Raw genomic sequence first — 57671 nt, 5'->3', positions numbered from 1 at the left:
CTGATTGCGCGTAAAGGGAATTAATTTGCAGCAAATTCAATCATGTATGGATCTGCTACTGCAACAAATAGCTGCGGCTACCTCTTATCTGCAAACTTTTTCCTTTGAAAAGCCCCGTGTAGGCATAGTGCTGGGTACCGGTCTGGGAGAGTTGGTTAATCATATCAACATCACACATACTATTCCTTATCACCAGATACCTCATTTCCCGGAATCTACAGTAGAATCTCATAAAGGCAACCTGGTACTGGGGCATATCGGCCATACGCCGGTAATAGCTATGCAAGGTCGCTTCCATTATTATGAAGGTTATACCATGCAACAAATCACTTTTCCGGTACGTGTCATGAAAGCACTGGGCATTCAACAGTTGCTGCTCAGTAATGCTGCCGGCGGCATGAATCCGGCCTTTAAAAAGGGGGATTTGATCCTGTTGGACGATCATATTAACATGCAGCCGGAAAACCCGCTACGTGGTCTTAATTCGCCCCTGTATGGCCCCCGTTTCCCCGATATGAGCCGTCCATACGATCCGGCATTGGGAGAAAAATTACATACTGCTGCCACCGCACTCGGTACTGCATTAAAAACCGGTATATACGTTTCCGTGATGGGCCCCAACCTGGAAACAAGGGCAGAATATCGCTTCCTGCGCATGATAGGCGCCGACCTGGTAGGGATGAGCACTGTACCGGAGGTAATTGTAGCCAATCAACTCCAACTTCCTTGTGCAGCAGTGTCGGTAGTTACAGATGAATGTGATCCGGATAATTTACATCCTGTTTCTATTGAAGAAATTATTGCGGTAGCAGGTAAAGCGGATAAGTTGTTGAGCAGTCTTTTTGCCACAGTGATTGCTTCTCTGTAATGAATAATTTTAATGATGATAAAACTGGAGCACCTGTTTCACGGTTTCATATTTCTCCGTTCCGTTATTATCTATCCAATCTTTTTTCAGAGCTTCGTATACTTCAGGATTATGTATTCGTTTACCAATGTAAAACGGTGCATAATCCTTTGAAAAATTTGCCTTGAATTTAAACAAACTATCCTGCTTATCATTAGTTAAGCCTCCTCCCAAATTGAAAAAGTTATAGCCATTCAGGTGTCCCCATTCCGCCATGTTGGAGAGCATAAAATTAGTAGCCGGTATCTGAGGTGTGTTAAAGTTCCTGGCAGAAAGAAAATAGGTTACAATGTTCCCACTGAGAAAAAACAAACTGGTAGCATAGGTAATGTTATTCATTCTCACTCTTGCCATCACCAGTTTTTCTCCCAGCTTATTCACCAGTTTCCAGAAATATGCTTCACTAAAAAAATAATACTCCTTTGCATGTACATTCAACATATTCTGATAGTACATACCCATAAATTCAGTGAGGTACACACCAGGATCTACTAATTCAAAAGTATATCCTTCACTTTGCATTTTACGTACCAAATTTCTATTTGTACTACTAAACTGTTCATTCCATATCTTATTCCATTCAATGCTTTCTGATAGCATTACAACAGTACGATTCAAAAAGTTTGACGTAAAATATTTAAACCTATCCTGTTCTCTCCTGTTATAAACAGGATGATACCGGATAAATTCAGATACCAAAAATCCTTGTCTGCAGGTATATTCAATAAACATTCTTTCTCCTTTCTGAAAAAACAATGAATCATTTGAATATGGGCCACAGTAGCCATAGGGCGATGTTATATCGTAGTAGCCATTAATTAAATCTTTGCGGATGTAAGGATAAATAAAAATATAATCATCTTCCTGACAAACAAATATCTCATAGGTACCTTTGTGCAGGAAGGCATCTGTTTCCAAAAAACCGGGCTGATAGTAAATGTCCAAATTGAGCTTCATCTCATCTAGTAACTGATTATATTCGAATATATTCTCAGCACTAAAAACTTTACACATCTGCATATAAATATCATAATAAGTTAAACAAACCAATAGGTCAGCATAGTATCAATGTATTAACGCCACAAAAAGTCTTCCCCCCTAGCAATGCCTGTTAATAAATTTTACAATTACCTTCTTTTAACTTTTTCTTGCTGAATGAAGTGTAGCTCTCATTATTGATATACAAAAAGTGAGGCGCACGCTGCGCCCTAACGATTATTACAACCATTAAGTTACAAGGCAAAAATATTTTTACACATTGATTAAAATCAGGCCAATGCGTGTGATTTAACAAGGTTATTAGAACAAAAAATGCATCACAAAACAATACTTAACTGAAACAGTTCTTTCGCATAACAATACTACTAACCTCCTGCAACAATTACATTAAAATCCGATTAAATTACCTTTAGAAAAAGATGAGAAATCATTATTAATGAGCCCGACAGCTTGTCTTTATTGCGGGTCGGCGTGCGATTTTCTCTCAGGAATACCTTCTCGTGGCTGTTTCTGGGCTAAACAGGCACTTCATTATAAACAATAAAAAAAACCGGGACAGACCCGGTTTCTTTATTACTCCTGAAATTATATTCGTTTTCACTTTATTTTTCATCGGGATGTATATCACTCTCCTCCTCACTATCATCATCTTCATCTTCTTCTTCTTCCTCTTCTTCCTCTTCTTGCTCCTCTTCAACAGAGAGCAGTTTCTCTCCTAATATCGCGTCTTCCATCATATCATCCGGATCCTTATCTCCATCATCAGCAATCACGTCATTATCAACATTATCTTCTTTATCTTCTTGGTCGGCCTCTTCTTCTATGCGTTCTTCATCAATGTCGTGGGCGGCAATATTATCTTCTATCATATCATCAGGATCTTCTTCCTTTTCATCACTCACCGGATGTTCAGGTTCGCGGTCACCTGGGTCTATCCACTGCGCCTTCGGAGGTTTAGGCGTAGCCGGTTTCTTCGGCTGCTTTTCCTTTTCGGGTTCTTCCTCTGGTTCTTCATTTGCCTCGTCAATAAAATCATCCAGGCGAACAATTTCATCATCCGGCTCTACTTCTTCATCTTCAGAAGCGGGATGCGCTTCTTCGGGAGCGGGAGATAAAAGAGTATTGGTAGATAAGTCATCCAGCTTATGATCAGGGTCCAGTAGTTCCCCATCTTCAGACACCATCAGGGAATGGGTAGTTTCAGTTTCTGCGGTATGGGTACTATGTTCTCCACGGCCCAGGGTAGCTGTGTCATCGCTGATGAGGGTAGGTTGTACCATTTCTTCATCAAACAATTCTTTCAGTTTAGGCAGGTCTGCAATGGAGCCGAGGCCAAAATAATCCATAAAGGAACGGGATACGGCATACAGGAGTGGTTTACCGGGTTGATCTTCACTACGTCCGGTAATAACGATCAGTTCCTTTTCCAGGAGTTTTTGAATGGAATAATCTGTACTTACCCCGCGGATATACTCTATTTCCCCTTTGGAGATAGGCTGGCGGTAAGCAATAATAGCCAGTGTTTCCAGGGCTGCGGTGGATAACCGTTTCAGGAACTTATCCCCATTCAGCTGGGCTACCGTTTGATAGTATTCTTTTTTGGTCAGGAATTGATAGCCGCCACCGCTGCTGCGCACTTCAAATGCATAAAATTCAGAGTTGTACTTTTCCCTGATTGCTTCCATGGCAGCTTCCACCTGGTCAAGGGTGGTACGGTCTTCCAGGAAAGCCAATGCATTATTAAGCAGATCCACTATTTCCAGCAAAGGTAAGGGCCTATCGGCCGCAAAAATTAATGCTTCTACGTGCGGGATGATCTGTGATATTTCCATACGTTAACAGGAGGTGCGGATGTTACAAAAAAGGTCAAAGACCGAAAATACAGTCTTTGACCCTAATCTGAAAATATTAATTCAGTTGTTGACTTAGTGCTAAAAAATGCCTTACAGTACTTAACTTCCTAATGCAGCAGCACCACTCACGATTTCGGTCAGCTCTGTGGTAATGGCTGCCTGACGTGCACGGTTGTAAGAGATTTTCAGGGAACGCAGCAATTCGCTGGCGTTCTCTGTTGCTTTATCCATCGCAGTCATACGGGCACCATGCTCAGAAGCATGAGAATCCAGGATGGCTTTGAAGAACTGTGTATTCAGAATTTTAGGCATCAGCTCCTGGATCAGGGTGTCTTTTGCTGGTTCAAAAATGAAGTCTGCTTTCAGGGCATTATCTTCTTCATTTTCTACTTTAGCGATGGGCAGAAACTGCTCGGTAACAAAGATCTGGGTAGCGGCATTCTTGAATTCGCTGTACACGATATCAACAGCATCGTAAGTACCTTCTGTGAAGCCATTCAGGGCTATCGCAGCAGCTTCTTTCACGTGCTCAAAGGTAAGGCTGCCAAACAGCTGCCAGAATTTATCGTTTACTTTATAGCCGTTCTGTACAAAATGGTCGTAACCTTTTTTACCGATAGGCAGAATTTCTACATTGCCTTTCTCGAACTGATCCTGGTACTTCTCGCGGATAACGCGTTTAGCCGTTTTGATCAGGTTAGAGTTAAAAGCACCGCACAAACCTCTGTCTGAAGTAATTACCACAATCAGTACTTTTTCAACAGGACGCTGTGCCGCCAGTGGCGTGTTGATACTGCCTTCACTGTTGGAAACAATATTCTGCAACATCTCCTGGAGCTTTACTGCGTACGGACGCATCAACAGAATAGCATCCTGCGCACGTCTTAACTTAGCAGCGCTCACCATTTTCATGGCTTTCGTGATCTGCTGACCAGATTGAATAGATTTGATTCGGTTACGAACTTCTTTAAGCTGTCCGGACATATATAAAAATCAATTACGAATTACGAATTTATCAGTCAATGCAGGGATAGCCTCCTGAATTTGGCTGCAAAGGTAAGCAATGCCCGTTTAATTTGAAAATCCATAGAAAGATAATTTAAACTTTCTTCTTTCTATTGATAATCAAATTTTTATACATATATGAATACTACAGTGTAATAGTAGTTCCCAGCACCTGTAAAAAGGCGGCAATCCACTGCGGATGAGCCGGCCATGCCGGTGCCGTCACCAACTTGCCATCTACCACCGCTTCATAAACATTAACAGATACATAAGTACCTCCCGCCGAAGTTACTTCAGGAGCTACTGCCGGATAAGCCGTTAATTTCTTCCCACGTACCACATCAGCAGCCGTCAGAATTTGTATACCATGGCAAACAGCCGCCACGGGTTTATCTTCCACAAAAAAATGCTTTACCAGCTCCAGTACATGCTTATTTAACCGCAGGTATTCAGGAGCCCGGCCGCCTGCTATCACCAGGGCATCATAATCTGCGCCCGCCACATCATTAAAAGATGCATTGAGCACAAAACCATGTCCCGGCTTTTCGCTGTAAGTCTGGTCGCCCTCAAAATCATGAATCGCTGTCTTAATTTTTTCACCGGCGGCCTTATCAGGACATACCGCATGTACCTCATGACCAATCATCTGCAACATCTGGAAAGGAACCATGGTTTCATAGTCTTCCGCGTAATCACCGGTCAGTAATAATATCTTCTTCTGGGCCATAGCAATTAAAGTTTTTTTGAGTTAGAAAAGGCTTATGAAGATAAGGAATTCAGGGAAAGCAATCAGCCTTTGGTATGTATAGTGATTGTTAAATTTCACTACCTACCAAAGGCTGATGGCAATTATTAACAGCTGCTACTAGTACCCCGGATTCTGGGGAAATGGTGTTGAAGACCGGTCAATCTGATCTTGTGGAATAGGACGCAGTACGTGCTTATCCGTAATGCTTTCCTTTGCCTTTTGATTATCGCTATACAGTCTTACTCTTTCCAGTAATTTATGGGTACGCACCAGGTCAAACCAACGTAGCTGCTCCCCCACCAGTTCCCGTCCTCTTTCATCGAGCATAAAGTCGATGGTCATTTGTGCAGCCGTGGCTTTCATGGCATCACGATTGGCCTGGGTTTCGGCAGGAGTAGCTCCCGGACGGGCGGCTCTCATACGTACTACATTCACCAGGTCTGCAGCTGCCTGGTTATTTCCCAGCTTCATTTGGGCCTCTGCATCTATCAGGTAAGTTTCTGCCAGGCGGAAGGCGATGAATGGCCTTACGCCGGAAGCCTGGTTATCCGGCCGGAGCGCATCCGCAAACTTATTCAATGAAGGATATAACTTTTCGAAGTAGTTACGTGGCGGCACCAACAGGTATTTCTTCGACTTAATCTCCGCATCCGACACATCATAGCCTGGCATATAAACGGAGGTATCGCCCAGGGCCAGCGTAGGAGTAGGCGCATTGGTAAACCACACGGTAGTAAAGAATTTTTCATACCGCACATCATGAACCCGGTCTTTATACAGGTTCTCAATCAGGTATTTGGTAGGCATGAAACGCTTCCAGGGAGTACCGTTTGCCAGATCACGCTTCATACCGGGCAATACATCATATTGCATCAGGAAAAACCGGCAGGCATTGTTATCGGCATAGCCATACAACGCATCTGTGGTGTATTGCGCCGCAAAAATGGTTTCTGCATTGTTCTCTTTTCCCTGCGCCCATACCTGTCCGGGATCATCCAACAGTTTGAAACTATAGTTCTTAATCACCATGTCTGCATATTTGGCGGCATCCGCATAATCTGTTGGTTTAGCATCCGGAGAAGAGGCACGGGTAAGATATACCCTTGCCAGCAAATGTTCTGCTGCGGGCTTCGTAGCGCGGCCCCAATCAGTTTGAGTGGCGGGCAAATCTTTTTCTGCCGCCAGCAAATCATTGATCACTGCCTCATATACATCTTTGGTACTGTCGCGATGCGCTTCTGTAACAATTTTGGTGTTTTCGTTGAGCCGTAAGGGTATGGAACCAAACATCTCCATCAGGATAAAATGATAATGCGCCCGGCAAAATTTCGCCTCTGCAATACCCTTTATTTTAGTAGCACTGTCCAGGTCCGGAATAAGATTGGCCCTGTCTACTACTACGTTACAGGTATTAATGGTTTGATAGAAACTATTCCACAGGTCCCGGGTATGTATATAGCGGGAATCCAGCTGGGAAGTATATTGGCTTACAAATTTAAAATCGCCATCGGAGCCATTGGTATAGATATCAGTACCCGTTTCGGTTAATGTCATCCCGCGTTCCGTGCTGTAAAAAGCCCTCATAGCCACATAGGATCCGGTAACTGCCGTCTGGAAACCGGCTTTGGTATTATAAAACGAATCTGTCACATTGGTGATCACTTTTTCATCCAGCATTTTATTACAGGATGTTGCGGCAATAGCCAGCAACAGGATCATGGAAACTATATATTTCATAACGTTTTCTTTTAAAGATTTGATGATTAGAACCGCGCATTTATACCAAACTGCAACATCCAGGTAGCTGGGGCGTCTACCCCAATTACATTCACATCTTCCGGATCTACTCCTTTCCAGGTTTGACGGTAAGGCGCCAGAATCAGTGGCTGTTTTACACCTACATTAAACCGCAGGTCCTGCATCTGCATGCGTTGTACTATAGCCGTTGGCAATGTATAGCTGAGGGTAATACTCCTGATTTTGAAGAAGGAACCATCAAAGTAGCTCAGCGATTGATAATTGCTCGGACGTTCCTGGTTAGCGTTGGGCCGTGGGAAATCATTGGTAGGATTAGCAGGCGTATTATAATCGATATTGAGATTATTATAGCGACCAAACAGGGTGTTATAATTTTGGTAGAAATCACTTTTAATCATGCTACCCATGCGGGCAAAAGCCACGACAGACAATTCAAAACCTTTATAAGAAAAGCGCTGGGTAGTACCGGCCGACCATTTAGGTTCCGGTGAGCCCAGTATCTGCCGGTCTTTTGCGTCAATCACACTGTCCTTGTTCACGTCTTCCAGTTTAATTTCACCGGGAGATACACCATACTTGGAGGCGGCGGCTTTTTCACCCACCTGCCAGATGCCTGTTTTTTTATAGTCGTAGTATACATAGGTAGGTTGTCCTACGAACCAGCCATTACCGATATCTGCGGATCTGCCATTGCCGATGGACAAAATCCTGGAGCGGTTAGTAAAGAAGTTGACATCCATTTTCCAGCTGAACCCGTTGGGATTGTCTATAACGGTAGCGCCTACACTTACTTCCCAGCCTCTGTTCCGGCTCACCCCGAGATTTTCCAACACGGAGTTAAAACCATTGCTGTAAGGCAACAGGTGAGGCATCAACAGATCCGTTGTTTTCTGTGTATACCATTCAACCACACCAGTAATACGACCATTCAGGAAACCGAAATCGAGGCCGATATCAGCGGAAGTGGTGGTTTCCCAGGTCAGGTTAGGATTACGCAATTCACCTGGTACAAAGCCCAGTGCGCCTTTATTACCATAGGAATAAGGAATCCTGGTGAGAGAACCCTGTGTGGCGTAAGGGGCAATACCGGTGTTACCGATACGGCCATAGCTGGCGCGTAATTTCAGGTTATCCAGTACTTTCTGATTTTTCAGCGGTGCTTCATTGATGATGTTCCACGCAGCGGCTACAGAAGGGAAGTAGCCCCATTTTTTTCCGGGTGCAAAGCGGGAAGATCCATCCGCACGCAGCGTGAGCGTCAGGAGGTAGCGGTCATCGTAACCGTAGTTAATACGTCCCATGTAGGAGAGGATGGTCCAGGTACTAAGACTGCTCGTCACTCCCGTTACATTGAGTGCCTGGCCCAGGTTGTAGTATTGTTGCGTTTCCACAGGAATGCCTCTCACATTGGTAGTAGATACATCTGCGGTTTGTCTTTGTACACTATACAGGGCGGTTGCACCGATGCTATGCTTTTTCACCACCTTATTATAAGAGAGCAGGTTTTCGATGGTATAGGCCACCGTAGAGGCATTACCTTTTGATGCGGTGGCGTCGCCACCACCAATCAGCAGGTTGGTATTATTTTTACCCTGGAACAGGCCATAGTTATAGTTCTGAATATCCGGTCCTACATTGAGGCGATATTTCAGGCCATCTATAATCTCTACTTCTGCAAATAAGCTGGCAAAGATGCGGAACCGTTTCATGAGTTCCAGGCGGTTATTATTTACATAGTCCAACAGGGGATTGGGTTGTTGGCTATCGCCGGTGGGCAGTATAATCAGTTTGCCTTTATCGTCGTAGGGAGCTGCAATAGGCAGCATTTTCAGGGCGTTGTCGATACCGTTATAGGTTTCTCCGTTACGCAGGCTATAAGCTCCCAGGAGAGTAGCGCCCACTTTTACCCGGTCGCCGATCTGCTGATCTATACCGAGGTTCACGTTATAGCGTTCGTAGCTTTGTAGTTTCAGTACGCCCTGGTCTTTGAAGTATCCCAGCCCTACGGTATACCTGGTTTTCTCGTTACCGCCGGCTACAGAAAGTGCATGGTTGGTTTGGTAACCGGGGGAAATCAGTAGTTTTTGCCAGTCTACGTCCACTCCTTTCTTGATATTGGCCAGTTCCGTAGCGTTAAAGATCACTTTATCAGAAGAGTCCGGGTTATTATCGTTGTATTTTTTAGCAACGCGGGCTGCTTCTTTACGCATTTCCACAAAGCGGGAGGCATTCATCATATCTGTTTCACCGAGTTGTTGTACATAGCCATAGGAGCCGCTATAAGAAACAACGGGCTTTCCTGCTTTGCCTTTCTGGGTGGTGATGAGTACTACGCCGTTGGCGCCCCTGGAGCCATAAATGGCTGTTGCGGAGGCATCTTTCAAAATATCCATCGATTGTATTACACCGGTGCCAATATCGCTGAGGCTACCTGCATAAGGGATTCCGTCTACTACGTACAGTGGATCATTGCCGGCAGAGAGAGAGCGGGAGCCACGGATACGTACGGTAGGTTCATCTCCGGGTTTGCTGCTGTTGTTGAGCACCTCCACACCGGGGGCACGGCCCTGCAATGCTTGTTGGGGGTTGGTTACCGGCACATCCTGGATGGCTTTGGTGCCTACAGAAGAGATGGAGCCGGTTACATCTTTCTTCTTTTGCTGGCCATATCCTACCACTACAATTTCCTCGAGTTTTTTATGGTCTTCTTCCATTACTACGGAAATAGCCTTATTGCCTTTATAGGGTTCTTCATGTGTGGTAAAACCGATGAAAGTAAATACCAGTACGGCATTGTCTGGTTCTTTGATGAGCAGGCGATAATGCCCGTTTACATCGGTTTGTGTACCGATATTTTTCCCTTTCACTGATATGGTAACCCCTACCAGCGGGACTTTCCTGGCATCCAGCACATTTCCCTCTATGGTGGCGGGATGGCCTTGTGCCATGATGAGTTGATGGAATAGCAAACACGCTACCATACAGATCAGACGTGGAAAATACTTCTTCATAACGTTGTTTAATGTGGTTGTGGAATAAAGGAAACTAGTCAGATTTAAGTCAGATTTTGGCTTGCGCTACGGGCTCTTCTAATGACAAAATAAGATAATTTTAGATTCCTGCAATCGTTTGCAAAATAATTTTTGCAATCGTTTTCATAAAATCCCGATGGAGCTGGATTATCACCGTTTTAAAAAATAAAATCTTTTGCAATCGGTTGTAAAAATCAATTTCATTGATTATTTTGGTCACCTTATTCCGTTTTAGTTATGAAAAAGACGATCCTTTTATTTGGCTCCCTGCTGTGCATGTATGGTAGCCTTTTTGCCCAAAAAGCCCAGTGGCAGCAACTTTTTAATGGCAAAGACCTGAAGGGCTGGAAACAGCTGGGGGGAGAAGCTAAATATCATGTGGAGGACGGTGAAATTGTGGGTACTACGGTAATGAATACACCGAACTCTTTCCTCGCAACAGATAAGGAGTACGGAGATTTCATCCTGGAGCTGGAATTCAAGCTGGGGAAGGAATTCAACTCCGGTATACAATTCCGCAGCCAGAGCAGATCTGATTACCAGAATGGCCGTGTATTTGGCTACCAGATGGAAATAGATCCGTCTGACCGCAAATGGAGCGGTGGTATATATGAAGAAGGCCGCCGGGGCTGGCAATACCCGATGGAACTGAATCCTGCCGGGCAAAATGCCTTCAAAAAAGACGGCTGGAATAAATACCGTATTGAGTGCCGGGGCAATGAAATGCGTACCTGGGTAAACGGCGTACCTACTGCCCACCTGGTAGATACCGCACTGCCAAAGGGTTTTATTGCATTACAGGTACATGGTATCGGCAAAAATGCGGCAGACGACAACAAAAATATCTATTGGAAAAATATCCGGATCATAGAAAATCCATCGGCTTCGCAATATTCTCCGTACGACAACATTTACGTGGTAAACAATGTGGATAACACCATTTCCGGCCAGGAAAAGAAAAACGGTTACCAGCTATTATGGGATGGCAAAACTTCCAAAGGCTGGAGAGGCGTTTACAAAAAAGATTTCCCGACCAAAGGCTGGCATATGGAAAATGGGGTATTGACAATTGGTAATTCTACGGGAGATGAAGAAGGCAGTGGCGGTGACATTATCACCGATAAACAATACGGCGCGTTTGAGTTGGAATTTACCTTCAAACTCACGCCAGGCGCTAATAGTGGCGTAAAATATTTCGTCAGCGAAACCTATGAAACCGGTGGAAAATCGGCAATCGGGCTGGAGTACCAGGTCCTGGATGATGAAAAACACCCGGATGCCAAATTGGGACGCGACGGAAATCGCACGTTAGCAAGTCTTTACGACCTCATGACAAGAAAACAGGAAAAACGAGCCATTAATCCTATTGGAGAATGGAACAAAGGTCGTATTATTGTGTATCCAAATAACCACGTAGAACATTGGTTAAATGGATTTAAAGTGCTGGAATATGAGCGAGGCTCCCAGGCCTTCAAGGACCTGGTGGCGATCAGCAAGTATAAAAACTGGAAGAATTTTGGTTTGTGGCCGGAAGGACATATCCTTTTACAGGATCATGGTAATGAGGTTTCTTTCAAGAGTATTCGTATAAAAATTCTTAAATAATATTTTTTATCTTTTTTTTCATTGTTCACTGTTCTAAATAAGCATTCCGATTCTTCGGAATGCTTTTTTTCTTTAGAGAAAACGGTAAATTACCCATTATTCACCACCCACTTTTATGAATATGTTACAACAAAAAGGCTACCTGTTACTATTAGGCGCCCTGTTTGCCGGGGCATGTCAGCCATCCGGTAATCACGGCAATGCAGCTGCCACGCAGGATTCCCTGCACCAGCTGGCCACCCGGTATTATGATCAGAATATGGCCCTCAACCCTTTACAGGCCACCCAAAACGGCGAAAATCAATACAACGATCAACTACCCATAGATATCAGCGAAGGCTTCCGCGCAAAAGCCGATTCCTTTTATGCCAGCTACCAGCAAGCCATCAAAGGAATTGATACTGCTGCCCTTTCTGGCAACGACCGCATTACATATGATATGCTGCAACGGGAATTCGACATTAACCGGGAAGCACTTACGTTTCATGATCACCTCATGCCGGTACAACAGTTTACCTGCTTGCCGCTGACCCTGGCGCAACTGGGCTCCGGCGCTTCCGCCCAGCCATTTAAAACAGCCAAAGATTACCACAACTTCATGGCCCGTATGGAAAAGTTTGCCATATGGACCGATACTGCTATTGCCAATATGCGCCGGGGTATTGCCACCGGATACGTATTGCCGAAAAGCCTGGTGGTGAAGGTGATTCCGCAAGTAGCGGACCTGGCGAAGAAAGACACCGCCAATAACGTTTTCTATGCACCGCTGAAAACCATCCCCGATTCATTGGGCACTGCAGTAGTAGCCGGGCTGCGTACTGATTACGCTGCCGCAGTGGAAAAATACATCCTGCCATCTTACGCCAAACTACGCGATTTCATGCAGCAGGAATACCTGCCCAAGGCCCGTACCAGCAGCGGCATTGAAGCTATTCCGGATGGAAAAGCCTATTACGCGTTCCTCATCAAAAGCTGGACTACGACCAGCCTCACGCCCGAAGCAATTTATGCCCTCGGGGAAAAAGAAGTAGCCCGTATCCGCGGGGAAATGGAGGCGGTGAAAAACAGCACCGGATTTAAGGGTGACCTGCCTGCATTTTTTGCAGCTGTTCGTTCCGATAAAAAGCTGCGCATCTTTAAAACGCCTGCTGCGATCCTGGATTCTTTCAAAGCCATTGAAAACAAGATCATGCCTGGCGTTAAAAAAATGTATGGTCATCTCCCTAAAACAAAATTCGAAATCCGTCAGACAGAAGCCTACCGCGCGGCCTCCGCTTCGGCTGAATACGTGCAGGGCAGTGCGGATGGTACCCGCCCCGGTGTATTTTATGTGCCAATCCTCAGTGCCACCGACTTCTCCTATACCGGCATGGAATGCCTGTTCTTACACGAAGCCATTCCCGGTCACCATTTCCAGATTTCACTGCAACAGGAAAACGACTCCCTGCCTAAGTTCCGCCGTTTCTCCTGGATCGGCGCCTATGGCGAAGGTTATGCCTTGTATTGCGAAAGTTTAGGTAAGGAACTGGGCCTGTATACCGACCCTTATATGTATTTCGGCAGGTTAACCGATGAAATACACCGCGCCATTCGTTTAGTCGTGGATGTTGGTTTACACACCAAAGGCTGGACCCGCGAACAAGCCATTAAATACATGATGGACAACGAGCCATTATCCACCCAGGAAGCTACGGCTGAAATAGAGCGTTACATGGCTATTCCCGGCCAGGCACTGTCATACAAAATCGGAGAGCTGAAAATCCATGAGCTGCGGAATAAGTATACCAAAGAACTGGGTAGCAAGTTCAGTTTATCCGCTTTTCATGACGAGCTGCTAAAGGATGGCTGCGTTCCTCTTTCCGTACTGGAACAGAAAATGGCGCGCTGGGCAAAAGAAAGAATTACGAATTAGCAATTACGAATTACGGATTTGTAAGAAGATCATAGCAAATGACATTCTCACAAATCCGTAATTCTCCTCCCTCTCCCGTTAAATTTCGATTAATAAAAAAATCTCGCCATAGCCATAAATCAGACTGGCCCGGAGGATGTGGTTACCCCTACCAACGCAACCTTACTTTTTAACATTCGCGATTGCATTTTATTTCCTATTTTTATAGGGCAGTTTCATTCACTATTTACAGCTTAGCTATACGTTAACCACACATGCTTCATATTTTCATATGTTAGCTTGTGCATGTAAACTATTGACATAAATAGCCGTCTTAAAAAGCGGCATTGTATAATATTCTTAAAAACCTGCTGCTATGTTTGATCATACCCTCGATTTATGCCAGTCGCTTCCGGCGGTGCTCACTGAAAAAAAGTGGGACAATGAATTACGTTTTTATGTAGGCGAAAAGCTCTTCTGCATGATTTCCCTGGAGCCACCTCACCGGGTGTCCTTTAAATGCAGTTCTGCGCAATTTCATCAATTGATTTCAAGGCCGGGTATTGTACCTGCCCCTCACCTGGCGCGGTATCACTGGGTACAGTTGAAACAGGAGGATATGCTACCGGAACAGGAGCTGGAAAACTTCCTGGTGAATGCCTATGAGCTGATTTTAAGCTCTCTGCCTGCATATGAGCAGGAAGCTATACATAAGATAAAAGCGCACGCCTGATTATTTCCAGATCGTAAAGAAGATATCGTATACACCGAATACGATAAGGGTCAGTGCAAACAATTTTTCCAGGGCCGGCGTTTTCATTTTAACTGCCGTTTTAGCCCCGAGCCAGGAAGCAGGGAATGCCGTGAGCGATAGCAGCAGCGCGATATTCCAGTCGATATGCCCCAGCCACCAATGTGTTAATGCCCCAGGAATCGATAATATTGCCGACAATACTACTGCACAGGCCAGGGCTTGCTTGATTGGCATCCGTAACTTTTTAATGAAGAAGGAGCTGAATAAAATACCACCTGCATTGGCCAGCAACCCTGATAAAAAGCCGATGAACAAAGCGGCCATTACCAGCTTCCGGGCGGGTACATCGTCACTTTCCACGGGTGTTTCCCCCACCGGTTTCCCCTTCATAAAGGAATACAGCAATGACATGCCGGTAATCATGATAAACAGGGCCGTCATGATCATTAGTGATTTACCAGGCAGGTAGCTACTCAGCCAGGAACCTACGATGGTGGCAGGCACGCCAAAAGCCGCACCCAGCAGGATAACCCGCTTATTGAATAACTTTTCCTTGCGGTATACTGCCGTGGCTGACAACGTGCTGGTAATAGATGCCGGTAAAGGCGATGCCAGCGCAAAAAAAGGATTTACGCCTGCAAATATCTGCAAAGCGGGGGTACTGATAGCACTGCCTCCTTTGCCTAATAAACCGGACAAATAGCCGACTACCAGGCCTATCAGCAATACTGACAGGTATTCAGATTGTTGTAAAAATTCCATTCAATCATTCCTCCGGGAACGCGCAACTTCGTGGTTGGTGTGGTTGGTTATAAAAATTACAGGTAAGTCAAAAATAGGTTAACATCATTCCACAAACAAATAATACCAATAACTAAAAGTTATGGGGGATAACAAGTTATTATATTTATTGCTAGTCTATAAACGTAATAGGAGAAGGGGTTTTCAGCGATGTGAAGATACGGAATTTTGAGTATGGAAGTCTAAACGGGGTGATATTTTTTTGAAAACTCGTCATTCACCGATACTCAAAATTCCGCGGGTTATTTATACTTTCGGCGCCCAGCCTTTTTCATATTCCCTGTTCCACATTTTCATGGCTTCATTATCGTTCAGGATATGACCGTTGGCCGGATTAGTATGCAGGATATGTCCTGAACGTTGCGCAATATTACCAAGCAAACAGAGGAGTGTACTGCGATAGCCAATATTGATTTCGGAATTGAGGGAGGCATTGCCCCGGATACTTTCCAGGAAATTATTGAGGTGTACCGCGTCGTAAAATTCGCCGGCAGGGCTAACGGTGTTGGTTACACTCTGATTAGGATTAGCGGCCTGTTTTACGTCTTTGATGACTTTCCCTTTTGGGTCAATGAGTTTGTAGCTATCGCCGCCGGAATTATACAGGCTTCCATTTTCACCAAACAGTGCAAATCCGCGGCCGCTGCCTTCCAGGTTAAAAGGGCTACAGCTACGGCCTTCCCAGGAAATGGCTTTACCCCCTTCGAATTCAAAGTTCAGGGTTTGGGTATCCGGTGTTTCCCAGTCATCTTTCGGATAGGCATAGCGCCCACCGGCAGATGTTACTTTAGTTGGGAATTCCAGGTCCATGAACCAACGTAAACAGTCCAGTTCATGGGTGGCGTTATTACAGGTTTCTGAGGTGCCCCAGTTCCAGCGCCAGTGCCAGTTATAGTGTACAATATTATCGAGGTAATCGCGGCGGGGAGCAGGGCCTTGCCACAGGTCCCAGTCCAGTGTAGCCGGCACCGGTATCTTTTTGCCGATGCCAATGGGTTCGCGGTTATTCACATACCATCCTTTGCCGTAGTATACTTTTCCCAATACCTGTTGTTCTTTCACTTCCTTTACGGCTTGTTGCAGGTTAGGCCAGGAGCGGCGCTGGTTACCCATTTGCACCAGGCGATTGTATTTTTTGGCGGCTGCGAGCAATAGCTCTCCTTCCCCGGGATCATGGGCACAGGGTTTTTCCACATATACATGCTTACCTGCTGCCGTAGCCATCATCGCTGCAGGGGCATGCCAATGGTCCGGAGCAGCCACTATGAGCGCATCAAAATCTTTGCGTTCCAGCAGTTTGCGGATGTCTTTGATAACAGTGGGTTGCTTCGCCTGCGCACCGGCAACGGCTTTGAGGCCTTTGGCAATAGCACCGTCTTCCACATCACAGATGTAGCCAATTTCAGCGCCGGGTAGTTTAGCGGCACATTGTGCCAGCCAGTTTCCCCGGGAGTTTACCCCCATTACCCCTAACACCAGTTTATTACTGGGGGCATTTTTCCCAAAAACGGGAAAGTTAAGAATGGTTAATCCTGCTCCCAAACCGGCCATGCCACCGGTTTTCAGAAAATCTCTTCTTTTCATAACGGACAGATATTTATGCTTGGTTATTCGAAATAACAATCGGTTGCATGAATGTAGAAAATTAATTCCCGGAATTATAGAAATTATGAGGAGCGGAGCGAAATTTGTCTTGAGACAGGATTAGACTGATTATACTGATTTTATTTTTTGATTATAAAAGATGCAGAAAGATGACTACCGAAATATTGGCTCCCATCTTTCATCTTTTATTATAATCAAACACCATCAAAAAAATTAAATCAGTATAATCAGTCTAATCCTGGGAAAGACAATACTTGCGGGGACTATTAAAAGTGCAGGCTGGCAGCCACACGCCCGGGTGCAAACGTTATCTGCATCCCATCAAATTTCCGGTAGAGCGCTTTTCCATGGCGGTGATGGATCGTGAGATTCACGGCATCGTATAACAGCAGGAAACCGCCTTGCAGGATAATAGAAGAGCCATATCCTTTCCAACGATCCTGTTCTTTGCCGCTTTGATTTTTACCATATTCGCGGGCATATAAGCCACCGAGGATATAGGCCACATCGAGGGCGCCATTAACGAGGTATATTTTCTCAATCTTGTTTTGTTCCTTAATACTTCCCTGCATATTGTAATTGCCGGGGTTGAGTTTGCGGTTACCGAAATACCCGGCAGTAGCAATGCCCAGGTTCACTACATTCCAGATAGCATTCATCTGGTGGAAGTATTTGGCTTCTCCGGTGGTTTGCCCCATTGCCACAAGGCCGGTAGCGATATTGGCTACAGACCAGCCTCCCAGCACCACCATCGCGGTTTTGGTAGTATGTATACGTTCCTTGTTAAATTGTTCCAGGGACAAACTATCCTGCGCGATGAGTCTCCCTGCCAATAGCAGTGCAATGATCAGGGTACCCGCATATTTATGCATACACTATTATTTACCTGTCAACTGATTCCATATCACCTCATATACGTCGGTTGCCAACAATTGGGTTTTGGAAACAGGATTAGGGCTGATGACCACGGGGTGATACATCGGGTTTTCTTCCAGGCGGCCATGGGAACCCTTAATCAACGTGGCATCCAGCGGTATTACATTCATCAGGTAGCGGAAACCCAGCTTCTTTTTCAGGAGCTTGCCGGCGGCTTTCAGCTTAATGAATGGGTCAGCAGGATTCATGAACATTTCCACCGGATCATATCCTGGCTTACGGAAGATATCCACAATACGGGCAAAATCAGGCGCTTTAGCGTCATCCAGCCAGTAGTAATAGGTAAACCAGCTATTGGCGTCTGCTACGGCTACCAGGTCGCCAGTACGGGCATGGTGCAGCTGATGTTCACGTTTACCTTCCCGGTCCAGCACCTGTTGAACACCCGGCACTTTTTCGAGAAGATTACGCACCTGCTTATAACAGGAGGGGTCGTTGATGTAGATATGTGCCACCTGGTGATCGGCTACTGCAAACGCTTTGGAAGCGCCGGCATCCAGTAATTCCAGTCCGTTTTCCACCCGAAGCGCCAGCAGGCCTTCCTCTCTTAACACCCTGTTCAGGTGAACAGGATTATTCACATTGGTAATACCGTATTCAGACAATACAATCGGATCACATTGCTGCTGCTGGTAGTAAGTAATCAATTGTTTACATACCGCATCTATTTCACTCAGCTCTTTTGCGTTGCGCACCGGGTCTTGTCCGAATTTCTGCAAACAGTAATCCAGGTGAGGCAGGTAAATGAAAGTAAGGGTTGGGTTGTATAATTTATCGGTGATGATAGACGCATCTGCTATCCACTGGCTCGACTTAATGCTGGCGGTAGGCCCCCAGTAATTAAACAGTGGAAATTTGCCCAGCTGTTCGGTCAGGTGATCTCTCAGCGAAGAAGGCGTAGTGTAACAATCCGGTACTTTACGGCCGTCGGACAGGTAATTAGGACGGGGAGTCAGCGAGTAGTCTACGTTAGCGTACATGTTATACCACCAGCACATCTGCGAAACGGTGAAAGACGGATCCAGCTTCCTGGCACGATCCCAGATTTTTGGGGCGTCTACCAGCTTATTGGATTGTTTCCAGAACTTTACTTCCGCATCCGTTCTATCGTACCAACCATTGCCTACAATGCCATGCTCGCTGGGCCATTGCCCTGTGAGATAGGTACTTTGTACAGACGTGGTCAGCGCCGGTAACATGGGTTTCACCGTAGCCAGGTGACGCTGTTGCGTATATGCCTTTAAAAAAGGCAGGTGCTCCAGCAAATTAGTGGAGAGTCCCACTACATCAATAACTACTGTCTTTCTCATAGATCCCAAGCAGAAAGCAAAAAGCGAAAAGCAAAAAGCACTGGTTTTTTGTTTCCCGGTTCTTATTTCCTGGTTTTTGTTTATTATTTTCTAATTGATTCTTTATATCCTGTCTTCCAGAGCAATAAGCTTGAGCAGATAACAAAAGTAAAAAACCGGAAAACAAAAAACCAATGCTTTTTGCTTTCCGGTTCCTGCTTTATGCTTTTTCTCCCAATTGTTCTTTGATCCAGTTCAATTCCCGGGAGACGGACAAAGACATTTCCTGCTTTAATTCCGGTGGTAATACATCCCAGGTGTATGTTTCCACTTCCAGGTGATGGGTAAAAGGCTGTTGTCGCTGTAAGGCCAATGCCTGCTTTATATCTTCCTGCGTGGATTGTAGCACGCCAAATTTATCTAGAAACACAGGTACATGGAAATGGGAACGCCATTCAGTAACCACCGGATTATCTTCATCTGCCAATGCTTCCGGCAAATCAGGATAATGGAGGAGGGTCCCGTCCTGTTTACGGGCAATTACCTGGTGCAGGTATACGGGTTCATTAAACCGGCGGAATGCGTCTGTCACTTCTTTTCGTGCAGCCGTATCCGTTGGCATATCTGCCCTTAGTGCGGCACTTATCTGTAGCTTTCCCACCTTCAGGCCGTAATGTTGTAACCGCTCCAATACCCGTTGGGGTGCTTCATACACCAATGCAAAGTGACAAACATCGTAGCACAATTGAATATGCGACTTGATGATCGTTACTGCTTCGGTATCTGTTACATCAAATTTCTCCATAATAAACGGAACAGCGGCAGGCAATAATTCTTCGAAATACCAGGCGATATATTCGCTGGTGTTTTCCATCAGGCCGTCTGGTTCCGGTTCCACATCCAGGTGCATGAGCGGGCCGCCACTGCGGTGTATGCGTACCAGTTGCTCCAATACCTGCAACATATTAAGAGTAGCACTTTCTGTGAAAGACGCCTTCTCTTCTTCGCAACGGTTGCACCAAAATTTATAGGTAAGCGGGTTGGTAGAAATACCTCCTTCCATACCGGCTGGCAATAAAGCCGCCAGTATACGGAACAGGCGAATAGTATAAGCTACGCGGTCCGCGCTGGTCCAGTCGGGTGCATGCACCTGGTCTTTTACCACTACATTGTGGAAGCCGCCGTACGGGAAACCATTCATGGTAAATACGTAACAGTCTTCTTCCTTCAGCCATTGCTGAAACGCCCTCAGGGGTTCTTCCTTACTCAGTTCCAGGCTGGCGCTGTTAGCCAATCGCAGGCCAATACCAAATGGCTGGCCAGGAGATACCTGTTGCTTAATGGCCGGTATAAATTTCTTCAACTGCGCAAAGTGATCGCCCCAACTTTCGCCGGGATGAATATTGGTGCAGTACGTCAGATGTCCTACAGCTGTTTTCATCCTTGGTTATTTTTACAGATATCCACTGCTTTGTACAGTAATTCCAGGTTCATTTCGTGTACCTCTTCTCCTTTACCTACCGCACGCAGCAAGGAAATAGTCAAGCGTCCGCCGAGGTGTTCACGGAATTCTTCGAGGCCCACTACTACCGGAGAAGGTTTACCATCTTGCTTTTCCAGCAGGGGATGCCAGATGGGTAACTGCATATTTTTTAACACGGTAAGAATACGATACATATCTGATTCCGGCAGCCAACCTAACAGGAACGAGTATACGCTGTCTACCGCGATACCAATGGATACTGCTTCTCCATGCCGTAATTCGAAGTTGGTCAACTGTTCCAGTTTATGTGCGCTCCAATGTCCGAAGTCCAGCGGTCGGGAGGAGCCGCTTTCAAACGGATCGCCGGCGCCGCCGATATGTTGTACATGTAATTCTGCGCAACGGTAAATCAGGTATTGCATAGCGGGCATATCGCCGGCCGTCATCGCTACAGCGGTTTCTTCTATGCGGTTAAAGAACGCTGCATCTTTAATGAGCGCTACTTTTACGGCTTCAACCATACCGGAGCGCCAGTCGCGGGCATCCAGTGTGGTTAAAAATACCGGGTCGTTAAACACCGCTGCCGGTGGGGCAAAGGAACCCAGGAAATTCTTTTTCCCTTTATAATTCACACCATTTTTCACGCCTACGCCTGAATCATTTTGCGATAGCACAGTGGTAGGGATCCTGATGTGTTTTACGCCGCGATGAGAAATAGCGGCGGCAAATCCAACCAGGTCCAGCAGTGAGCCACCACCGATACCTATTACATAAGAATGGCGGTCGATGCCATATTTATCGATGGCATCCACCAGGCTGAAAAGAAGTGGCAAATCATTTTTTACTGCCTCTCCACCGGCAATGGTAACTATTTCCGGGGCCAGCTGAAAGCCGGGCACCTGCCTGAAATAATCCTGAATTTGTTGAGTGAGTTGAGGATGATGTGCCGCTACACCTCCGTCAAGAATTACGAGTAGTTTTTTAACATATGCTTCTTCTGCTTTGGAGGCCAGAAAGGAAGCCAAACATGTATTGGCAGGATCAAATAAATGGCTGCTAAAGAAAACCCCGTAAGAGAAATTTACATTGAAATTTTGTTGAATATATTCCATGGCTTATTCCGCATCGTCTGTCTTAAAAAAACTATAGCCTTTAAAAGTACATAGAAAAAACGTGAATTTTTTATAAAGAATAAGGCTCCGGGAACGGAGCCTATTTTTTGGGGTTAGCCTGTAGAATCATTTATCGGTATGCAAAGAAATCTGTTTTTAGAGGGTTTACATACAGTAGTAACCGCCAATTTATAAATTGCGTAGTTCTACTGACATAAACCATTAGTCGACAAACACAATACCACAAAGGATTTCAACCCATTGCAACCTTGTCATTTGTCGTCCATTGATCTATTCACTGGTTTACCTATTGCGTATTAAAACAGAATTATTGACCTTTATCTCACTGTAGAATAATTGTCAATATTACAGCCCAAACTAAAAGTTTATAGGGCCCCAAAAAACGGGTTATCCATTTTGTTAATCCCTGTAACATCGGTTATTATTCACGCTTTTTTTGCACGTTTGAGCATTTTGTCGCGCACAGCGCTGGCGGGGATGGCTATTTCACTTTCTGCCGGCGGGGCATCCTGTATGTTAACTGGCAGTAACCGGATTATTAACAAGGCAACCTCTGGGTTGCGCAAGCGTTTTAGAGATGTTGAGAATATTAATGTTGATTTGTTGCATGAGCTTATGTGGCTGGCAGCCAATATCAGCGGCGTATACGCCACAACTGGACAGCATGTCGCGGGTCATTCAAGGACAGGCGGCCGACAGCAACCGGGTGCAATCCCTGTATGCATACGGCTGTATGTTGTTGCCTTACAGCCTGAAAGAAGCTGAAGCGGCATTCCGGCAAGGCTTACAGCTTAGCAGGCAACTTTCCTATCATAAAGGCGTGGCAGATTTCGCCTGCTATTACATGTATATACAAGACATGCGTGGCGAATACGGAGCGTCGTTGTATATGGTTAAACAGGCAGTGGTCATCTATGCGTCTTTAAAAGATACCGTGAACCAGGCCGTGGCCATCAGTTATTGTGGTATGGAATATCAGCAGATGGCGAATTTCCAGGCCGCAGCCGGCGCCTACCTTGAAGCGATGAAACTGGCAGAAGCTGCCAGGGACACCGTTACGGCCGGCATGATGCTGAATAACCTGGCAGCTGTTTTCAATACCCTGGGCGACTATCAGAAGGGATTTATGTATGCCCACCAGGCATATGAACAGGGTATCCGGCTAAAGCGAAAATTACGCATCAGCTCCGCCCTGCTGAATATGGGCCAAAGCAAACTATTGGAAGGAGCACATGCTGCTGCCAGCAACTACTTTAACCAGGCATTGTTAATGGGTCGTCAAAACGGCGATAGCTTACTGGTATTAAATGCCTTAACCAACCAGGCCCGCGTATTTTCTGAACTATCTCAGCATACCGTGGCACTGCAAACCTATAAGAAAGCCTTACTGATTGCACAGGATGATCCGGGACCGGAGAACCTGATGTTACTGTACATGGGCTATGCACAGGCATTACATAAAAGCGGCGACTATGCGCTTTCCGATAGATATCTGCAAAAAACGATCCTGCTGGCTAAAACCTATCATTCCGGAGATGAGCTACGACGTGCGTATCTCACCGCATCCGATAATATGGCAGCACAACATCGCTATGAAGCAGCATTCAGGATGCGCAAAGCATACGAAGCCCTTAATGATTCACTGGTAGGACGTAACACCCGCAGCAATGTACAACAGCTGGAAACACAATACCAGACAGAGAAAAAAGACCGTGACCTGGCCGAAAAGAAATTGCTGTTGACACAAAAAGACCTGGAATTACAGGGAAAAAACACCTGGATTGGCGTTTTCTTCGGTAGCGTTCTGTTGTTATTGATTGGGGGCATAATGATATGGCAACGTTTACAACACCGGCATCACCTGCAGCAACAACGGTTACAGCGCATGGAAATAGAACGGACCATGCAGGTACTGGAAGCGATGATGCAGGGGGAAGAAAAAGAACGTACCCGTTTATCAAAAGATTTGCACGATGGTGTAGGTGGTATGCTATCTGCTGTAAAAATGCATTTCTGGGCGCTCAGATATGAGCGTAGTTATTTACAGCAGGACAAAGGATTTAATCATGCCCTCAACATGCTTGACGACGCCATTGGCGAAGTACGCAAAACAGCACATAACCTGATGCCGGAAATACTGGCCCGTATGGGATTAGCGGGAGCACTGGAATTCTTTTGCAACAATGTCAGTCATTCCCGTCAGTTGCAGATCAGCTGTTACACTTTCGGTAATATGCAACGATTCAAAGGAAATTTTGAATTGTCTATTTACCGACTGGTACAGGAACTGATCAACAATATCATCAAACACGCAAAAGCTACAGAGGCGTTGGTACAGGTGACACAACATGAAGAACTGCTTACTATTACCGTGGAAGACAATGGTATTGGTTTTGAAAATGTGGCCAGGATCAACAACGGCATGGGATTAAAAAACCTGGAAAGCAGGATTGCCGCATTAAACGGCCACCTTACCCTAACGGCTACACCGGGTTGTGGCACTACAGTATACATGGAATTTAACATTGCTATTATGCAGTTGATGGAACTGCAACCGACTTTTTAATATCACCTTATATGCAAATCAAACTCGCTATTACAGACGACCATCTGTTAGTTATCAACGGACTAAAAGCTATGCTGGCACCTTATTCCCACATTTCTGTGGTATATGAAAGCAATATGCCCGGTGCTTTGATGGCGGCGTTACCGGTCACCCAGCCAGATGTGTTATTACTGGATATACAGATGCCGGAAATAGATGGCATTGCCTTATGTAAGCAGGTGAGTAAATCACATCCGGACGTTAAAATAATTGCGCTGAGTAGTTTCATGGAATCACACTATATCAAGCAAATGCTGCGTAATGGCGCCACCGGTTATTTACTGAAAAGTACGAATCCCGACAAACTGATTCAGGCTATTGAAAAAGTGAACGCCGGCGAACAGTTCCTGGACGATATTATCCAACAGCAAATGCTACAGGAAATGATTACCGGGCAAAAGCGTACGAGCTACGACATACCACTTACGCGGAGAGAAAAGGAAATTCTGAAGCTGATTGCGGATGAGTATTCCAACCAGCAAATTGCAGACCAGCTGTTTATCAGTTTACGTACAGTAGAAACGCACCGGCTTAACCTGACGCAAAAATTAGCCGTAAAAAACACTGCTGGTTTAGTGAAAGAAGCGATGAAGCGGGGAATAGTAGCGTAACAGCTTTTAGCCGTTAGCTTTTAGCTTTTAGCAAATGCAGCGAATGATTACAAAAATTGGTCTTCGCTGCATTTGCTAAAAGCTAAAAGCTAACGGCTAAAAGCTATCCTCACGTTACTGCAAAGAGTCTGCCCAGTATCAGTGATATGGGCAAAAGTAATAGCACGATCAATGCAAATGGCAAAGTGGCAAAAGCGGCGATCCAGGCGGCATTCATGGCAACCAGGGCGATGATACCTCCTTTTACAGCTTTGCCGATGTTAGGTCCCGAAGGATCTTTCATGGCTTTGAACAGTGGCAGATTAATCATGACTGCAAAAAGCAGGATGAATGGGAGGGCGGTCCAGATACGATGATGCAGGAAAGCCAACAGTCCCATGGTGATATACACTACCGCATAACAAATAGCGGTGAGTCTTAAACTTTTTACACTTCCGCCATGTACTTCTCCTCTACTGATATTGGTAACGGCAGCGATATACAAAATGGGGATAAATCCCATCCACCAATAGGTTTGCAGCGCGTCTGGCACAATACTGATTCCCAGCAGGAGATTGAGTCCCCGGCAAAGTCCCATATTAAAGGGCCCCAGAAAGGAATGATGTTTTCCCCATTTATCATATATAATAGCGCTTGCGGCTACGCCTATAGCGAGCCAGCCGGAAAAACCGGTCAGGCGTCCTACTGAAAAAGCGGCCAGGATACCTACCAGTAGCAGGTAAGCGCCGAGGATGATGGCTTGTGTTTTAGATATTACGCCGCTGGGAATAGGCCTTTCCGGGCGTTCTGTGCTATCCAGTGTAGCATCAAATACATCATTAAATACTACACCGCCACCGTACAAACCAATGGTAGCCAGGCATAGGCATACTACAGGTAAAGTAAAGTCCAGTGTAACAGTTTCAAACGATACATTGATGAAATAGCCGGAAATGGCTACACCGGCCAATATATCTGCTATGGCAGTAACGATATTGGCAGGTCGCATCAGGCGCAGATATCCACTCAATTTGCTAACAATATAACTCACCGTATTTTCAGGTTTTCATGGTTCATTGCCAGCAGAAACGAGCCTGTCAGGCCTTTACCGGATGATGGTCGTGTTTTTGTCGATTCGAGGTTGCTGCCCTCCGCGTAATATAGAGCTTCCGTTAAATTTCTCACTTTGATCGATGTTTCCTACAATTTCAAAATCAGCTTCATTCATCTGGCCGCTCTGTGCGAAGGCTTTTACAGCATTGCTGTAAGTTACCAAATGAATATCATTCAAGTCAATACCACTTTCGTGCATTAAAGCGGCGGTTTTCGGAACGGCCAGCGGATCGCTGATACCCCAGTCTGCAGCGGAGTTTACCATAATGCGTTCGCTTCCATACTGCTTTACCACGGCTACCATGCGTTCATTGCCCATTTTGGTGAACGGATAGATGGTAAATGCAGCCCAGAAGCCACGATCCAGCACTTCTTTCACGGTTTCCTCGTTATTATGATCTACAATGATCATGTGAGGCGCTAATCCATGTTCCAGTGCAATGTCCATACTGCGTTGGGTACCTTTTTTCTTATCGCGGTGAGGGGTGTGGATCTGAACGGGCAGCCCTGCTTCTTTGGCGAGTTCCAGTTGTGCGCGATAATATTTTTCTTCCAGTGCTGTTTGGTCATCGAAGCCAATTTCACCTACGCCTACTACGCCTTCTTTATAGATAAACTGCGGCAGTATTTCCATTACGGCTTCTGCCAGTTTTTCGTTGTTGGCTTCTTTGGAATTGAGGCCAATGGTGCAATAGTGTTTGATTCCGAACTGGGAAGCGCGGAAACGTTCCCATCCCAGGAGGCTGCTGAAGTAATCGCGGAAGGTATCTACGCCGGTTCTTGGCTGTCCTAACCAGAATGCGGGTTCAATAATAGCCACCACGCCGGCATCGGCCATCGCCTGATAATCGTCCGTGGTACGGGCTGTCATGTGTACATGCGGATCAAAGAAACGCATGCCTTTTATTTTATCGAGGAAAGCAGGAGTATAAGTGAGTGGTTGGAGATCTTTCTCTGTTAAATCATGAATTCCGCACATATCAAATTATTTTTATTTTATTACTTTTTATTTTTTTGTGCCAGGGTATCCCAGGAAATGCTACCAGCCTGAATTTCCGCTGCCAGTGATGGATATTTTGCCAGCAGTGCTTTGGCGGGTGCGTAGTTGGTTTGGGCACATACCAGTGCGCCTGCTTCCTGCTCTATGCTATTCACAGCATGCAGGATGCGGGTGATATCTCCCAAATTATTTTCATGCACAAAATTCACCAAAAGGCGCCACTGCATAGGATCCAGCGTTCTGCCGGCAGCCCATCGTTCATGTGCAAAATCTACCAGGATATTGGCCAGTGCGCTGTTGGCTCGTTCATCCAACCCTATAATCAGGTGAAGTGGTTTATCGGTGAAGATAGCTTTCATCACCAGCTGATTCCAGGCGGGCTCCGGAAGATACTTTGCCGGATAAGGATTATGCAGCATGATGGCTTCCTGTACAATACCAATATTAGACCTGATGCCTTCAGATGTGCGGGCAATCCATTCTTCCGGCCATGGCAGCAGCGGCAGCGCGCTATATAAAGCGGCCAGCTCATTCATTTCTGCGGCATTGAACAATTTTTCCAGCGTATCGAGGTACAGGGCTTTATCTGTTACCGGCAACTGTAACAGCCACCAGACACGTGCAAGGCGACTTAACGTCCACCCCTGTACGAAAAATGAAGGTACCAGCTGTTGCAGCTGCTCATTTTCCGCCGGCGAAAGTATAATGATATCATTCCCGGTGAAACGTGGAATGGCTGTAAAAGTTTGATTGAACTGCGGAATAGCGCCTGTTTGTTGCTGCACGGCTAAACGTTGCTGCAGCCAGTTATCCGCTTTCTCATTCTGCTGGTTCCTGATGATCTTATGAAGCAGCGTGCTCACTTTATCCTGATCGTATGCGTATTCAGCCACTGATATATTCCGTTTAAAAACAATAATGCTGATTTCCCTCTAAAATTAACCCGTAATAATGGGATTTAGAGAATTCTCCGGCTTTTTTATGATAGGTGGCAAAATCAGGGGTTGAGTGACAGTCCAAAATAAAAGAGAGGCATTACTGCCTCTCCTTCCGCCATTCTAAAACCTGATTATGCATCAGGATATCTTATATCACCGGACCTCTGACGGCAGGTACAGTGCAATATTTTATAAGTTGGGAAAACGCTGACTAAGAACGAAGGTACATTATTGATCAGAAACATCGAGTGTTATTCTCCCTGGTTTATGATCTGACACAAAAGCAATAATGCACGTAGCAATAAATAACGGCCCTAAGATACATATTTCTACTTTCATTCCAAATAAACAAATCAATTTTACGTTGCAATTAATGCTTCGAATTATTCTGTAATACTATAAACGGCTGATACTCTTTCCAGTCAGGCATATAATGATCGAGTATTATAAATCCGTTCGCATAGTTTCCTAGTACAATATCCGGATCTCCGTCGTGATCATAATCTTTTACATCCATAGAAATCCACCGACCCTCTTTCTCAATGGGCGGTGCATGCGGTATAAATGTAAGCGGTGATTTGCCTCCTTCGAAAAAAATAAACTTCTCTGATGGATTGTGCTCAAAATCCGCAAAAAAGGCAATGGCAGCGATATCTGGTTTACCATCCTGATTAAAATCTGCTACTACAGCTTTAGTACATCCATTGATCGGATAATGCCAGGCTTGCCTGTATTTATTGCTCCCCTCAGCTATATAGACGTATAAACCGTGGTAAGGTTTAAGCACCATAGAAAAATCCATGTTATCTCCACAACTATATAGTATATCAAGTTGTCCATCTCCATTAAAATCTGCCAGCTGAAAACTGGTAGAACCATACAATGGCGGAAATTTCAGCAGATTTTTCGCGTTAAAACCACCCCGTTTATTATTCTCAAATAACCAGATTCCTTCATCGCCTGCCGCAAACAAAACCATGATATCCGTATAGCCGTCATGGTTAAAGTCGCCCGTTTCCGCATGAATAGCACCGGGCACTTCCCAGATAGGGAGCTGTTTCCATTGATGGTCCGGCAGTTGCTTCAGCCAGTATAAACCACCCTGGTTATGTCCGAAAGCACATACCAGTAAATCGTTCAGCCCATCGTTATCAAAATCCGCCGACAATGTCTGCACCGGACGCTTCAAAAAAGGCATGATATCCGCCTGTTTGCTTTGCGGATCATCCAGGTTGATCCGGGTAACAATCCCAGCGGGCACATCCAAAGCGCGGAGGTTACCTATTTCAGTCAGGATAGCCTGCTGGGGGCCTGCTGTATCGGGCATGTACAGCACATCTGTAGCGGGAGACGGCAATTGCCGGACAGATACCTGCCGCCCGGCCGTATCCCATCGCGTGAGTGTATTATTACCGGCATCGCTGGTCAATAGCCCGCCAGAAGGCAGGAACGACACCATCGTGGTAGCCGCTACAAAATGACTGTCTTTCACCGCGGGTGATTTCAGGGAGAAAACAGCCCAATCATGCTGTAGGGGCACCGGGGGTTTAGCGGCCGGAAGTTTGTCCGGCGCCACGCGCTGATAATATTCCACCAACGCCGTCCAATCTTTAATGGAAATAATAGCGGGCTTTTCACCGGGCATGGGCGGATAGTATTGATTACCACTCCATACTTTGATGCCCAGTTTACGCGCCATTTCAGGCAATACATGTTTTGTCCAGGTTTCCTTATCCAACATATCCGGAGAAACCGGTAAATGACAGCTGGAACAATATTTATCTGCCAGGGCTTTCCCTTTTTCATCCGGGGTAGGTGTATGACAGGCACTGTTGAATATGCCGCCTGTCAATATCAGCAATAAAAAAATGATTGCTACCTGCCGTGTTTTTGGTTGATCGGGCATGGGTTGTTTTTTGGGAAATTACGAATTACAAATTACGAATGACGGATTTGTGGGTAGATGGTAAACGCGAAGATTAACTTCGCTATTATCTCCCCACAAATCCGCCATTCGTAATTCGCAATTCGTAATTAATTTTTAGTATCCCTGGTTCTGCTTCAGCACGCGTTGCCCATTTTGCAGGGTCAAGTCTATTTGTCGTTGCGGAATAGGGAAGTATTCATTGCGGTTCGGCGTAAATACCGCGCCTATCAAATCTGTGAAACCAGCTCCCCCATCTGTTATTTTACCGTTTTCATATTTATAATAAGCATTCAATACGGTTGCTGCGATGCCCCAGCGCGACAGATCGAAGAAACGATGACCTTCCATACCCAATTCCAGTTTGCGTTCAAAATAAATGGCTTTAAGCGCAAAATCTTTACCGCTGAAAAGAGGATAGTCTCCAATTTTGTAATTAGCTGCCAGCGTATCCGGAATAAACTGCTGGGTGCTGTCTACAAATTTATGCAGCCACTGGTCCGGATTATTTTTCATCCGGTCGCGTACCTTGTTAACCATATCGGTGGCTACCTGCAGATTACCGGTTTGTGCGGCTGCTTCGGCATACATCAGCAATACGTCCGCAAACCGGATCAGGTTTACGTTAATAGCGGAACCGGGTGCCCAACTGTGTGCATCATGATATTTGTCCTGGTCTTTTTTCCAGTACACCATTTTTTTAGGAGAATATGGACCACCATATCCCTGATCACGCTGCCATAGCGCGCCAGGATGATTGCCCCAATCGTGGTAAGGTAGCCCGCGACGGCCAACCGTCCAATCCAGGCGAGGATCCAACAGGCCGGCATCTGGAACAAACGCATCGCCACTGCCCAGTCCTTTATCAGATTTTACCGGATGCAAATTATAATCATCGAGGTAAGGCAATCCACTTGCATCTACGCGGAATGAATTCACGAGATCCTGTGAAGGTTGAAAAAATCCACAGCATCCAAATGGGCTAGGGTCGTAAGGGAAATTCAACATTTCGCTGGCGTTGGCGTTGGCAATGGTGTTGGTGCCATCGTTCGCCGTCATTTCTATATAAAATACCGCTTCGGGATTACCTGTTTTTTTGGCCGCATCGAAATTATCTTCGTAGCGGGCAGCCAGGCCATACTTCACGCCAGCGCTGGTCATACCTGTTGCTACCGCTGTTTGGAACAGGGTGAAGGCCTGCGGGAATTTCTTCTCATACAGGTAAGTTTTAGCAAGATAGATTTGCGCAGCAGACTTATTTACCCTGGAAACATCGCCATTATCCTTCCAGGATACTGGCAGGTTATCTGCCGCATATTGAAAATCCGCTTCAATAAAAGGCCAGATATCTTTGTCGTTGGCGATTCTTACTTCGGAAGTCGTATCGCTGATATAAGGCACATTATTGAACATTTTCTTCAATTCAAAATAATAGTGGCCGCGCAGAAATCGGGCCTGTGCCCCCACCAGCTTACGCTCTGCATCCGACATATCAGTGGCTTCACTCATTTTCTTCAGCGTGAGATTACAACGGCTTACCCCTTCATACACCGCTTTCCACTTGGAGTTGAAAAAGGAGTTGGCAGCGGTGTACGTACTTTTAGCAATTTCATTAATAGGCTCCTGGTCGCCGGCATTACTGCCTTTGTGGGCGTCTCCCCCTACTACGCTGCCATAAATCCAGTTCGTAGGCGCCGCTTCCCAGGGGTTACCACCACCCAGTGCGTTACCACTTCTCTGGCCGTCGAGCGCTGCGTAAGCACCTACCAGCAGGTAGTTTACGCCGGCTTTATTGGCCACAATTTCTTCCGTCATCGTTCCTACAGGCTCACGATCCAGGAAGCTTTTTTTGCAGGCCATAAACAAACCCGCAAATAGTATAATAACAAGACTTGAATATCTTAAAGTTTTCATTTGATTCAGTTTTAACAGTTCAACAAAAGGATCAGAACACAACATTTACACCTATCAGATACTGACGCTGATTGGGGTAAGCACCTTCGTCCAATCCGAATGACTGAGAGTTTCCTGCTACTTCAGGATCTATACCAGTGTACTTAGTGATGGTAAACAGGTTAGCCGCCTGCACATATACGCGGAATTTTTGGATACCCACCCGTTTCAGCATATAAGTAGGCAGGGTGTATCCGAGCTGCATGTTTTTAGCACGCAGATAAGAGCCATTCTCTACGAAATAAGAGTTAGGTGCACCGGAAGTACTAGGCGTAGAGCTGATTTCAGGAATTGGTGCTTTTGCATTCTGATGGGTAGGACTCCAGGAATCATACAGTGCTGTTTTGCTCTTGGCACTTACGAAAGAAGGATAGAAGTCTGTCCACCATAACACCTGGTTCCAGATTTTATTTCCCTGTACACCATAGAAGAAGGCAGAGAAGTCGAATTGTTTATACGTTAGCCCGATATTCAATCCATAAGAAAATTTAGGATTGGGATTACCCAGGTAGGTACGGTCGTCGGCATCTACTTTACCATCACCATTCACATCTGCATATCTAAAGCGGCCTACCCCTGCGCCTGCCTGGTATTCTTTGATATCGGGGTACTTTGCTTTAGCAGCGTTGTTAGCGGAAGTTACTTCCTCTGCGCTGTTATAGAAGCCGATGATTTTGTAGCCGAAAAATTCGCTGATCGACTGGCCTATAGCGTTACGAATAATCGGAGATCCGAAACGGCGGCTTTCGAGGTCAAAGTATGGAGCCGATTCTGAGATGGCCAATATTTCATTATTATACGTGGTTAAGGTACCCGTTACTTCCAGCTTCAGGTCTTTCGCCAGATCCTGCTTATAAGTTACGGCTGCATCCCAGCCTTTGTTTCTCATTTTCGCCACGTTGGTATATGGTGCGGTGGCTGCCCCATAAACGCCCGCCAGTTCTGGATTATACAGGAGGTCTTTTACTACTTTATTGTAGTAATCAACGGTAAATTCCAGCTGTCCTTTGAACAATGTTGCATCTATACCGATGTTGGAGTTCACGTTGCTTTCCCATTTTGCGTTGGGATTGCCGATTTGTGTTCTCATAAAGCCCTTGCTGGTAGTAGGGCTACCATTCATGCTATAGAATGAGGAAGTTCTGTCGAATCCGTAAGCGATAAAGCGGTTACTGGGTGTTACGTTAATTTGGTTGCCCATGATACCCCATCCACCACGAAGTTTCAGATCGGAAATCCAGGTCAATGATTTCATAAATTCTTCCTGTGATATACGCCAGGCGGCACTTACAGCAGGAAAATTTCCGTACCGGTTAGCGTCACCAAAGCGACTGGAACCATCTCGGCGGATCAGGGCACCCAGCAGGTAGCGATCTTTATATGAGTAGTCTGCCCTGGCAAACAGGGAAAACAATCCATCGCTGCCAAATCCGCTGCCATTGGTAGGAGTGCCGGTACCGGTACTCAGGTTGGTAAAGTCAGGATCAAACGTAAAGTAATCGGTAGTAGTACCGGTTAAAGTACGGAAGTGATTATCATATGCTTCTGTACCTATCAGTACTTTCAAATCATGTTTTTGTGAAAAGTTTTTATGAAAGGTGAGGGTGTTGGTCCAGGTCCAGTCGTAGCCGTTGCCGGTAGTTTCTGTATACTGGTTCACCGTAGTATTTTCAGCATTTTCGTATTCGGGCAGGGTGAAGCTGTTATTATCGAAGGAATAAATTTCACCACCGAAGCTGGTCCTCAGCGTGAAATATTTGAGGATGTCTGCTTCTGCGTAAACGTTACCCAACAGCCTGTTGGCAGCGGCTTTGGTTCTGCCGAAGCGATCCTGTATAGCTACCGGGTTGCGAGCGTTGCCGAGGTCTTTACCGCTGGAGCCGGCGTAGTTGCCTTTGATATCATACACGGGGATGATGGACAATTCTCTGAATGCCATACCAATACCGCTACCTTCTACGAGTGTACCGATTTGCGGATTGTTGATCAGGGAATACTCCATGTTTTCACCTACGCGGATATGATCCGTAATATTAAAATTAGTATTGGCACGTACGGCGTAGCGTTTATTATAGGTATTAGTTAAAGTACCTTGTTGATTAAAGTAATAAAAGGAGAAGAAATAGTTACCGATATCTCCGCCACCGGCTACGGATACGTTGTGGCTGGTGATGGGAGCAGGTTTAAATATTTCGTGGAACCAGTCTGTCCCCTGTTTATTGGCTTTTGTAATGCGATAAAAAGTAGCAAGGTCCGCAGCGGATTTGTAATTAGGATTTACAAAATAGCGGCTTGGGTCCACACGTGGATCACCTTCTTTCAAACCATTGGGTGCAATATAATCCGGTAATATTGGCGTAGGTCCGTTACCGTATTGTGCATCTTCCAGTTTCACCCCTGGAGAGTTTTTGATGGCCATCCATTTTAGATCGGCTTGTTCCTGCGGGTTAAGGATGTTCCATACATTGCCGCTTTGTGGCTTCTGGCGGCCGTAGTAGCCGTCGTAGGTAACTTTTACTTTGCCGGTACCTCTTTTGGTGGTGATCACGATGACTCCATTGGCGGCGCGGGCGCCATAGATGGAAGCAGCGCCGGCATCTTTCAGCACCTGCATGGTTTGTACATCATTGGGGTTCACGTCTGTGAGGTTAGACACCGGTACTCCGTCAATGATATAGAGTGGGGTGTTGTTACCGAAAGTGTTGATACCACGTATTTTTACCTGTGGTTCCTGGCCGGGCTGACCGCCGCCAAGCACAGTAACACCGGATACCTGGCCCTGCAGCTGACTGGCAATTTGCGACGTAGGCTGCTTGGTAAGGTTGTCTACTTTTACGATAGATACTGATCCGGTAAGATCTTTCTTTTTCTGGCTGGCGTAACCGGTTACCACCACTTCTTCCAGTGATCCTACTTTTTCGCTGAGTAAAACATTGACGGGTCCGTTGCCAACTACAACTTCCTGTGGGTCGTATCCCACAAAAGAGAAGACGAGTGTTTCTCCGGATTTGGCTTGTAGTACAAAGGTTCCGGAAGGATCTGTAGCGGTACCGCGGTTGGTACCTTTTACAGACACGGTAACACCGGGTAGTGCATTTCCTGAGGCCTTGTCAGACACTTTTCCGGTAATTTTCGTTTGTGCGTAAACGTTGCTTCCTGCCAATAACAGCAGGATGCCGCATAGTGCGGCGATGGCCTGGTAGAGTTGCTTTTTCATAACGTGATTTAAGCGTAACGTTTAAGAAAAATTGGTTAAAAAAAGGGTACCTGTTGGGATAGCCGTTAGCTATTAGCTGTTAGCCGTTAGTTAAAAGGTATAGTTCTCCCATTCCCGTAGTGAGGTATTCACTACAGGTTGACCATACCACTGGCAACTAATTATTGTTATTAAAAACTAATAGCGAATACAAGACATAGCTATCCATTCCTGTGGCGTATTTCACCGCAGGTTAACTATGTTAGCGGCAATTAGTAATTGCCGCCAGAAGCTAATGGCCAATGGCTAGCTGCTAATAGCTAAATAGTTACCCATCGCCTGTACAAGATGCGCTGCACAGTGAGAATAAGAAATAAGTGTCCGCACAACAGTTAAAATATAACTATTGAAAATTGAATAAGAGATTAACCAATTGTGCCGGATCTGACAACAGTTAGTTCATATCGGGTCATAGTTTAAATGTTTACAGATATGTATTCACCTCAATAAATAAGTGTGAGAAACTTGCTGCTAGTAACAAACATTTTCGCTTCAGATTTTGGTTCTCACGTGGAATTCTGTTAATTATTCCGAATATATAACAATATTTTAGCCCAGACAAATGCTCTTTTCACATTTTTTTCAAAAGTGCCAAATTTGCAGGTTGTCATTCCACTATTCCGCACTGGCGGGATAAAATAATATAAGAATATGCTTTAAGTTTTGTGTATGTTTAAGCCTTAATTGTTGTTGTCATGAAAGTATTGAATATTGTTTTTTGCCTGATGTTTATCCTTTTTGCCGGCTTACAGTATAATGATCCTGATCCTTACGTATGGATGCCTATCTATCTTTATTCCGCGGTACTTTGTTGGCTGGCATCGCGTCAGCAGTTTTATCCGAAATGGTACCTGGCCGGTATAGTGGTATACCTGGTATATGCCGGTTACAAATTTTTTGATCAGAATGGTGTGGAAGACTGGTTTACCAAGCACCATGCAGAAAACCTGGCAGAGACCATGAAAGCAACTAAACCATGGATTGAAGAAACAAGGGAGTTTTTTGGGTTGTTTATTTGTATTGGAGCATTGGGACTCAATTACTTTTATGGAAACAGAAAGCAGAAGGCATAAAGCTATTTTAGCGAGTGATCAGCGCGGATATTGTCTTGGGACAGGATTAAACTGATTAAACTGATTTTTTATTTTTGATTTTAAAAGATTAGGGAAGATGTAAGCGAATATGCTTATATCTTCCCTAATCTTTTTTTATCTTTCTAAATCACAGGAAAAAAATCAGTTTAATCAGTTTAATCCTGTCCCAAGACAATATCCGCGTCAGAGGTTGATTTCCTGTGGTCCACCGTTCAGGGTAATTTCCTTGCTTCTCCAGCGGAATTTGCCTGTAACACCAAAAGGCAATTTAACGGTGCCGGTTACACGATTATTTTTGAAAGACAGGTCTACTTCCATAAGTCCCCCATCCGGGTGTGCCATGGTTGCTTTCACCTGTGAGGAAGTTCCCGGATCCGGCGCTATCAATACGGTTTTAAAGTTCGGTGAAGTGGATTGTATACCTGCTGTAATTCCCAGCAGGAACAAGTTAGCCACTGCGGCGGCCGACTGATACATGACCGGACTGTTTTCTTCTTTCAGCTTCCACAGGTAGGTCAATTCTGTTGGGAAAGCTGCGGTCGCACCTGTTTCCTGCATTGCTTTGAAGATGTAGTATTTTGCCCGCAGTGATTCTTCCGGTGCTGGTTTTTCATTCAATAACCGCTGCATGGTATTCTTTATCTGCCGGGGAGGAACTGCCTGCGCTAATATGGCCATAGCATTGGTATAGCGTGAAAAGCTTTTCTTAGCAGGTGTTTCAGCGTACAGGCCTTTATCGCCATCAAAGCATTTTTGATACCATACTTCCCGAAGTTTGTCGGCGGTGCGGTTCCATTGCAGGGAATCTGCTTCTTTATCGCAGTAGCCGGCGATAGTGGCCGCTTGTCGCAGTGCATACAAATATTGCCCTGTGAGAGGTCCCATGGCCATACTGTCCCGGTAAGGCATATTGCCAGGCAGGCCGGTAGTGGGGTCCTGATAGCGTTTTACCCAATCGAGGATGTTCCGTACGCCGGGGAACAATTGTTTGGCCAGCGCTTTATCGCCTTTGTAGAGCAGATAATCCTGCAGTGTACCGATCCAGGTGAGTGCATCGGTAATGTTTAACAGGCGGTCATCTGACGGATAGCGGGAACGGATGAGGCCCTCCGGAATGCGCGACTGGTCTGCCTGTAGCAGGGCATTTCTCAGCAGTTGGTCATCTCCGGAAAAAAATGCAATGGCCAGTCCCTGTATATGTGCGTCCTGTAGGTATTGCAGTTGTTCATTAAAAGGATCATTGAATAAATTATCCTGGGCGCCCAGCAAAGCCATGTGTTTGCCATTATTCCATAAGGAATCTGCTGTTGGGTTGGCGGTGAATGCAGATTTATCTTTCAGCTCGTACTGCGTATATACGTTATAGTAATCCACCAGGGTCAGCGGGGCTTTACCCGTTTCAATATCCAGTTGCACGTAGCGGAAGGTACGGTAGCCGGAGGGAGTAAATTTACGGCGACTACCACCATCCGGGTGGATCACATCCGTAATCACATGATCGCTGCTACCTGCCGATTGGTAAGTTATTTTAATACTGGCATCCAGGCCGCCGCTGAGCAGGATTTCCGGGAACCCGGTAGTTTGCTGTCCGCAGTCCAGTTGCAGCCGTATTTTTCGTTTAGCCGGGATCGTTAATGGTGCCGTTCCTTTCAGGAAGGCCGGTTCTGCAGTAACTCCATCAGTAGTAGTCATGGTGGCAAAGTTCTGCCGTTCCTGTTTCAGGGGACCTATAGATCTGGGGGAGAGCAGGCGCCAGTCGTTGGCACTGCTGCCCTGCAAAGCAACACCGGTGGTAGTGGTAGCGATGTTCCACAAGCTATCTTTGAAGCCGGGCTGTTCCCATCCCCAGGGATGATATTGCGCAACAATGCTATCACCGGGGTAGGCGCCATAGAAGGCGTTGTTGTTTGATTTTACGGGCAGTACATCAATTGATTCATCTTCCATCACATGCCAGGAGGTGGTGCCTGTATTGATGATAGCGGCTTCCTGTGCTGTATGTCCCTGTATCAGTAATCCGGCGGAAGCGGTGAATTGTCCGCGGGGTTTGTTAGTACCATAATTTACTACTTCGGCGGCCACTACATTTTTGCCATATTTCAGCAGAGGGCCGATGTCTATTGTTTCATAGTGCCAGTTGGAAAGGTCGCCCCTGGCGGGTCCTATGCCAACGAGCTGGCCATTTACATACAAACGGTAACGATTATCCGCAGAGATGTGGATAATAAACGGACCCGAATAATTGAGCAGTTCAAATTGTTTACGGAAAAGATATACGCCAAAGGCTGCCGGGGCAGCTGCGCCATCACTGATCCAACGCGCATCCCATTGCCGGGGCATATTATGGGGTGTTTCAGGCGCCTGTGCTTTTGCGGCCATACTCAATCCTATGAGTGCAGGCAGGAATACACATCTATGCAGATATTTCATAGTAGTAGGTTGTAGATAACAGGTAGTCAGGATATGTTATATACAAATATATTAAATATTATAATATTTCTGTGGATATGGCCGGAGCAGCGGGGAAAATGTTCGTATATTCATCTTCCTTAAAACTCACCATATGAAAAAAAGCGATATCCAGATTGACCCCGGATATTACACCCGCTATATCAGCCTGGTTCCGGACACCGACCTCCGCACCGCGTTAATGCAGTCGTTACAAATAATAGAAGCATTGGATATAAACCAATTAGCACCGCTGAGCGACTATGCCTATGCGCCCGGTAAATGGACCTTAAAAAATGTATTCCAGCATATCACAGATACGGAAAGGGTTTTTGCCTATCGCTCCATGATGTTTGCGCGAAAAGATCCACAAACCGCACCGACCATGGACCAGGATATTTATGCCGACAATGCGGACACGGATGGGCGCAGCCTCGCAGATGTACTGACAGAACTGATTACCCTGCGCAAAGCCACCATAGCTCAATTCACGGCATATGCAGACACGGTGTTATCCAGAACAGGTATGTGCTGGAAAACGGAAATGTCTGTATTGGCACTTGGATTTACGATTGTTGGACACCAGTGGCATCACCTGGATATTATCAACAGCCGCTACTTGCAACATCCCTCGAAAACAGCCACCAGCGCATAACTAACAAGGAGGTTAGTAGTTAACAATTAACACACCTCTTCTTTAAGCCAGTGGGGGGCTCTAGTTTTGCAGGCATAAAATCATTCAATATGAAACGTCTGGAAAATAAGATAGCCCTGGTTACAGGAGGAAGTCGCGGCATGGGAGCTGCCATAGTTACCCGTTTGGCGGAAGAAGGTGCCACTGTAGTGTTCACTTATGTAAAAGGCGCCGCGGCGGCAAATGCCCTGGTGTCGGCATTAACAGCGAAAGGACAGCAGGTATCTGCTGTTGCGGCAGACAGCGCTGATCCTAAAGCAGTAGTAGCATCGGTAGATCATACCATTAGCACACATGGCCGTATAGACATACTCGTTAATAATGCGGGTGTTGCGGTGATGAAGCCTTTCACCGAGTATACCCTGGAAGATTATGAATATACGATGTCTGTAAATACCCGTGCCGTGTTTGTAGGCACGCAGGCGGCCGTTAAACATATGACTAAAGGTGGCAGGATCATTACTATTGGTAGCTGTATGGCTGACCGGGTAGTAGGACCTTACGGCACGCTTTACGCCATGAGTAAATCAGCCCTCATCTCCTTTAACAAGGGACTGGCCCGCGACCTGGGCCCTCAGGGTATTACAACCAACCTGGTACAACCCGGTCCGGTAGATACGGATATGAACCCTGCTGATGGCCCTCATGCAGATTCTCAACGCCAGCACATTGCATTGGGCCATTACGGCCAGGATACTGATATAGCTGACCTGGTGAGCTTCCTGGCAGGGCCGGAAAGCGGTTATATCAATGGCTCAGCACTGACCATTGATGGCGGACTGAATGCCTAGTAGCTTCGAGCTTTTAGCCATTAGCTTTTAGCTTTTAGCAAAATGCAGCGGAGAACATATTTTATGTTTATCTCCGCTGCATTTTGCTAAAAGCTATCACATTATCTCGCCAACAAATTCCAGTACATATAATCCGTCATTGGCGCATCCGTAAATCCCAGGCTACGGCCAATGGTCACCACTTGTCCCCGGTGGTAGGCGCTGTGACCAGCCACGTGTTGTATCATTTCAAAACGGGGAATATCAAAGTCGCCGGTAAACGGAATGCTTACGCTACAGGTATCCGCCATTTCTGCTGCCGTTAACGATTCAAAATAGCTGCTGAGTTGTTGGGAAGAGGCGGCCAGTCCTTCCATTGCTTCCTGTATGGTGCCGGTATATACTTCTCCGTAGGTAAATGCAGGTTCTTCCCCGGTCAGGTTAGCTAACCACCAATCCTGTACAGTCCATATATGACGAAGGGTTTTGCGGATAGAGGAAAAGCTGGAGGGCACCTCTGTATCCAGTAATTCAGGTGTTTTGGTTTCCAGCCAGGCCAGCAGGGTGGTATTTGCCCAGAGATTCCAGGCAGCGTTTGCCCGGGCTACAGCAGAAAAAGAGGTTTGGGGAGCAGTGGTAGCGTGTATCATAGTTGTTTGTGTTTTGTAATACAAAGGAACAACCGCTAAGTGACAGCTGTTTGTCAGCAGGTTTTTAAAAAAGTAAAAAAAAAATTCTGACGCATTTTTGTCGAAAATTTGGTAAAATAAAAAATACACTTACCTTTGTTGTATAAACAACAGTTGTAATTGTAATTATGAAACTGGAAGAAGAACTGAAGCAGACCCGATTTAAGGACGAATACCAACGCGCTATGCTGAACATTATATTTACCGGCAACTGGCTGGAAGTAGGTGCTAATCAGGCGTTGAAGCAATACGACTTATCAAGCCAGCAATTCAACGTACTGAGAATACTCCGTGGTAGTGCACCACAGCCATTAAACCTGCTCGATATACAGGAGCGGATGATGGACCGGATGAGCAATGCGACCCGATTAGTGGAAAAATTGCGCCAAAAAGGGTTATTAACCCGGCAACAATGCGACGCTAATCGCCGTAAAGTAGAAATTGAGATTACCAACAAAGGACTGGCTTTGCTGAAAGAATTGGATCCGGTAATGGAAAAAGGCCACAAAGAACTAGCAAAGAAACTGACAAAAGAAGAAGCAAACATACTAAGTGAATTGCTGGATAAACTCCGTGATTGATTTTTTTTGCCTCAACAGTTGTATATACAATAATAGTACAAACACCAACAAACCTACACAAATGTTTAAGAAATTACTTCAAACAGACGACAGCCTTACCTCCTTCCTTGTGCGTATCACCGTTGCACTGGTGATGTTGCCACACGGCGCGCAAAAATTACTTGGTCTTTTTGGCGGCCACGGATTTAAAGGCACCATGAACTATTTTACTTCCTCCGGTACTCCGGCCATACTGGCTTTCCTGGTAATATTTACGGAAAGCATCGGCTCTTTGCTGATACTTTTTGGATTTACTACGCGCTTATGGGCAACCATGTTAACGGTTATTATGTTAGTAGCTATAAGCATACATGCCGCTAATGGCTTCTTTATGAACTGGGGAGGCACACAAGCCGGGGAAGGATTCGAATATCACCTGCTCGTGATAGGCATCAACCTCGCCCTGATAATTAAAGGCGCCGGACGCTGGTCTGTTGATCGTCAACTCTCTAAATAAATAGTACATAAACTCAATAAAAAGCAATTATGAAAAAAAGCTTCTTTTTCACGGCCCTCCTGGTATTAGCCAGCATCGCTACTTTCGCACAGGTTAAATGGAATGCAGACCCTGCACATACCAGCATCACCTTCGGCGTAAAACACTTAGGTCTTAGTTATATACAAGGCCATTTCACTAAATTCAATGGCACCATTGAAACTGCCGACAGCACTAATTTCCAGAACGCGAAAGTTGATTTCACCGTAGATGCTTCCAGCATTTCTACCGGTGTGGATCAACGCGATGGCCACCTGAAAACAGACGACTTCTTTAACGTAGCCGAATATCCGTCTATCACCCTGAAAAGCGTTTCTATGAAAAAGCTGACAGGAAATAAATATGTATTGTTAGCGGATGTTACCATCCGTAGCACTACAAAACGTGTAGCCTTTGACGTTACTTATAACGGTGTAATTAAAGATCCATGGGGACTGAGAAGAGCAGGTTTTACTGCGAAAGCCAGTATCAACCGTCTTGATTTCGGTGTGAAATATGCAGATAAATTACCTTCCGGAGTATACGCAGTAGCGCCCACCGTGGATATTATTGTGAACGTGGAAGCGGTGAAGCAATAGTATACATATCAATTATAAAAAGAGAAAGCTGCTCTCGATAGAGCAGCTTTCTCTTTTTATAACTGATACTTACTTCTTCTTCGCTTTCTTCTTCACATTTGCCGCTGCTCTCTTCTTCACTTTCTTCTGCACTTCTTCCATTTCTTTGTTATGCTCATCGAGCAGTAGCTGCCAGTTATCGTTAGGGATATCTTCTGAGAAGCTAATCGTTTCGCGATAATCATCTTTATTGATCTTCATCTCTGTGATAGGCTTACCCAGGAACTTTTGGATTTCCTCCAGGATAGGTTTTTCTTCTGTGCTGCAGAAAGAAACGGCCTGTCCCTTTTGTACGCCACGGCCGGTACGCCCAACACGGTGTACGTAATTTTCCGGCACATCAGGTAAATCGTAGTTTACTACGTAGTCTACGTTTGGAATATCAATTCCACGTGCGTTGACATCGGTGGTAACCAGTACTTTCACGTCGCCTTTTTTGAACACGTCCATTACATCAAGACGATCGCCTTGTTCTTTGCCGCCGTGCATGGTGAGGGATTTAATGCCGATGCGGCCCATAGCTGCCATTACACGTTCTGCGCGCACTTTGGTGCGTACAAATACCAGGATTTTGCTTTCCGGGAATTCCTTGATCAGTCTTTCCAGGAAAAAGCGTTTATCATCCATTTCCACATAGGCTACGGCGTGACTCACGTTTTTGGATACCGGGTCTTTGGGAGATATTTGTATACGGATCGGATTATTCACCACGGAATAAGCCAGGTCTTTAATGTCTTTATTCAGGGTAGCTGAGAAGAAGAGCGTTTGGTGTTCGCGGGGAATATGCTTGATTACATCACGGATATCGCGGATAAAACCCAGGTCCAGCATGTGATCGGCCTCATCCAGCACGAGCGTTTTCACCTGGCTCAGGTCAATATGTCCCTGGTTAATCTGGTCGAACATACGACCGGGAGTAGCGATTAATACATCCACCCCTTTTTCCAGCACTTTAATCTGCGGGCCTTGATCCACGCCGCCTACCAGCGCCAGGATAGTGAGTTCTGTATATTGTGCAATGGCCTGAAATACTTCTGCGATCTGGATGGCCAGTTCGCGGGTAGGTACCATTACCAGGCATTTCACTTCATATTTATCCTTCCGGTACCTGCGGTCCTGCTGTTGCAGGCGATGCAGGATAGGAATGGCAAAAGCGGCGGTTTTACCGGTTCCGGTCTGGGCAATCGCCATTACATCATCTCCGTTCAGGATAGATGGGATGGCCTTAAACTGTATGTCAGTGGGCTTTTTAAAGCCCATTTCTTCCAGACTGTCCTTTATTTCAGCCGAGATATTGTATTGTTCAAATTTCATGTGCGTTCTTGCAGTTCTAGCTGCGCTTGGGCACAAAGATAGCATAAAGCAGAAAGCATAAAGCAAAAAGCCCTTGAAGCGAAGATATTAGCGGAAATTATATTTATGTTTCGCTAATATCTTCGCTTCAAGGGCTTTTTGCTTTATGCTTTCCGCTTTATGCTTGTTTAACCAGTTGTATTTCCATATTCAGCTTCACCTCATCACTGAGTACAATACCGCCGGCTTCGGTGGTGGCATTCCAGCGTAAGCCGTAATCGGCACGGTGAAGACGCCCTTTGAGGGCAAACCCGGCTTTTGTTTGTCCATACGGATCTACCGTTACCCCGCCATGAACCACATCCAACTCAATGGGATGAGTTTCTCCTTTGATGGTAAGATCACCGAGTAATTTATATTCTTCGTCACCCACCTTTCTCACTTTTTTGGAAACGAAGCTGATTTTGGGGTGATTGGATGCATCGAAAAAGTCGCCATTTCTCAGGTGTTCATCCCGTTGCCTGTTCTGTGTGTCAATACTATCTGCTGCTGCTTCGAACGTAATAGTGGCATCATGAAAGTCATCACTGTTTGTTTGAATACTTCCGTTGAATCGTGTAAAATATCCGCTCACGTTGGTAATCATGAGATGTTTAACTTTGAATCCGATTTCGCTGTGTGATTCATCAATTTTCCAGTTTGTCATAGCACATTGTTTTTTATGTTTTCAAAGACCCTATAAAAATACGTGTTATCACATCAGGATCAGTTGGACATTTTACTGGAAATGATGGACGATTATAACATTAACATTTCTTTATAATAACGTTATTATTTATTATAATTAAATTAAATTTATACTCAATTACCATTAGAAGATGCCATTCACAATATCACATGCGGCGATAGTAGCTCCCTTTTCCAACACTCCCCGAAAGTACCTATCGGCTACCGGCCTGATTATAGGCAGTATGGTGCCTGATTTCTTATATTTTATTTTTCTCAATCCCTATTTCAATCTCGGGCATTTGTGGTGGGGGATTTTCGTATATGATATACCGTTAGCACTGATATTGGCCTACCTGTATCATAGCGTAGCAAAACATATACTGATGCCGTATTTACCGGGATGGGTACGCGGCCGTTTACAACTATTCCGCACTTTCAACTGGCATAATTATTTCCGCCAGCATTACCTGGTAGTGCTTTCGTCTATTATCATTGGTGTGCTGACGCATTTCTTCCTGGATGCCTTTACGCATGCAGACGGGTACTTCGTTACCTGCTCTGCTTTTCTGCAAAGAGATATACAGGCAGGGCAACATCCCATGAAAATGTGGTACCTGATGCAATATATCAGCTCTGTAGCAGGCTTGTTAATCCTGATTTATTTCTTCCTAAAACTATCTGTTGTAAAAAACACACCAACGGTCCCCCCTACACGAAAAGCGGCCTTCTGGCTAACCACCATTTTATTGAGCGCATTGGTATTGCTGGTCAACGAACGCTTCCATCACATCCAATGTAAGGGACTGGATTACCTCGCCACCGCCCTCGGCGGCTTATTCTATGGATTGATGATGACCCTCGTGATATTCCGGCCGGGCAATTATTCATCCCGATCGGTCCGGTAACACCATTCCATGTGCAGGGTATCCAATATGGATTGGAAACGTGCTTCCTGGTTGGTACCCAGGTACACGCCATTCACTGCGCCATTCTGTTCTGTGGTGAGCACAATAATATCTTCGTAGTCATTGGTAAAAAAGCGTAGCAATTGGTTAGACACACCTGTTTGTTCTTTCCAGTTACTGGTAATAACTTTTATATGCGCGGGCGTCAGGTCTTCATCAAGGTCTGTAAACGCCGTATAGGCAAGGCCTCCCAGTGCACCGTTCCACCAGGCCATCGACAGCAGGAAATGTTCTATTGTATCGGAGTCGGTAAACCACTCTTTACGCTGGCTATCATAGGTGCCATATACGGGAGGATTGTGATGCTGCAATTCAGCCTTCGCGATTCCCCATAATACCACTGCCTGATTTTCTTCATAAAAAACCAGGTGTTCATCTTCCGAAAAACCGATTTCTCCCAGGGAGGTTAAACGATTAAAACTATCGTTTACGATTTTGTTATTACCCATGGAGAGATAATATTGCCGCAGAGCGGCTGGTAACTGGATCTGCAGCCGATGTTCCAGGGCGGCTATAGCCGCTTCCGGATAACCATTGTTGGCATCTTCCGCCAGGTTATATAATTTGTGTATGATTGCTAAATAGTGCATATAAAACAAACTTACAAAGTAAAGTTGAAACCCTTATGGCTAAATACGTGGCTTTTCTCCGGGCAGTAAATGTGGGCAAACGCACAGTTAAAATGGAAACCCTTCGACAACAGCTGGACGCTGCCGGCTTTAAAAAGGTAAGCACCTATATACAAAGCGGCAATGTGATGTTTGAATCGGGCAGCAGCAATGTGGCGGCGCTCACAAAAAAAATTGAACAGCTGCTGCTGGACAACTATGGATTTGAGGTAACCACTATTATCCGGTCGGTAGCGCAGCTGGAGGCAGTGGTAAAGCATACGCCTTTTCCAGGTATTGTCCCCGATAAACACCTGCAAGTATATGTATCTTTCCTTTCCAGGCCGGCAGGCGCCCATGCTGCCGGGGTGATAGCCTCCCTGCAATCGGAAGCGGAAACCCTCCATATGACGGAAACGGAAGTATACACGATGATCAAAAAAGACCTGGTGCCCAAAGGATTGGATATCATTGCCCAGCTGGAAAAGAAGCTGGGCGTTCCCTGCACCACCCGTAATTGGGCCACCGTAAACAAGGTAACCTGGTAAATATTTCGGGCTCCCTGTAAGTTTTTAACCCCTGGTGGCAACTCATCAGTAAAAGCAATATTCATGGATCAACCGGCCTTTCTTTCTATCATACAGCAGCACCAGGGGATACTACATAAGCTTTGCCGCTTGTACCGGGATAGTCCGGAAGATCGGGAAGACCTGTTCCAGGAAATGATTTACCAGCTGTGGAAATCGTTTCCATCCTACGCCGGCCACGCCAAAATAAGTACCTGGATATACCGCATAGCACTGAACACCGCACTGGCAGGATTCCGCAAACGACGCATCCCCGTCACCTATACGGATACTTTTCCTGATATACCCGCTACAGAAAATACCAGTACGCTGCAACAAGATCAACTCTTCGCCGCACTCAAACAACTTTCTGACGCCGAAAAAGCCATCATTGCATTATATCTCGACGACCTGAGCTACCAGGAAATTGCCGGTATTATTGGCATCGCCGAAAATTATGTAGGCGTAAAAATCAACCGGATTAAAACCAAACTTAAAAATATTTTAAACGCATCATCATGGACCCTCTAAAATCTGCGTGGGATCAAATACCCACACCTAGCAAAACTACCGCTGATATTCAGACTATCGCCAGCAAACAAGCCTCGCCGGTGATGCGGGGAATCAGGAGACAAATGATCATTGAAACACTGGGATATACTGCATTTCTGGCGGTTTATTACAACTTCTTCGATGGCAGCAAAAAGCCGTTCTATCTCAATGCATTGCTGGTAGTGGCGATTATATTTATCGTGTTATATAATTTAACCGGGTACTGGTTGGCGAGAAATCCCGCTACCGGACAGCATTTGCTGGAACAACTCCAACGACAACTACAACAGTTAAAGCGCTACGCCATAGTAGCAATGTCATCAAGATTACTGGCGCTCAGCTGTATATTCGCCTTCTTCCTTATCCCCATTCACTGGGATAACAGCAAGTATATGGCGGTAGCTATTATTGTGGTGCTGATGGGAATACAATTCTTTTTCCTCCGGAAAATATGGGCGGGCAGAATACAACAACTCAACAACACTATTACTGCCTTGCAAGGGATTTAATTCATCATTCGATTTTCCTTGTTTGTCATCTTTTATGAAAGGTTGGACCTAATCATTTATCTTGTTTGAAATTGCGGCCGAGATTTGAAGCATGAAAACAGGATCTAACATGACAACAACCATGAGCGGGTCAGCTACCGAGAAGTGGCTACTCGACTTATTTATAACGGAAAAAAAGTGGCCGCGGTATCTTTTTTTCTCCATCATATACGTCACCGGAGTTATTGCGCTTCCTTTTTATACCCAGGGCTCGTCACAATATTGGAGCAACAGTCTTATCATTTTCCTGGTGTTAATAAACACAGGCAGGCGTATGTGCAATAAATACTTGTTCCGCGGACAAACGGTACAGTTTACGCTCTACTTTCTGTTGGCGCTTATTATCATGACACTCTTACATGGCACGTTTTTATACTACTTTTTTGACGTACAATTCCGTCATTCATTATTACTTACCTATCTTGCTGTAGCTCCGCTTACATTGTTCAGTATTTGCATTGGCATTGGCTTAAAAATGGTACGTTATACCATGCAGCAACAATATGCTACCGCTACGCAACGAAAGAATGATTTAGACATGCTGCTAAATCAACTGAGCCCTCACTTTTTATTTAATACATTAAATAACCTGTATGGACTTTCCCTTACACACAGTCAGCGTATGCCGGCACTGATCCTTCAATTATCAGATCTGCTGCGGTATACGGTATATGATGCCCGGCAAGATTACGTCCTGCTGCAATCCGAAATTGCCTATATCAATAACTACATAGAACTGGCTACTACCAATATTGGAGACAGACTGATACTCACCACAGACATAGCACCAGTCAGCGACCCGGATATTAAGATAGCACCTATGTTGCTGATCGTTTTCATTGAAAATGCGTTTAAGCATTCGCAGAATGCTGCTGCCGACAAGATCCATATCAATATCTGTTTACGTATTTCTGAAAATCGTATATACTTTAACGTTAGAAACTCCTACGATATCAGAGAAACCAATACGATGGTTGAAAATAGTGGCGTAGGCATTGCCAACACTGTAAAACGACTGGAACTGCTGTACCAGGACACCTACGAATACCGCCATGAAAAATCGGATGAATTCTACACCGCTACGCTAACCATTCCCATAAAAAAATGATGAACTGCCTTATTGTTGATGATGCACCTATTGCGAGGGAAATAGTAGCAGGCTATTGCAGCCACCTGCCCTTTATACATATTGTGGGTTCCTGTGGCAATGCGCTGGAAGCAAAAGCTATTCTGGATACCACCGCCATCGATTTACTATTCCTGGACATTAATATGCCCGTTTTAAATGGTATCAGTTTTCTGAAAACATTAAAACAAATACCAGCCGTTATATTCACCACGGCCTATAAGGAATATGCTGCAGATGCGTTTGATTTAGCGGCCTGCGACTACCTTGTAAAGCCTTTTTCGCTGGAACGCTTCCTGGTGGCTATTGATAAAGCCAAAGAAAAAATACAGCCTGTTAGCGCCAACACAGCTTATTTCTTTTTAAAAGCAGACGGAAAAATTTACAACCTGTTACACAGCGACATATTATTTGCAGAAGCCAAAGGGAATTATACCAAAGTAGTTTGCCAGCAGCAAGTCATTATGCCCAACATCGCCTTTTCAGCACTGGAGAGCATGTTACCCGCAGCTACATTCGTCAGAACACACCGGTCGTTCCTGGTCAACAAAACGAATATTATACATATACAAGGCAATTGCATCTACCTGCAAAAACATGAAATACCTATCGGGAATAGTTATAAAGAAACGCTTTTCCGGCAGCTGGGGTTGTAACTAATAACTACCCAGGATTTGCTTCAGGTGATGTTCCATATGGTGGAGATAATCCTCTATTAAAAACTGTAACGGCAACACGGTACCATCGCCGTATTTACAGCACTTCAACAAATCATCTTCCGGTATAATGGTGATGATAGCTGCCAGATGACGATTATACATTTCCCATAATTGCAATATTAATTGCCGGTTCTGTTGCTGGTATTGTTGTGCGTTCACCCAGGCATCACTGCCATACGCAATAGTAGGGACATTTTCCACACGCCCTCTTACAAACCGTTGATGATTGTTAGCCGCAGAATCTACGAGATGGCCCAGGATTTCTTTTTTTGACCACTTACCCGGCGCTGGTTTGGCGGCAAAATCAGCATCTGGTATTTGTTGGATGCGATCAGGAATAATGCTACACAAGTGTAATAATTGTTGCGCTACATGCTGCACTGCCATGGAAATCTCTTTTTTCAAAATTAGAGCTTTATACTTAAAAAATCTCCCCCTTTTCAATAGCTTTATGAATAGTTAAAATTGGTCTATGTATCACGTGAGGAAAATTTGTTTTGCTGTATTGGGAATGGTGATCTTCATCAATCATATTTTCGCCACCGGCTATCCCATTAAATACCTGGGTATTGAAGACGGGTTATCCAATAACGCGGTCACCTCTGTATACCAGGACCACCAGGGCTTTATGTGGTTTGGTACTTATGATGGACTGAACCGCTATGATGGATATAAATTCAAGATTTATCGCAATAAAATAGGAGACAGCACTTCTTTATTAGACAATGGTATTTATACCCTCGCAGATGATATTCATCACCAGCTATGGGTAGGTGGCCGCCGCGGCGTTTGCATATTTAACCCGGTGAATGAAAAGTTTTCCACACCTGCTTACCTGCCTGCCAACAGTAAAACCGCCCGGAAAATAACCGGCAACATACATATTATCCAATCGGATGATACCGGTATTTTATTAATAGGCACTGAAAAAGATGGATTGCTTTTATTCCGGGATGGCGTAGCCATGGGACAGCAAATTCCGTTAAACATCAACCGCACAGGCATCACCAACTATGAAGTTACCGCCATTGCCTTCACCGGCAAATATGCGTGGGTATTTGTGCAAAGTATTGGGCTGTGCCGGTATGATATTGCACGGCAGCAACTGGATATTGTTTGCAGAGATATTCCCCGTGGCAACTGTCTTGCCATTGATACCTCCGGCAATATCTGGCTGGGCACGGATAACAGCGTAGTACGCTACCTACCTGCTACCGGCGGATATGCCGACAATATACTTCCGGAAAACAGCAAAATAGTACACCTGTATATTGACCGGGATGGCACCATCTGGTGCGCCTCCGACGGCAATGGGATTTACCTGAAGTTCGCCACCGACGCGGCTGCCCACGCCTTTACTCCGGCCGGCAGTCCACAGCAGCTCAATAGCAACTCCGTGTATTCTATTTATGAAGACCGGGAAGGTAGAAAATGGATTGGCACCCTGCGCGGCGGTATCAATATGATAGCGCCACGACATAATCCATTTGAGCTGATGGTGTTGAACAAAAATCCGGATGCCAGGGCTATCGATAATTTTATTTTTTGTTTTTGTGAAGACGTCCACCATAATATCTGGATAGGAACAGATGGTGGTGGTCTCAAATACTGGAACCGGGAGCATAATACCTGGACCTCTTATCAACATGACTTTTCACGGACAACCGGTATCAGCAGTAACTTTGTGACCGCGATCATTGCCGACAGCCGGCAGGACCTGTGGATGTCCACCTGGTTTGGTGGCGTTAACAGGTATACCGCCAGTACCGGCACTTTTGAACACTACGTTTGCTTTAATCCATATACCCGCACCGCTGAAAATAATGTGTGGACCGTGTATGAAGACCGTCAACAGGAGCTTTGGGCGAGTACCACCAACAATGGTACCCTGTACCGGCTCAACCGGTCACAAAACCGGTTTGATCTTTTCGACAGCAGTCTCGTTAACCTGCAATGCCTGGCGGAAGACAAGGCCGGTAATTTCTGGGGGGGCAACTATTCTTCCCTTATCAAAATAGACAGAGCCCGTAAACAACATCAGCGTTTTGATATAGGCTACACCGTGAGATCCATTCATGAAGACCAGCAGGGCGTATTCTGGGTAGGTACCGACGGCGGTGGCCTGCTCCGGTTTGACCGGAGTAATGGTCAATACAAACGTTTCACCACCTCCGAAGGATTACCCAGCAATTCCATTCTTCGTATTTTGGAAGATAAAGCAGGTCACCTCTGGCTCAGCACCTTCAACGGATTATCCCGGTTTGACCCGGCAAAAAACAGTTTCCGTAATTTTTCCGCTTCCGATGGTCTGCAGAGCAATCAATTCAGTTTTAACGCTGCCCTGAAATTAAGTTCCGGAGAATTCCTGTTTGGTGGTATCAAAGGATTTAATAGCTTTTTCCCGGACAGTGTATACCCGCAAAATACCATTCCGCCGGTACTGTTAACAGCTATCCGGGTTAATAACACCTCCATTACCCAACAGGAAAATTATGTAACAGGAAGAAGCCAGGAAGAAGTACAGGAGATCACCGTTCCCTACGACAAAGCCACGATTGCCTTTGACTTCGTTGCGCTGGAATACACCCTACCGGATAAAATCAGCTACGCCTACCGCCTGCAAGGGTGGGATAATAGCTGGAACTACGTTGGCCAAACCCGGACCGCCAACTATACCCACCTGCGGGAAGGCAGTTATACCTTTGAAATAAAAGCCAGCAATGCCGATGGGCGCTGGAGCAATGATATCCGCACGGTTACCCTGATTGTATTGCCTCCCTGGTACAGAACCTGGTGGGCTTATCTTATATACATCAGCAGTACACTGGCCGCCGTGTATGCTTATATCCGGTATAAAGCCAGGGAAGAAAGATTAAAATATGAGATTAAACTCGCACACCTGGAAAATGAAAAAGAGAAGGAACTGAATGAAAAGAAGTTGTCCTTCTTTACCAATATCTCTCATGAATTCAGAACACCGCTTACATTAATTATCAACCCGCTGCAGGAGCTGGTACAACATAAAGATAACCGGGACCTGAGCGTGGTATACCGCAATGCCAGGCGCCTGCTTAGCCTGGTAGACCAACTCCTGCTGTTCCGCAAGGCCGACCGGGAAGGAGACCAGCTAAAAATTGCCAGGCTCGATATCGTGAATCTTTGCCAGGAAGTATACCTCTGCTTTTCCCAACAGGCACGCATTAAAAATATAGATTATCAATTCAGCAGCCCGGAAACAGCTATTGAAATATATGGAGATAGCGAGAAACTGGAAATAGCCCTGTTTAACCTGCTTTCCAACGCCTTTAAGTTTACGCCGGACAATGGCAACATTATTTTTGAGGTGAGCGATGCAACAGATACCGTAACTATCACCGTCAAAGACAGCGGTTGTGGTATTGAAGGCTGTGTAGGCAACCGGATCTTCGAAAAATTCCAGCGGGCGCAGGATCATAAAGAGTCGTTACAAACCGGTTTTGGTATTGGCTTATATCTCGTAAAACACTTTATCGACAACCACCATGGCAGCATCAGCTACCAGAGTAAGGTCAATGAAGGCACCGCTTTTCTCATTACCCTGAAAAAGGGAAGTACCCATTTTGCGGGAGCTCCTTTACAGGAAAGTACCAGCCAAAAATCGGCCTTCCTGGAGGAACTGACGGCTGTCAGTGCCATGACCACCGTCAAGGATACCCCTATCGACAGCAAAGAAATGGAAGGTTCCGGCACTACCATCACAGAAAAGAAATCGATTCTTCTGATCGATGACCACGATGAAATCCGGCAATACCTGCAGCAATTATTCAAAGACCAGTTTATTATATATGAGGCAGATAACGGCACCAGCGGCTTTGCCGCTGTACAGCAATATATGCCCGACCTGGTGATCAGCGATATACAAATGCAGGGCATGGATGGGGTGGAACTTTGCACCAAAATCAAGCAAACGGCTACCCTGAGCCATATACCCGTTATACTGCTTACCGGCTCGTCGGCTTCCGATACCCGGCTCAAAGGACTGGAAGGCGGGGCCGATGACTATATCACCAAACCATTTGAAAAGGACTTCCTCATGGCCAAGGTGCATAACATCATTAAAAACAGGAACCTGCTCCAACAATACTTCTTTGATCGTATTACCCTGAAAAATACCAATATCAAGGTACCAGCCGAATACCAGGATTTCCTTAAACGATGTATCGAGATTATTGAAGATAACCTGGAAAATGAAGACTTCTCCATTAAGAAATTTACCCTCGAAATAGGGATGAGCCATTCCAGTCTTTATAAAAAAGTAAAATCTATCTCCGGGCAAACCATCAATTCGTTTATCCGTTCTATCCGGCTCCGGAAAGCTGCCGTATTACTACTGAAAGAAAATTATACCATTACCCAGGCAGCTATGCAGGTAGGTATAGGAGACATTAAATACTTCCGGGAACAGTTTGTGAAGCTGTTTGGAATGAATCCTTCCGATTATGTAAAAAAGTACCGGCACTCCTTTAATCGCGACTTCAATGTCACAGAAAGCTGATGGGTTCAGCTATTCCTATAAAGTAGCGATAAAATACCCCCTGCCGTAATTTACGATTTTACCCCCTTTTTTAAATGATTTACCCCCTCTATGATTGTAAAGGGGGGTAGTATTTTGCGGGTATCATAGGGACTGGGTATTAATAGTCCTTGCAACCAAAAGAATATTCCACCATTCCCATTCATTTAAATTAATGCGTTATGAAAAGACTTCTATCCGGAACGGACCACTTATCTTTTGTCCCATTACGGAGCCAACCCGTTTTGAGCCGTCTCTGTTTTTTGCTACTCTTATTTTTCACGGTTACCGTACAGGCACAACAACCGGTCATTACAGGCAAGGTAACCGCTGAAGCGGAAGCCATTCCAGGTGTAACAGTACGAGTGCTGCATAAAACAGCCGGTACATTAACCGGACCTGATGGCAAATTTTCCATCGCCGCTGCCGTTGGCGATACCCTCGTATTTAATCACCTTTCCTATAGTGTATTGCGTTTCCCGGTAAAAAACGGGGGCCCTTTAAATATTGTCCTGGAGCCGCTCTCTAAAACTGTAAACGAGGTAGTGGTAGTAGGTTATGCCACCCAGAAAAAGGCGACCCTTACCGGATCTATCTCCGTAGTAAAGGGCGCTGATATGCTGCAAAGCCCTCAGCCTAATATTTCTAACTCGCTGACTGGCCGGTTCTCCGGTGTGATTGCGAACAACCGCTCCGGTGAACCCGGATATGACGGATCCGCCGTTACTATTCGCGGACTGGCAACTACCGGTAACAACGAGGTATTGGTGGTAGTAGATGGAGTGCCAGGCCAGATAGGCGGACTGGAACGCCTGGACCCTAACGATATAGAAAGTATCTCTATCCTGAAAGACGCTTCCGCAGCGGTATATGGTAGCCGTGCGGCTAACGGGGTAATGCTGGTAACCACCAAAAGAGGAAAAAGCGGTAAACCGGTGATCAACTACAGTTTCAACCAGGGCTTTTCTTCTCCCACCCGTTTACCTAAAATGGCCGATGCAGCCACTTATGCACAAATCAGGAACGAAATACAGTATTATACCAACCCCGGCGCAGGCATGAACCAGATTTATTCTGCCGAGCAATTGCAAAAATTCCGGGACGGATCGGATCCGGTGAATTATCCCAACACCAACTGGCAGGAAGCCACCCTTAAAAAAATGGCTACCCAAAACCAGCATAGTCTTTCTGTGAATGGAGGTAGTGAAACCGTGCACTATTATGTTTCTCTGGGTATGCTGGGACAAAATGGCCTGTATAAAAATGGCGCCACCAAATACAACCAGTATAATTTCCGGTCGAACATAGACGCAGATATCACAAAAAGATTGAAAGTAAGTCTGTATGTATCCGGACGTGAAGAAGACCGCGTATTCCCCACTACTACTGCGGGCGACATCTTCCGCAGTATTTACAGGGCGTACCCTACTGTGTTGGACCGGTACCCCAATGGCTTACCTACCACCGGGATAGAACTCAACAACCCCATCATGCAAGCCACGGCGGTGGGCGGTGTTAACCGTAATCCCCGGCAGGTGTTCAATGGTATCCTGAAAGGATCTTATGCTATTCCGGGTGTAGAAGGCTTATCCCTTGATGGTTATTTATCTGCCGACAAATCCTGGAGCTTTGGCAAATCATTCAGCACTCCTTATAAGGAATATACCTATAACAGTACCACTAAAACGTATGACCCAACAGTAGTGGGCGGTTCCGGAGGCAAAGCTTCCCTGGTGGAAGCGCAGCGGAATTTGTCGCTGATTACTTCCAACATCAAACTGAATTATGCCCGTCGTTTTGGACAACATAATGTCAATGCCTTTGTAGGATATGAGCAAAGCAAAAACGTGCTGGACACCTTTAACGCCACCCGTTTAAACTTCCCTACACCGCAAACACCGGAGCTTTCACAAGGTGGCTCTACTGCTACAGATAAGAACAACGCCGGCAGCAGCTACAACTTCACCCGTAAAAGCTACTTTGGCCGTATTGCGTATGACTACCAGGAAAAATACCTGCTGGAAGTACAGGCCCGCGTAGACGGATCCTCTACATTTCCAGAAGGCAAACAATATGGATTTTTCCCATCTGTATCTGCCGGCTGGCGTGTAACACAGGAAGACTTTTTCAAATCAGTGAAATTTATTAACGACCTGAAACTCCGTGGCTCCTATGGAACATTGGGTAACGATAATGTGGGCTTATTCCAGTACTTCGACAACTACTCTATGGTGAATCAATACGTAATAGACGGACAAATTCATCCGGGTATTAGTTTAACCAAACTGGCCAACCCTTACATTACCTGGGAGATAGCTAAAAAGATGGACCTGGGCTTAAATGCCATTTTCCTGAATCATTTCAACTTCGAGTTTATTTACTTCAAACAAAAACGTTCCAAAATATTGACCCAGCGGAATGCTTCTCTCCCGCAAACCTCTGGTATTGTAAATCCGTATGACAAAGACAACCCGCTGGTACCAGCCGAAAATATCGGAGAAGTGAACAGCAGCGGTATTGAAGCCACACTGGGCTACGACAATACTACCAGCGGCGGCTTCCACTATAATGTGTCCGGTAACATGACCTATGCCAAAAATAAGATCGTATTTATTGATGAAGCACCTGGTATCCCTTCTTATCAACGCCAAACAGGAGGCCCAATGAATACCTACCTGTTATACAATGTGCTGGGCATTTTCAGAACTGCTGACGAACTGAATAAATACACACATTTACCTGGCGCACAATTAGGGGATCTGATTTATGAAGATCATAACGGCGATGGCAAGATTAACGCCGATGACGCTATCAGAACCAAATATGGTAACATTCCGGAAATCACTTATGGCATTAATTTAAGTGGCGATTACAAAGGTTTTGATTTGTCGATTTTATTAGCCGGTCAAGCGCATGTTAGTCAGTATGTACTCCCCGAATCCGGCACTATTGGTAACTTCTACAGCAGCTGGGCCGATAATCGCTGGAGTCCCAATAACATCAATGGCAGCTATCCCCGGGTAGATGAACGTGCATCCGCTTCTGTTAATGGCGGCCGCTGGCAGAATAATTTCTGGTTAAATGATGCTTCTTTCCTGCGACTGAAAAATATCTCGCTGGGGTATACCATTCATGCCAACATTTTATCTCGTGCAAAGATTAGTGGACTTAGGGTATATGCCAATGCATTTAACCTTTTCACCATTACCAAAATCAAAGACTACGATCCGGAAGGCACCAGCACCTCCGGGCAATTTTACCCGCAGCAAAGGATCTTCAACCTGGGTGTTAATGTTAAATTCTAAATCGTAAAAAATCAAGCAATGAAAACTTCTCATATTATATATAGCCTGGGGCTACTGGCAGCAGGTTTATTTTCCTCCTGTCAAAAAGACTTCCTGAATATT

General features: G+C 45.4%; 45 protein-coding genes and 1 pseudogene (2 of these 46 running past the window's edge). 22 read left to right on the top strand and 24 right to left on the bottom strand.

From position 1 onward, the window contains the following. Together AC5ZC7_RS00615 and AC5ZC7_RS00610 are read left to right on the top strand one after the other, a co-directional pair. Nucleotides 1-24 carry the end of an SDR family oxidoreductase gene (locus AC5ZC7_RS00615; RefSeq protein WP_496160089.1) on the top strand. 765 nt of this gene lie to the left of the window's left edge, so only the last 24 of its 789 coding nucleotides appear in the window; its start codon lies beyond the left edge, outside the window; the stop codon is at nt 22-24. 22 nt (nt 25-46) lie between these two features. Then, nucleotides 47-868, top strand: a complete 822-nt coding sequence (locus tag AC5ZC7_RS00610; RefSeq protein WP_496160090.1) for a purine-nucleoside phosphorylase — start codon at nt 47-49, stop codon at nt 866-868. Between the two features lie 9 nt (nt 869-877). On the opposite strand, the gene AC5ZC7_RS00605 is transcribed toward AC5ZC7_RS00610, so the two are convergent. From AC5ZC7_RS00605 to AC5ZC7_RS00580, 6 genes and pseudogenes are all read right to left on the bottom strand, one after another. After that, nucleotides 878-1864 carry a GNAT family N-acetyltransferase gene (locus AC5ZC7_RS00605; protein ID WP_496160091.1) on the bottom strand — a complete coding sequence of 329 codons (987 nt, stop codon included), beginning with the start codon at nt 1862-1864 and terminating at the stop codon, nt 878-880. A 1379-nt stretch (nt 1865-3243) separates the two neighbouring features. Then, nucleotides 3244-3738 (bottom strand): annotated as a pseudogene (scpB, locus tag AC5ZC7_RS00600) (SMC-Scp complex subunit ScpB); the annotation flags it as partial. 120 nt (nt 3739-3858) lie between these two features. Beyond that, a complete protein-coding gene (gene atpG / locus AC5ZC7_RS00595) occupies nt 3859-4743 on the bottom strand; it encodes an ATP synthase F1 subunit gamma (RefSeq protein ID WP_496160092.1) in 885 nt (294 codons plus the stop codon). Nucleotides 4744-4909: 166 nt separating this feature from the next. Beyond that, nucleotides 4910-5491: a DJ-1/PfpI/YhbO family deglycase/protease gene (locus tag AC5ZC7_RS00590; protein ID WP_496160093.1), complete on the bottom strand. Its 582-nt coding sequence runs from the start codon at nt 5489-5491 to the stop codon at nt 4910-4912. A gap of 138 nt (nt 5492-5629) precedes the next feature. Continuing rightward, the gene (locus tag AC5ZC7_RS00585) at nt 5630-7249 is read right to left on the bottom strand and encodes a RagB/SusD family nutrient uptake outer membrane protein (RefSeq protein ID WP_496160094.1); all 1620 of its coding nucleotides are present in this window, start codon (nt 7247-7249) and stop codon (nt 5630-5632) included. Between the two features lie 26 nt (nt 7250-7275). Continuing rightward, nucleotides 7276-10281: a SusC/RagA family TonB-linked outer membrane protein gene (locus tag AC5ZC7_RS00580; protein WP_496160095.1), complete on the bottom strand. Its 3006-nt coding sequence runs from the start codon at nt 10279-10281 to the stop codon at nt 7276-7278. Nucleotides 10282-10539: 258 nt separating this feature from the next. On the opposite strand from AC5ZC7_RS00580, the gene AC5ZC7_RS00575 reads away from it, so the two are divergent. The 3 genes from AC5ZC7_RS00575 (at nt 10540) to AC5ZC7_RS00565 (ending at nt 14531) form a co-directional block, all read left to right on the top strand. Beyond that, the gene (locus tag AC5ZC7_RS00575) at nt 10540-11907 is read left to right on the top strand and encodes a 3-keto-alpha-glucoside-1,2-lyase-like domain-containing protein (RefSeq protein ID WP_496160096.1); all 1368 of its coding nucleotides are present in this window, start codon (nt 10540-10542) and stop codon (nt 11905-11907) included. Between the two features lie 115 nt (nt 11908-12022). Then, the gene (locus AC5ZC7_RS00570; RefSeq protein ID WP_496160097.1) at nt 12023-13819 is read left to right on the top strand and encodes a DUF885 family protein; all 1797 of its coding nucleotides are present in this window, start codon (nt 12023-12025) and stop codon (nt 13817-13819) included. A gap of 355 nt (nt 13820-14174) precedes the next feature. Next, nucleotides 14175-14531 (top strand): MmcQ/YjbR family DNA-binding protein, encoded by a 357-nt coding sequence (locus AC5ZC7_RS00565; protein WP_496160098.1) that lies wholly within the window; start codon nt 14175-14177, stop codon nt 14529-14531. Here AC5ZC7_RS00565 and AC5ZC7_RS00560 read toward each other — a convergent pair whose 3' ends face one another. From AC5ZC7_RS00560 to AC5ZC7_RS00535, 6 genes are all read right to left on the bottom strand, one after another. Beyond that, nucleotides 14532-15314 carry a TSUP family transporter gene (locus AC5ZC7_RS00560; RefSeq protein WP_496160099.1) on the bottom strand — a complete coding sequence of 261 codons (783 nt, stop codon included), beginning with the start codon at nt 15312-15314 and terminating at the stop codon, nt 14532-14534. Nucleotides 15315-15599: 285 nt separating this feature from the next. After that, entirely contained in the window at nt 15600-16937 is a 1338-nt protein-coding gene (locus tag AC5ZC7_RS00555; protein WP_496160100.1) for a Gfo/Idh/MocA family oxidoreductase, read from the bottom strand. A gap of 287 nt (nt 16938-17224) precedes the next feature. Then, on the bottom strand, nt 17225-17830 hold the full coding sequence (locus tag AC5ZC7_RS00550) for a DUF6992 family protein (RefSeq protein ID WP_496160101.1): 606 nt from the start codon (nt 17828-17830) through the stop codon (nt 17225-17227). A 6-nt stretch (nt 17831-17836) separates the two neighbouring features. Further along, entirely contained in the window at nt 17837-19204 is a 1368-nt protein-coding gene (locus tag AC5ZC7_RS00545) for an alkaline phosphatase family protein (protein ID WP_496160102.1), read from the bottom strand. Between the two features lie 199 nt (nt 19205-19403). Continuing rightward, nucleotides 19404-20624, bottom strand: coding sequence for a metabolite traffic protein EboE (gene eboE / locus AC5ZC7_RS00540; protein WP_496160103.1), 1221 nt, complete (start codon nt 20622-20624; stop codon nt 19404-19406). Then, on the bottom strand, nt 20621-21778 hold the full coding sequence (locus AC5ZC7_RS00535) for a 3-dehydroquinate synthase (RefSeq protein ID WP_496160104.1): 1158 nt from the start codon (nt 21776-21778) through the stop codon (nt 20621-20623). The genes eboE and AC5ZC7_RS00535 overlap by 4 nt, the downstream gene beginning before the upstream one ends. 598 nt (nt 21779-22376) lie before the next feature. Between AC5ZC7_RS00535 and AC5ZC7_RS00530 the strand changes: the two genes are divergently transcribed. Continuing rightward, nucleotides 22377-24365 carry a tetratricopeptide repeat protein gene (locus AC5ZC7_RS00530; RefSeq protein WP_496160105.1) on the top strand — a complete coding sequence of 663 codons (1989 nt, stop codon included), beginning with the start codon at nt 22377-22379 and terminating at the stop codon, nt 24363-24365. 11 nt (nt 24366-24376) lie between these two features. Continuing rightward, the gene (locus tag AC5ZC7_RS00525; protein WP_496160106.1) at nt 24377-25015 is read left to right on the top strand and encodes a response regulator; all 639 of its coding nucleotides are present in this window, start codon (nt 24377-24379) and stop codon (nt 25013-25015) included. Nucleotides 25016-25124: 109 nt separating this feature from the next. Here AC5ZC7_RS00525 and eboC read toward each other — a convergent pair whose 3' ends face one another. The 6 genes from eboC to AC5ZC7_RS00495 form a co-directional block, all read right to left on the bottom strand. Then, nucleotides 25125-26045, bottom strand: a complete 921-nt coding sequence (eboC, locus tag AC5ZC7_RS00520; protein WP_496160107.1) for a UbiA-like protein EboC — start codon at nt 26043-26045, stop codon at nt 25125-25127. Between the two features lie 54 nt (nt 26046-26099). After that, complete coding sequence (locus tag AC5ZC7_RS00515; RefSeq protein WP_496160108.1) at nt 26100-27086, bottom strand: TatD family hydrolase; 987 nt, start codon at nt 27084-27086, stop codon at nt 26100-26102. A gap of 20 nt (nt 27087-27106) precedes the next feature. After that, nucleotides 27107-28000 (bottom strand): EboA domain-containing protein, encoded by an 894-nt coding sequence (locus tag AC5ZC7_RS00510; protein WP_496160109.1) that lies wholly within the window; start codon nt 27998-28000, stop codon nt 27107-27109. A 415-nt stretch (nt 28001-28415) separates the two neighbouring features. Next, entirely contained in the window at nt 28416-29951 is a 1536-nt protein-coding gene (locus tag AC5ZC7_RS00505; RefSeq protein WP_496160110.1) for an FG-GAP-like repeat-containing protein, read from the bottom strand. 135 nt (nt 29952-30086) lie between these two features. Next, on the bottom strand, nt 30087-31883 hold the full coding sequence (locus AC5ZC7_RS00500; protein WP_496160111.1) for a RagB/SusD family nutrient uptake outer membrane protein: 1797 nt from the start codon (nt 31881-31883) through the stop codon (nt 30087-30089). 31 nt (nt 31884-31914) lie between these two features. After that, nucleotides 31915-35139, bottom strand: coding sequence for a SusC/RagA family TonB-linked outer membrane protein (locus AC5ZC7_RS00495; protein WP_496160112.1), 3225 nt, complete (start codon nt 35137-35139; stop codon nt 31915-31917). 734 nt (nt 35140-35873) lie between these two features. Between AC5ZC7_RS00495 and AC5ZC7_RS00490 the strand changes: the two genes are divergently transcribed. Then, nucleotides 35874-36251, top strand: a complete 378-nt coding sequence (locus AC5ZC7_RS00490) for a transmembrane 220 family protein (protein WP_496160113.1) — start codon at nt 35874-35876, stop codon at nt 36249-36251. Between the two features lie 204 nt (nt 36252-36455). Here the strand turns inward: AC5ZC7_RS00490 and AC5ZC7_RS00485 are convergent, their stop codons facing one another. Then, the gene (locus tag AC5ZC7_RS00485; RefSeq protein ID WP_496160114.1) at nt 36456-38702 is read right to left on the bottom strand and encodes an alpha-L-rhamnosidase-related protein; all 2247 of its coding nucleotides are present in this window, start codon (nt 38700-38702) and stop codon (nt 36456-36458) included. Between the two features lie 133 nt (nt 38703-38835). Here AC5ZC7_RS00485 and AC5ZC7_RS00480 point away from each other — a divergent pair, with 133 nt between their 5' ends. Together AC5ZC7_RS00480 and AC5ZC7_RS00475 are read left to right on the top strand one after the other, a co-directional pair. Beyond that, nucleotides 38836-39375, top strand: a complete 540-nt coding sequence (locus AC5ZC7_RS00480) for a DinB family protein (RefSeq protein WP_496160115.1) — start codon at nt 38836-38838, stop codon at nt 39373-39375. An 89-nt stretch (nt 39376-39464) separates the two neighbouring features. After that, complete coding sequence (locus AC5ZC7_RS00475; RefSeq protein ID WP_496160116.1) at nt 39465-40205, top strand: SDR family oxidoreductase; 741 nt, start codon at nt 39465-39467, stop codon at nt 40203-40205. 101 nt (nt 40206-40306) lie between these two features. Here the strand turns inward: AC5ZC7_RS00475 and AC5ZC7_RS00470 are convergent, their stop codons facing one another. Next, the gene (locus AC5ZC7_RS00470; RefSeq protein ID WP_496160117.1) at nt 40307-40834 is read right to left on the bottom strand and encodes a DinB family protein; all 528 of its coding nucleotides are present in this window, start codon (nt 40832-40834) and stop codon (nt 40307-40309) included. A gap of 167 nt (nt 40835-41001) precedes the next feature. On the opposite strand from AC5ZC7_RS00470, the gene AC5ZC7_RS00465 reads away from it, so the two are divergent. From AC5ZC7_RS00465 to AC5ZC7_RS00455, 3 genes are all read left to right on the top strand, one after another. Then, a complete protein-coding gene (locus AC5ZC7_RS00465) occupies nt 41002-41454 on the top strand; it encodes a MarR family transcriptional regulator (protein ID WP_496160118.1) in 453 nt (150 codons plus the stop codon). Nucleotides 41455-41515: 61 nt separating this feature from the next. Then, on the top strand, nt 41516-41950 hold the full coding sequence (locus AC5ZC7_RS00460; RefSeq protein WP_496160119.1) for a DoxX family membrane protein: 435 nt from the start codon (nt 41516-41518) through the stop codon (nt 41948-41950). A gap of 29 nt (nt 41951-41979) precedes the next feature. Further along, nucleotides 41980-42567: a YceI family protein gene (locus AC5ZC7_RS00455; protein ID WP_496160120.1), complete on the top strand. Its 588-nt coding sequence runs from the start codon at nt 41980-41982 to the stop codon at nt 42565-42567. A 69-nt stretch (nt 42568-42636) separates the two neighbouring features. Here AC5ZC7_RS00455 and AC5ZC7_RS00450 read toward each other — a convergent pair whose 3' ends face one another. Together AC5ZC7_RS00450 and AC5ZC7_RS00445 are read right to left on the bottom strand one after the other, a co-directional pair. Beyond that, nucleotides 42637-43920: a DEAD/DEAH box helicase gene (locus AC5ZC7_RS00450; RefSeq protein ID WP_496160121.1), complete on the bottom strand. Its 1284-nt coding sequence runs from the start codon at nt 43918-43920 to the stop codon at nt 42637-42639. Nucleotides 43921-44077: 157 nt separating this feature from the next. After that, on the bottom strand, nt 44078-44605 hold the full coding sequence (locus AC5ZC7_RS00445; protein WP_496160122.1) for a YceI family protein: 528 nt from the start codon (nt 44603-44605) through the stop codon (nt 44078-44080). A gap of 172 nt (nt 44606-44777) precedes the next feature. Here AC5ZC7_RS00445 and AC5ZC7_RS00440 point away from each other — a divergent pair, with 172 nt between their 5' ends. Further along, on the top strand, nt 44778-45533 hold the full coding sequence (locus AC5ZC7_RS00440) for a DUF4184 family protein (protein WP_496160123.1): 756 nt from the start codon (nt 44778-44780) through the stop codon (nt 45531-45533). Here AC5ZC7_RS00440 and AC5ZC7_RS00435 read toward each other — a convergent pair. Then, nucleotides 45509-46183, bottom strand: coding sequence for an SMI1/KNR4 family protein (locus AC5ZC7_RS00435; RefSeq protein WP_496160124.1), 675 nt, complete (start codon nt 46181-46183; stop codon nt 45509-45511). The two genes, AC5ZC7_RS00440 and AC5ZC7_RS00435, sit on opposite strands and share 25 nt — an antisense overlap. A 35-nt stretch (nt 46184-46218) precedes the next feature. Here AC5ZC7_RS00435 and AC5ZC7_RS00430 point away from each other — a divergent pair, with 35 nt between their 5' ends. The 5 genes from AC5ZC7_RS00430 (at nt 46219) to AC5ZC7_RS00410 (ending at nt 49649) form a co-directional block, all read left to right on the top strand. Beyond that, nucleotides 46219-46749: a DUF1697 domain-containing protein gene (locus AC5ZC7_RS00430; RefSeq protein ID WP_496160125.1), complete on the top strand. Its 531-nt coding sequence runs from the start codon at nt 46219-46221 to the stop codon at nt 46747-46749. A gap of 63 nt (nt 46750-46812) precedes the next feature. Continuing rightward, nucleotides 46813-47298 (top strand): sigma-70 family RNA polymerase sigma factor, encoded by a 486-nt coding sequence (locus tag AC5ZC7_RS00425; RefSeq protein ID WP_496160126.1) that lies wholly within the window; start codon nt 46813-46815, stop codon nt 47296-47298. Continuing rightward, complete coding sequence (locus AC5ZC7_RS00420) at nt 47286-47828, top strand: hypothetical protein (protein WP_496160127.1); 543 nt, start codon at nt 47286-47288, stop codon at nt 47826-47828. Before AC5ZC7_RS00425 ends, AC5ZC7_RS00420 begins: the two co-directional genes overlap by 13 nt. 109 nt (nt 47829-47937) lie before the next feature. Continuing rightward, the gene (locus tag AC5ZC7_RS00415; protein WP_496160128.1) at nt 47938-48975 is read left to right on the top strand and encodes a histidine kinase; all 1038 of its coding nucleotides are present in this window, start codon (nt 47938-47940) and stop codon (nt 48973-48975) included. Then, complete coding sequence (locus AC5ZC7_RS00410) at nt 48972-49649, top strand: response regulator (protein ID WP_496160129.1); 678 nt, start codon at nt 48972-48974, stop codon at nt 49647-49649. Before AC5ZC7_RS00415 ends, AC5ZC7_RS00410 begins: the two co-directional genes overlap by 4 nt. On the opposite strand, the gene AC5ZC7_RS00405 is transcribed toward AC5ZC7_RS00410, so the two are convergent. After that, complete coding sequence (locus AC5ZC7_RS00405) at nt 49650-50117, bottom strand: DinB family protein (RefSeq protein ID WP_496160130.1); 468 nt, start codon at nt 50115-50117, stop codon at nt 49650-49652. It abuts the gene before it with no gap. A gap of 67 nt (nt 50118-50184) precedes the next feature. On the opposite strand from AC5ZC7_RS00405, the gene AC5ZC7_RS00400 reads away from it, so the two are divergent. The 3 genes from AC5ZC7_RS00400 to AC5ZC7_RS00390 all read left to right on the top strand — a co-directional run. Beyond that, on the top strand, nt 50185-54246 hold the full coding sequence (locus AC5ZC7_RS00400; RefSeq protein WP_496160131.1) for a two-component regulator propeller domain-containing protein: 4062 nt from the start codon (nt 50185-50187) through the stop codon (nt 54244-54246). A 200-nt stretch (nt 54247-54446) separates the two neighbouring features. Continuing rightward, the gene (locus AC5ZC7_RS00395) at nt 54447-57569 is read left to right on the top strand and encodes a SusC/RagA family TonB-linked outer membrane protein (protein WP_496160132.1); all 3123 of its coding nucleotides are present in this window, start codon (nt 54447-54449) and stop codon (nt 57567-57569) included. A gap of 18 nt (nt 57570-57587) precedes the next feature. Further along, nucleotides 57588-57671, top strand: the beginning of a protein-coding gene (locus AC5ZC7_RS00390) for a RagB/SusD family nutrient uptake outer membrane protein (RefSeq protein ID WP_496160133.1). Its footprint extends 1590 nt past the window's final position; the window shows 84 of its 1674 coding nt (coding positions 1-84); the start codon lies at nt 57588-57590; the stop codon falls past the right edge of the window.

It is taken from the genome of Chitinophaga sp. 9-1-y, assembly GCF_059511905.2.
This window is presented reverse-complemented; position numbering and strand designations above follow the sequence as displayed.

What these genes read in the sequence shown, in the direction of transcription:
- AC5ZC7_RS00610 (WP_496160090.1), top strand. Translation starts at nt 47, where the DNA reads ATGGATCTGCTACTGCAACAAATAGCTGCGGCTACCTCTTATCTGCAA.
- AC5ZC7_RS00605 (WP_496160091.1), bottom strand. Translation starts at nt 1,864, where the DNA reads ATGAAGCTCAATTTGGACATTTACTATCAGCCCGGTTTTTTGGAAACA.
- atpG (WP_496160092.1), bottom strand. Translation starts at nt 4,743, where the DNA reads ATGTCCGGACAGCTTAAAGAAGTTCGTAACCGAATCAAATCTATTCAA.
- AC5ZC7_RS00590 (WP_496160093.1), bottom strand. Translation starts at nt 5,491, where the DNA reads ATGGCCCAGAAGAAGATATTATTACTGACCGGTGATTACGCGGAAGAC.
- AC5ZC7_RS00585 (WP_496160094.1), bottom strand. Translation starts at nt 7,249, where the DNA reads ATGAAATATATAGTTTCCATGATCCTGTTGCTGGCTATTGCCGCAACA.
- AC5ZC7_RS00580 (WP_496160095.1), bottom strand. Translation starts at nt 10,281, where the DNA reads ATGAAGAAGTATTTTCCACGTCTGATCTGTATGGTAGCGTGTTTGCTA.
- AC5ZC7_RS00575 (WP_496160096.1), top strand. Translation starts at nt 10,540, where the DNA reads ATGAAAAAGACGATCCTTTTATTTGGCTCCCTGCTGTGCATGTATGGT.
- AC5ZC7_RS00570 (WP_496160097.1), top strand. Translation starts at nt 12,023, where the DNA reads ATGAATATGTTACAACAAAAAGGCTACCTGTTACTATTAGGCGCCCTG.
- AC5ZC7_RS00565 (WP_496160098.1), top strand. Translation starts at nt 14,175, where the DNA reads ATGTTTGATCATACCCTCGATTTATGCCAGTCGCTTCCGGCGGTGCTC.
- AC5ZC7_RS00560 (WP_496160099.1), bottom strand. Translation starts at nt 15,314, where the DNA reads ATGGAATTTTTACAACAATCTGAATACCTGTCAGTATTGCTGATAGGC.
- AC5ZC7_RS00555 (WP_496160100.1), bottom strand. Translation starts at nt 16,937, where the DNA reads ATGAAAAGAAGAGATTTTCTGAAAACCGGTGGCATGGCCGGTTTGGGA.
- AC5ZC7_RS00550 (WP_496160101.1), bottom strand. Translation starts at nt 17,830, where the DNA reads ATGCATAAATATGCGGGTACCCTGATCATTGCACTGCTATTGGCAGGG.
- AC5ZC7_RS00545 (WP_496160102.1), bottom strand. Translation starts at nt 19,204, where the DNA reads ATGAGAAAGACAGTAGTTATTGATGTAGTGGGACTCTCCACTAATTTG.
- eboE (WP_496160103.1), bottom strand. Translation starts at nt 20,624, where the DNA reads ATGAAAACAGCTGTAGGACATCTGACGTACTGCACCAATATTCATCCC.
- AC5ZC7_RS00535 (WP_496160104.1), bottom strand. Translation starts at nt 21,778, where the DNA reads ATGGAATATATTCAACAAAATTTCAATGTAAATTTCTCTTACGGGGTT.
- AC5ZC7_RS00530 (WP_496160105.1), top strand. Translation starts at nt 22,377, where the DNA reads ATGTTGAGAATATTAATGTTGATTTGTTGCATGAGCTTATGTGGCTGG.
- AC5ZC7_RS00525 (WP_496160106.1), top strand. Translation starts at nt 24,377, where the DNA reads ATGCAAATCAAACTCGCTATTACAGACGACCATCTGTTAGTTATCAAC.
- AC5ZC7_RS00515 (WP_496160108.1), bottom strand. Translation starts at nt 27,086, where the DNA reads ATGTGCGGAATTCATGATTTAACAGAGAAAGATCTCCAACCACTCACT.
- AC5ZC7_RS00505 (WP_496160110.1), bottom strand. Translation starts at nt 29,951, where the DNA reads ATGCCCGATCAACCAAAAACACGGCAGGTAGCAATCATTTTTTTATTG.
- AC5ZC7_RS00500 (WP_496160111.1), bottom strand. Translation starts at nt 31,883, where the DNA reads ATGAAAACTTTAAGATATTCAAGTCTTGTTATTATACTATTTGCGGGT.
- AC5ZC7_RS00495 (WP_496160112.1), bottom strand. Translation starts at nt 35,139, where the DNA reads ATGAAAAAGCAACTCTACCAGGCCATCGCCGCACTATGCGGCATCCTG.
- AC5ZC7_RS00490 (WP_496160113.1), top strand. Translation starts at nt 35,874, where the DNA reads ATGAAAGTATTGAATATTGTTTTTTGCCTGATGTTTATCCTTTTTGCC.
- AC5ZC7_RS00485 (WP_496160114.1), bottom strand. Translation starts at nt 38,702, where the DNA reads ATGAAATATCTGCATAGATGTGTATTCCTGCCTGCACTCATAGGATTG.
- AC5ZC7_RS00480 (WP_496160115.1), top strand. Translation starts at nt 38,836, where the DNA reads ATGAAAAAAAGCGATATCCAGATTGACCCCGGATATTACACCCGCTAT.
- AC5ZC7_RS00475 (WP_496160116.1), top strand. Translation starts at nt 39,465, where the DNA reads ATGAAACGTCTGGAAAATAAGATAGCCCTGGTTACAGGAGGAAGTCGC.
- AC5ZC7_RS00470 (WP_496160117.1), bottom strand. Translation starts at nt 40,834, where the DNA reads ATGATACACGCTACCACTGCTCCCCAAACCTCTTTTTCTGCTGTAGCC.
- AC5ZC7_RS00465 (WP_496160118.1), top strand. Translation starts at nt 41,002, where the DNA reads ATGAAACTGGAAGAAGAACTGAAGCAGACCCGATTTAAGGACGAATAC.
- AC5ZC7_RS00460 (WP_496160119.1), top strand. Translation starts at nt 41,516, where the DNA reads ATGTTTAAGAAATTACTTCAAACAGACGACAGCCTTACCTCCTTCCTT.
- AC5ZC7_RS00455 (WP_496160120.1), top strand. Translation starts at nt 41,980, where the DNA reads ATGAAAAAAAGCTTCTTTTTCACGGCCCTCCTGGTATTAGCCAGCATC.
- AC5ZC7_RS00450 (WP_496160121.1), bottom strand. Translation starts at nt 43,920, where the DNA reads ATGAAATTTGAACAATACAATATCTCGGCTGAAATAAAGGACAGTCTG.
- AC5ZC7_RS00445 (WP_496160122.1), bottom strand. Translation starts at nt 44,605, where the DNA reads ATGACAAACTGGAAAATTGATGAATCACACAGCGAAATCGGATTCAAA.
- AC5ZC7_RS00440 (WP_496160123.1), top strand. Translation starts at nt 44,778, where the DNA reads ATGCCATTCACAATATCACATGCGGCGATAGTAGCTCCCTTTTCCAAC.
- AC5ZC7_RS00435 (WP_496160124.1), bottom strand. Translation starts at nt 46,183, where the DNA reads ATGCACTATTTAGCAATCATACACAAATTATATAACCTGGCGGAAGAT.
- AC5ZC7_RS00430 (WP_496160125.1), top strand. Translation starts at nt 46,219, where the DNA reads ATGGCTAAATACGTGGCTTTTCTCCGGGCAGTAAATGTGGGCAAACGC.
- AC5ZC7_RS00425 (WP_496160126.1), top strand. Translation starts at nt 46,813, where the DNA reads ATGGATCAACCGGCCTTTCTTTCTATCATACAGCAGCACCAGGGGATA.
- AC5ZC7_RS00420 (WP_496160127.1), top strand. Translation starts at nt 47,286, where the DNA reads ATGGACCCTCTAAAATCTGCGTGGGATCAAATACCCACACCTAGCAAA.
- AC5ZC7_RS00415 (WP_496160128.1), top strand. Translation starts at nt 47,938, where the DNA reads ATGACAACAACCATGAGCGGGTCAGCTACCGAGAAGTGGCTACTCGAC.
- AC5ZC7_RS00410 (WP_496160129.1), top strand. Translation starts at nt 48,972, where the DNA reads ATGATGAACTGCCTTATTGTTGATGATGCACCTATTGCGAGGGAAATA.
- AC5ZC7_RS00400 (WP_496160131.1), top strand. Translation starts at nt 50,185, where the DNA reads ATGTATCACGTGAGGAAAATTTGTTTTGCTGTATTGGGAATGGTGATC.
- AC5ZC7_RS00395 (WP_496160132.1), top strand. Translation starts at nt 54,447, where the DNA reads ATGAAAAGACTTCTATCCGGAACGGACCACTTATCTTTTGTCCCATTA.